The sequence below is a fragment of the Kitasatospora sp. NPDC048407 genome (assembly GCF_043200475.1).
In the GTDB taxonomy this organism is placed as follows: domain Bacteria; phylum Actinomycetota; class Actinomycetes; order Streptomycetales; family Streptomycetaceae; genus Kitasatospora.
In genome coordinates, this window is the sequence record NZ_JBICXW010000004.1 from 280,023 (window position 1) to 337,212 (window position 57,190).

At 72.7% G+C, this 57,190-nt stretch carries 46 protein-coding genes (2 of these 46 only partly in view); 23 read left to right on the forward strand and 23 right to left on the reverse strand.

The annotated features are described in order from the left end of the window. Positions 1–499: the final stretch of a tetratricopeptide repeat protein gene (locus ACGFWJ_RS11415; RefSeq protein ID WP_392947783.1), read on the forward strand. 3,176 nt of this gene lie to the left of the window's left edge; 499 of the gene's 3,675 nt are visible here — the last part of the coding sequence; the start codon falls outside the window, past its left edge; its stop codon occupies positions 497–499. A gap of 208 nt (positions 500–707) precedes the next feature. After that, positions 708–3,749, forward strand: a complete 3,042-nt coding sequence (locus ACGFWJ_RS11420; protein ID WP_392947786.1) for a bifunctional [glutamine synthetase] adenylyltransferase/[glutamine synthetase]-adenylyl-L-tyrosine phosphorylase — start codon at positions 708–710, stop codon at positions 3,747–3,749. 51 nt (positions 3,750–3,800) lie between these two features. On the opposite strand, the gene ACGFWJ_RS11425 is transcribed toward ACGFWJ_RS11420, so the two are convergent. Continuing rightward, the gene (locus tag ACGFWJ_RS11425; protein WP_392947790.1) at positions 3,801–4,748 is read right to left on the reverse strand and encodes a phosphatase PAP2 family protein; all 948 of its coding nucleotides are present in this window, start codon (positions 4,746–4,748) and stop codon (positions 3,801–3,803) included. Between the two features lie 305 nt (positions 4,749–5,053). Here ACGFWJ_RS11425 and pulA point away from each other — a divergent pair, with 305 nt between their 5' ends. The 9 genes from pulA to ACGFWJ_RS11470 all read left to right on the forward strand — a co-directional run bounded on the left by pulA (position 5,054) and on the right by ACGFWJ_RS11470 (position 21,676). Further along, positions 5,054–10,585, forward strand: coding sequence for a pullulanase-type alpha-1,6-glucosidase (gene pulA, locus ACGFWJ_RS11430; RefSeq protein WP_392947792.1), 5,532 nt, complete (start codon positions 5,054–5,056; stop codon positions 10,583–10,585). Between the two features lie 414 nt (positions 10,586–10,999). Then, complete coding sequence (locus tag ACGFWJ_RS11435) at positions 11,000–13,354, forward strand: M4 family metallopeptidase (protein ID WP_392947795.1); 2,355 nt, start codon at positions 11,000–11,002, stop codon at positions 13,352–13,354. Positions 13,355–13,644: 290 nt separating this feature from the next. Continuing rightward, on the forward strand, positions 13,645–14,817 hold the full coding sequence (locus ACGFWJ_RS11440; RefSeq protein ID WP_392947798.1) for a macrolide family glycosyltransferase: 1,173 nt from the start codon (positions 13,645–13,647) through the stop codon (positions 14,815–14,817). Between the two features lie 306 nt (positions 14,818–15,123). Further along, the gene (locus ACGFWJ_RS11445) at positions 15,124–16,851 is read left to right on the forward strand and encodes a carbohydrate-binding module family 20 domain-containing protein (protein WP_392947801.1); all 1,728 of its coding nucleotides are present in this window, start codon (positions 15,124–15,126) and stop codon (positions 16,849–16,851) included. A gap of 259 nt (positions 16,852–17,110) precedes the next feature. Continuing rightward, positions 17,111–18,136, forward strand: coding sequence for an alpha/beta hydrolase (locus tag ACGFWJ_RS11450; RefSeq protein WP_392947804.1), 1,026 nt, complete (start codon positions 17,111–17,113; stop codon positions 18,134–18,136). 171 nt (positions 18,137–18,307) lie between these two features. Further along, complete coding sequence (locus tag ACGFWJ_RS11455; RefSeq protein WP_392947807.1) at positions 18,308–19,036, forward strand: hemerythrin domain-containing protein; 729 nt, start codon at positions 18,308–18,310, stop codon at positions 19,034–19,036. A gap of 103 nt (positions 19,037–19,139) precedes the next feature. Beyond that, positions 19,140–19,766: a TetR family transcriptional regulator gene (locus tag ACGFWJ_RS11460; protein WP_392947809.1), complete on the forward strand. Its 627-nt coding sequence runs from the start codon at positions 19,140–19,142 to the stop codon at positions 19,764–19,766. 67 nt (positions 19,767–19,833) lie between these two features. Further along, positions 19,834–20,589 (forward strand): SDR family NAD(P)-dependent oxidoreductase, encoded by a 756-nt coding sequence (locus ACGFWJ_RS11465; RefSeq protein WP_392947812.1) that lies wholly within the window; start codon positions 19,834–19,836, stop codon positions 20,587–20,589. A gap of 46 nt (positions 20,590–20,635) precedes the next feature. Next, positions 20,636–21,676, forward strand: a complete 1,041-nt coding sequence (locus tag ACGFWJ_RS11470) for an NAD(P)-dependent alcohol dehydrogenase (protein ID WP_392947815.1) — start codon at positions 20,636–20,638, stop codon at positions 21,674–21,676. A 43-nt stretch (positions 21,677–21,719) separates the two neighbouring features. On the opposite strand, the gene ACGFWJ_RS11475 is transcribed toward ACGFWJ_RS11470, so the two are convergent. Beyond that, positions 21,720–22,193, reverse strand: a complete 474-nt coding sequence (locus tag ACGFWJ_RS11475; RefSeq protein ID WP_392947818.1) for a pyridoxamine 5'-phosphate oxidase family protein — start codon at positions 22,191–22,193, stop codon at positions 21,720–21,722. Between the two features lie 67 nt (positions 22,194–22,260). Here ACGFWJ_RS11475 and ACGFWJ_RS11480 point away from each other — a divergent pair, with 67 nt between their 5' ends. After that, positions 22,261–22,806 carry a DUF1697 domain-containing protein gene (locus ACGFWJ_RS11480; protein ID WP_392947821.1) on the forward strand — a complete coding sequence of 182 codons (546 nt, stop codon included), beginning with the start codon at positions 22,261–22,263 and terminating at the stop codon, positions 22,804–22,806. 7 nt (positions 22,807–22,813) lie between these two features. On the opposite strand, the gene ACGFWJ_RS11485 is transcribed toward ACGFWJ_RS11480, so the two are convergent. Both ACGFWJ_RS11485 and ACGFWJ_RS11490 read right to left on the reverse strand, forming a co-directional pair. Continuing rightward, a complete protein-coding gene (locus tag ACGFWJ_RS11485; RefSeq protein ID WP_392947824.1) occupies positions 22,814–23,779 on the reverse strand; it encodes a DUF1152 domain-containing protein in 966 nt (321 codons plus the stop codon). 349 nt (positions 23,780–24,128) lie between these two features. Beyond that, complete coding sequence (locus tag ACGFWJ_RS11490) at positions 24,129–25,454, reverse strand: helix-turn-helix transcriptional regulator (protein ID WP_392947826.1); 1,326 nt, start codon at positions 25,452–25,454, stop codon at positions 24,129–24,131. Between the two features lie 156 nt (positions 25,455–25,610). On the opposite strand from ACGFWJ_RS11490, the gene ACGFWJ_RS11495 reads away from it, so the two are divergent. The 3 genes from ACGFWJ_RS11495 to ACGFWJ_RS11505 are packed head-to-tail and all read left to right on the forward strand — an operon-like array spanning position 25,611 to position 28,284. Continuing rightward, positions 25,611–26,603 (forward strand): Gfo/Idh/MocA family protein, encoded by a 993-nt coding sequence (locus ACGFWJ_RS11495; protein ID WP_392947829.1) that lies wholly within the window; start codon positions 25,611–25,613, stop codon positions 26,601–26,603. Continuing rightward, a complete protein-coding gene (locus ACGFWJ_RS11500; RefSeq protein ID WP_392947831.1) occupies positions 26,600–27,853 on the forward strand; it encodes a DegT/DnrJ/EryC1/StrS family aminotransferase in 1,254 nt (417 codons plus the stop codon). Before ACGFWJ_RS11495 ends, ACGFWJ_RS11500 begins: the two co-directional genes overlap by 4 nt. Beyond that, the gene (locus ACGFWJ_RS11505; protein ID WP_392947834.1) at positions 27,850–28,284 is read left to right on the forward strand and encodes an NUDIX domain-containing protein; all 435 of its coding nucleotides are present in this window, start codon (positions 27,850–27,852) and stop codon (positions 28,282–28,284) included. The genes ACGFWJ_RS11500 and ACGFWJ_RS11505 overlap by 4 nt, the downstream gene beginning before the upstream one ends. A gap of 252 nt (positions 28,285–28,536) precedes the next feature. Here the strand turns inward: ACGFWJ_RS11505 and ACGFWJ_RS11510 are convergent, their stop codons facing one another. From ACGFWJ_RS11510 to ACGFWJ_RS11520, 3 genes are all read right to left on the reverse strand, one after another. After that, positions 28,537–29,502: a DUF1152 domain-containing protein gene (locus tag ACGFWJ_RS11510; protein ID WP_392947837.1), complete on the reverse strand. Its 966-nt coding sequence runs from the start codon at positions 29,500–29,502 to the stop codon at positions 28,537–28,539. Positions 29,503–29,550: 48 nt separating this feature from the next. After that, positions 29,551–30,399 (reverse strand): siderophore-interacting protein, encoded by an 849-nt coding sequence (locus tag ACGFWJ_RS11515; protein ID WP_392947840.1) that lies wholly within the window; start codon positions 30,397–30,399, stop codon positions 29,551–29,553. A 102-nt stretch (positions 30,400–30,501) separates the two neighbouring features. After that, positions 30,502–30,861 (reverse strand): arsenate reductase family protein, encoded by a 360-nt coding sequence (locus tag ACGFWJ_RS11520; RefSeq protein ID WP_387643493.1) that lies wholly within the window; start codon positions 30,859–30,861, stop codon positions 30,502–30,504. A gap of 107 nt (positions 30,862–30,968) precedes the next feature. Here ACGFWJ_RS11520 and ACGFWJ_RS11525 point away from each other — a divergent pair, with 107 nt between their 5' ends. After that, on the forward strand, positions 30,969–32,183 hold the full coding sequence (locus tag ACGFWJ_RS11525; RefSeq protein WP_392947842.1) for a cytochrome P450: 1,215 nt from the start codon (positions 30,969–30,971) through the stop codon (positions 32,181–32,183). Positions 32,184–32,359: 176 nt separating this feature from the next. Further along, positions 32,360–33,538, forward strand: a complete 1,179-nt coding sequence (locus ACGFWJ_RS11530) for a PP2C family protein-serine/threonine phosphatase (RefSeq protein ID WP_392947845.1) — start codon at positions 32,360–32,362, stop codon at positions 33,536–33,538. Between the two features lie 183 nt (positions 33,539–33,721). On the opposite strand, the gene ACGFWJ_RS11535 is transcribed toward ACGFWJ_RS11530, so the two are convergent. The 6 genes from ACGFWJ_RS11535 to ACGFWJ_RS11560 form a co-directional block, all read right to left on the reverse strand. Further along, complete coding sequence (locus ACGFWJ_RS11535; protein WP_392947847.1) at positions 33,722–34,630, reverse strand: transporter substrate-binding domain-containing protein; 909 nt, start codon at positions 34,628–34,630, stop codon at positions 33,722–33,724. A 244-nt stretch (positions 34,631–34,874) separates the two neighbouring features. Further along, positions 34,875–35,450: a hypothetical protein gene (locus tag ACGFWJ_RS11540; RefSeq protein WP_392947850.1), complete on the reverse strand. Its 576-nt coding sequence runs from the start codon at positions 35,448–35,450 to the stop codon at positions 34,875–34,877. A 6-nt stretch (positions 35,451–35,456) separates the two neighbouring features. Continuing rightward, complete coding sequence (locus tag ACGFWJ_RS11545) at positions 35,457–35,966, reverse strand: hypothetical protein (RefSeq protein WP_387643503.1); 510 nt, start codon at positions 35,964–35,966, stop codon at positions 35,457–35,459. Continuing rightward, positions 35,963–37,714 carry an alpha/beta hydrolase gene (locus ACGFWJ_RS11550; RefSeq protein ID WP_392947853.1) on the reverse strand — a complete coding sequence of 584 codons (1,752 nt, stop codon included), beginning with the start codon at positions 37,712–37,714 and terminating at the stop codon, positions 35,963–35,965. The genes ACGFWJ_RS11545 and ACGFWJ_RS11550 overlap by 4 nt, the downstream gene beginning before the upstream one ends. 2 nt (positions 37,715–37,716) lie before the next feature. Then, the gene (locus ACGFWJ_RS11555) at positions 37,717–38,046 is read right to left on the reverse strand and encodes a hypothetical protein (protein WP_392947855.1); all 330 of its coding nucleotides are present in this window, start codon (positions 38,044–38,046) and stop codon (positions 37,717–37,719) included. Positions 38,047–38,251: 205 nt separating this feature from the next. After that, on the reverse strand, positions 38,252–39,799 hold the full coding sequence (locus ACGFWJ_RS11560; protein WP_392947858.1) for an MFS transporter: 1,548 nt from the start codon (positions 39,797–39,799) through the stop codon (positions 38,252–38,254). Between the two features lie 138 nt (positions 39,800–39,937). Between ACGFWJ_RS11560 and ACGFWJ_RS11565 the strand changes: the two genes are divergently transcribed. Continuing rightward, positions 39,938–40,612: a TetR/AcrR family transcriptional regulator gene (locus tag ACGFWJ_RS11565; RefSeq protein WP_392947861.1), complete on the forward strand. Its 675-nt coding sequence runs from the start codon at positions 39,938–39,940 to the stop codon at positions 40,610–40,612. Positions 40,613–40,877: 265 nt separating this feature from the next. On the opposite strand, the gene ACGFWJ_RS11570 is transcribed toward ACGFWJ_RS11565, so the two are convergent. The 4 genes from ACGFWJ_RS11570 to dacB all read right to left on the reverse strand — a co-directional run bounded on the left by ACGFWJ_RS11570 (position 40,878) and on the right by dacB (position 45,958). Continuing rightward, positions 40,878–42,326, reverse strand: coding sequence for a pyridoxal phosphate-dependent decarboxylase family protein (locus ACGFWJ_RS11570; protein WP_392947864.1), 1,449 nt, complete (start codon positions 42,324–42,326; stop codon positions 40,878–40,880). Positions 42,327–42,329: 3 nt separating this feature from the next. Then, positions 42,330–43,661 carry an MFS transporter gene (locus ACGFWJ_RS11575; RefSeq protein WP_392947867.1) on the reverse strand — a complete coding sequence of 444 codons (1,332 nt, stop codon included), beginning with the start codon at positions 43,659–43,661 and terminating at the stop codon, positions 42,330–42,332. Beyond that, positions 43,658–44,257: a TetR/AcrR family transcriptional regulator gene (locus tag ACGFWJ_RS11580; protein WP_392947869.1), complete on the reverse strand. Its 600-nt coding sequence runs from the start codon at positions 44,255–44,257 to the stop codon at positions 43,658–43,660. The genes ACGFWJ_RS11575 and ACGFWJ_RS11580 overlap by 4 nt, the downstream gene beginning before the upstream one ends. Before the next feature lie 120 nt (positions 44,258–44,377). After that, positions 44,378–45,958 (reverse strand): D-alanyl-D-alanine carboxypeptidase/D-alanyl-D-alanine-endopeptidase, encoded by a 1,581-nt coding sequence (gene dacB, locus ACGFWJ_RS11585; protein ID WP_392947872.1) that lies wholly within the window; start codon positions 45,956–45,958, stop codon positions 44,378–44,380. Positions 45,959–46,184: 226 nt separating this feature from the next. On the opposite strand from dacB, the gene ACGFWJ_RS11590 reads away from it, so the two are divergent. Continuing rightward, a complete protein-coding gene (locus tag ACGFWJ_RS11590) occupies positions 46,185–46,757 on the forward strand; it encodes a TetR/AcrR family transcriptional regulator (RefSeq protein WP_387861233.1) in 573 nt (190 codons plus the stop codon). A 21-nt stretch (positions 46,758–46,778) separates the two neighbouring features. Here the strand turns inward: ACGFWJ_RS11590 and ACGFWJ_RS11595 are convergent, their stop codons facing one another. Both ACGFWJ_RS11595 and ACGFWJ_RS11600 read right to left on the reverse strand, forming a co-directional pair. Beyond that, positions 46,779–48,182 (reverse strand): DHA2 family efflux MFS transporter permease subunit, encoded by a 1,404-nt coding sequence (locus ACGFWJ_RS11595; RefSeq protein WP_392947875.1) that lies wholly within the window; start codon positions 48,180–48,182, stop codon positions 46,779–46,781. Beyond that, a complete protein-coding gene (locus ACGFWJ_RS11600; protein ID WP_387861231.1) occupies positions 48,179–48,679 on the reverse strand; it encodes an FBP domain-containing protein in 501 nt (166 codons plus the stop codon). Before ACGFWJ_RS11600 ends, ACGFWJ_RS11595 begins: the two co-directional genes overlap by 4 nt. Before the next feature lie 339 nt (positions 48,680–49,018). Here ACGFWJ_RS11600 and ACGFWJ_RS11605 point away from each other — a divergent pair, with 339 nt between their 5' ends. Continuing rightward, on the forward strand, positions 49,019–49,306 hold the full coding sequence (locus ACGFWJ_RS11605; protein WP_392947878.1) for a hypothetical protein: 288 nt from the start codon (positions 49,019–49,021) through the stop codon (positions 49,304–49,306). 103 nt (positions 49,307–49,409) lie between these two features. On the opposite strand, the gene ACGFWJ_RS11610 is transcribed toward ACGFWJ_RS11605, so the two are convergent. After that, entirely contained in the window at positions 49,410–50,399 is a 990-nt protein-coding gene (locus ACGFWJ_RS11610) for a 5'-nucleotidase (RefSeq protein WP_392947881.1), read from the reverse strand. 163 nt (positions 50,400–50,562) lie between these two features. Next, on the reverse strand, positions 50,563–51,627 hold the full coding sequence (gene tsaD, locus ACGFWJ_RS11615; protein ID WP_392947883.1) for a tRNA (adenosine(37)-N6)-threonylcarbamoyltransferase complex transferase subunit TsaD: 1,065 nt from the start codon (positions 51,625–51,627) through the stop codon (positions 50,563–50,565). 241 nt (positions 51,628–51,868) lie between these two features. On the opposite strand from tsaD, the gene ACGFWJ_RS11620 reads away from it, so the two are divergent. Beyond that, complete coding sequence (locus tag ACGFWJ_RS11620; protein WP_392947886.1) at positions 51,869–54,352, forward strand: ABC transporter permease; 2,484 nt, start codon at positions 51,869–51,871, stop codon at positions 54,350–54,352. 74 nt (positions 54,353–54,426) lie between these two features. Then, positions 54,427–55,419 carry an alpha/beta fold hydrolase gene (locus ACGFWJ_RS11625; protein WP_392947888.1) on the forward strand — a complete coding sequence of 331 codons (993 nt, stop codon included), beginning with the start codon at positions 54,427–54,429 and terminating at the stop codon, positions 55,417–55,419. A 52-nt stretch (positions 55,420–55,471) separates the two neighbouring features. Here the strand turns inward: ACGFWJ_RS11625 and ACGFWJ_RS11630 are convergent, their stop codons facing one another. Continuing rightward, positions 55,472–56,428 (reverse strand): TIGR00730 family Rossman fold protein, encoded by a 957-nt coding sequence (locus ACGFWJ_RS11630; protein ID WP_392947891.1) that lies wholly within the window; start codon positions 56,426–56,428, stop codon positions 55,472–55,474. Between the two features lie 53 nt (positions 56,429–56,481). On the opposite strand from ACGFWJ_RS11630, the gene ACGFWJ_RS11635 reads away from it, so the two are divergent. Beyond that, a complete protein-coding gene (locus ACGFWJ_RS11635; protein ID WP_392947894.1) occupies positions 56,482–57,051 on the forward strand; it encodes a TetR/AcrR family transcriptional regulator in 570 nt (189 codons plus the stop codon). 12 nt (positions 57,052–57,063) lie between these two features. Here the strand turns inward: ACGFWJ_RS11635 and ACGFWJ_RS11640 are convergent, their stop codons facing one another. Further along, positions 57,064–57,190, reverse strand: partial view of an ABC transporter permease gene (locus ACGFWJ_RS11640; RefSeq protein ID WP_392947896.1) — the 3' portion only. 908 nt of this gene lie beyond the right edge of the window; the window shows 127 of its 1,035 coding nt (coding positions 909–1,035); its start codon lies off the right edge, out of view — the gene reads right to left on this strand; it ends in the stop codon at positions 57,064–57,066.

Below are 57,190 nucleotides of genomic sequence, written 5' to 3' on the forward strand. Positions count from 1 at the left end.
GTACCGGCTCCTCGGCCGGTACGACGAAGCGTTGGCCGACTGCGACCGGGCCGTCGAGGCCAGTCCGGCGGCCTGGCTGGTGGCGTCGCGAGGGCTGACGTACCGCCTGCTGGGCAGATACGCGGAGGCGTTGGCGGACCTCGACCGGGCGATCGAGGAGGAGCCGGAGAAGGGCTGGGTCCACTACGAGAAGGGGGTGGTCCTGCACGCGCTCGGCCGGTCCGAGGGGGATGCCTGCTTCGCACGTGCCGTCGAACTCCTCCGACCGGGCGGCACTGTCGCGACCCTGAGCAACCTGGTGCTCGCCCACACCGCCGCGTCCGATCCGGCCGAAGCCGCTCATGTGCTGGACGCGTTCCTGCAGGCCGCGCCGTCCGCCGGGCAGCTCGCCGAACTGCACATCGAACTCGGCACCCTGGTCCGGGTCATGCCGTCCGTCGCCGAGCATGCGGCCGCCCTCCGGCAGCGGCTGCTGGAGGCACGGGCAGCGCCGGGCTGAGTGCGCTCAGCGGCGCAGCTGCTCGCGGCGCCGGGCGGGTGCGGGCCACGGGGCATGGCGGCCGCCCTCGTAGAACAGCAGGTTTTCGCGAGCCGGACTTGATCAGGCGAGCAGCGTGGGGGACGGGCTGCCACGAGAGCGGCGAACGGTCCGGGGGCCCGCCTGGAACGTACGCTTCGGAGACGGGAGACGAACGGGAGGCGGAGCGGTGGAGGAACGGTCCGGGAGCCGGGTCAGTCGGCTGGAGACGCGACTGGTGCGGCGCGGGTTCTCCGACCCCGACCAGGCGGTGCGGTTGTTGGACGAGCCGGAGTTGAGCGGGCTCGCTGCTGATCCGGTGCTGTTGGACGCGTTGGGGGCGGCGGCCGATCCGGATCAGGCGCTGTTCGGGCTGGCGCGGTTGCTGGAGGCGCTGGATCCGCATGAGCGGCACACCTTGCGCGACACGCTCACCACGTCGAAGCCGCTGCGTGACCGGTTGCTGGGGGTGCTGGGGGCGTCGACGGCGCTCGGTGATCATCTGGCCCGGCATCCGCGGGACTGGCACGCGCTGGTCACGTTCGAGTTGCGCGACATCCACCCGGGGCGTGGGGATTTTCTCGGCGAGCTGGCCCGTCGCGTTCAGCCGGGGGAGGCGGGGGCGGCCGATGCGCTGCGGGCCGCGTACCGGCGCTGCCTGCTGACGATCGCCGCCCGCGACCTGTCCGGCACCACCGACCTGCCGCAGGCCGCCGCCGAGCTGGCCGACCTGGCAGGTGCCACGTTGCAGACCGCGCTGGACATCGCCGCCGCCGAGGATCCGGAGGCGGCCGCCGCGTGCCGGCTGGCGGTGATCGGGATGGGAAAGTGCGGCGGCCGGGAGCTGAACTATGTCTCGGATGTGGACGTGATCTTCGTGGCCGAGCCGCGGGACGGCGTGGACGAGCAGCGCGCGATGCAGGCCGCCACCCGCCTCGCCGCGCGGCTGATGCGGCTGTGCTCGGACACCACCGGCGAGGGCGTGATCTGGCCGGTGGACGCCAATCTGCGCCCGGAGGGCCGCAACGGTCCACTGGTGCGCACCCTGGCCAGCCACCTCGCGTACTACCGGCGGTGGGCCAAGACCTGGGAGTTCCAGGCGCTGCTGAAGGCCCGCCCGGTCGCCGGGGACGCCGAACTCGGCCGGGCGTACACCGAGGCGGTGGCCCCGCTGGTGTGGGAGGCCGCCGCCCGCGAGCACTTCGTCGCGGACGTCCAGCAGATGCGCCGCCGGGTGGTCGACACGATTCCGGCGGGCGAGCTGGAACGGCAGCTGAAACTCGGCCCGGGCGGGCTGCGGGACGTCGAGTTCGCCGTCCAGCTGCTGCAACTCGTGCACGGCCGGACCGACGAGGGCCTGCGCAGCGGCAACACCCTGGAAGCGCTTTCCGCGCTCTCCTCCGGGGGTTACGTCGGCCGCGCCGACGCCGCCTCGCTGGACGGCGCGTACCGCTTCCTGCGCACCCTCGAACACCGCATCCAGCTGCACCGGCTGCGCCGCACCCACCTGATGCCCACCGACCCGGCCGACCTGCGCCGACTGGCCCGCACCATGGCCCCGCTGATCAACGGCGACACCAGGGACGACCCCGTCACCGCCCTGCAACGGGAGTGGAAGCGGCACGCCGTCGAGGTGCGGCGGCTGCACGAGCGGCTGTTCTACCGTCCGCTCCTCGACGCCGTCGCCGAACTGCCCGTCGCCGAACTGCGGGTCACCCGCTCCGGCGCCGCCGGGCTCACCGCCGAAGCCGCCCGGCAGCGCCTCGCCGCACTCGGCTACGCCGACCCGGCCGCCGCGCTGCGGCACATCTCCGCACTCGCCTCCGGCGTCAGCCGCAAGGCAGCCATCCAGCGCACCCTGCTGCCGGTCCTGCTCGGCTGGTTCGCCGACTCCGCCGACCCGGACGCCGGCCTGCTCAACTTCCGGCAGGTCTCCGACGCGCTCGGCGGCACCCCCTGGTACCTGCGGCTGCTGCGCGACGAGGGCGCGGCCGCCGAACAGCTGGCCCGGGTGCTGTCGGCCGGGCGATTCGCCCCCGACCTGCTGCTGCGGGCACCCGAGGCGGTCGCGATGCTCGGGGACTCCAGCGGGTTGGCGCCGCGCGGCCGGGCCGCACTCGAGTCCGAGATCCTCGCCGCCGTCGGCCGCGCCGACAGCCCCTCGGCCGGGGTGGCGGCAGCACGGTCGGTACGCCGCCGCGAACTGTTCCGCACCGCCGCCGCCGACCTGCTCGGACGACTCGACGACGACCCCGCACAGGCGCTGGACGCCGCCGGCGAAGCCCTCACCTCGATCAACGCCGCCACCCTGCAGGGCGCGCTGCGCGCCGCGACCGCCGGCTGGGAGGCCCGCAACGGCGAACTGCCCACCCGGATCGCGGTCATCGGCATGGGCCGGTTCGGCGGCCACGAACTCGGCTACGGCTCCGACGCGGACGTGCTGTTCGTCCACGAGCCGCGACTGGGCGTCCTGGACGACGACGCGGCGGGCGCGGCGAAAGCCGTCATCGGCGAGATGCGGACCCTGCTCGCCGCGCCCTCGGTCGAACCCCCACTGGAGGTCGACGCGGACCTCCGCCCCGAGGGCCGCAACGGCCCGCTGGTGCGGACCCTCGCCTCCTACGCCGGCTACTACGCGCGCTGGTCGCACGCCTGGGAGAGCCAGGCGCTGCTACGGGCCGAACCGATGGCCGGCGACCTCGAACTCGGCGCACGCTTTCGGGATCTCATCGACCCGCTGCGCTACCCCGGCGGGGGCGTCTCCGAACGCGACCTGACGGAGATCCGCCGCATCAAGGCCCGGATCGAGGCCGAACGACTGCCCCGCGGCGCCGACCCCACCACCCACACGAAGATCGGCCGCGGCGGGCTGGCGGATGTGGAGTGGACGGTCCAGCTTCTCCAACTCCGGCACGGCCACGAGATCCCGGACCTGCGCACCACCCGGACCCGAGCCGCGCTCTCGGCCGCGACGGCGGCCGGCCTGGTGGAGCGGGAGGACGCGGAGGTGCTGGACGCCGCGTGGGTCCTGGCCTCGCGGGTACGGGCCGCCGTGATGCTGGTCCGGGGCCGGGCCGGGGACAGCTTCCCGGGCGACGCGAGGGAACTGGCGGGCGTCGCGCGCTACCTTGGCTACGGGGTCGGGCACTCCGGCGAGCTGCTGGACGACTACCGTCGGGTCACGCGGCGGGCGCGACACGCCGTCGAGCGGCTGTTTTACGGGGCGGAGTAGGGCGAACGCAGGCGGACCGCTCGCGCAAGTCTTCCTGCGCCCCTGGTTTCCCTAGGCAGAGACCTTGGTTTCCCAGGAGACCGGAACCGTCAGCGTGTGCTCCGCCGGGTCGTCCGGGTCGCGGGGGAGGCGGTAGACCCAGTTGTGGTAGATGAACCGGGCCGCGACGAAGCCGATGATCAGGCAGATCTCGCCGCCGACGGCGTCCAGCCAGAAGTGGTTGGCGGTGGAGATGATCACGCTGAGGGTGACGAGGGGGTAGGCGAGGCCGAGGACGCGGACCCAGGTGCGGCGGGCCAGGAAGAAGATGGTGAGGCCGCACCACATGGACCAGCCGATGTGCATGGAGGGCATGGCCGCGAACTGGTTGGAGACGTGTGCGCCGGCGCCGGAGGCCATGGAGCCCCAGGTCTGGTGGACGGTGACGGTGTCGACGAAGCCGGCGTCCATCAGGCGGGGTGGGGCGAGGGGGAAGAAGTAGAAGCCGAGCAGGGCGATGCCGGTGGTGACGAAGAGCACCGTGCGGGCGGCTGCGTAGCGGCCGGGGTGGGAGCGGTAGAGCCAGACCAGTACGCCGATGGTGACGATGAAGTGCAGGGTGGCGTAGTAGTAGTTCATTCCGACGATCAGCCAGGTCACCGAGTTCACGGCGTGGTTGATCGAGCGCTCGACGGCGATGCCGAGGGTGTGTTCGAGGTCCCAGATCCAGTTGGCGTGCTTGTGCGCTATCGCGGCCTGCTCGGGAACCGCGTTGCGGACCAGCGAGTACAGCCAGTAGCTGATGCCGATCAGGGCGAGTTCGAAGAACAGGTGCGGTCTGCGCGGGGCGCGTCGCTGCTCGCGCAGGCGGGCGCGGAGGCCGGCGGCGGGTGGCTGGGCGACGCGGGTGGCTCCGCCGGGCTTGTGGGCGGTGTGGTCCGTGCCCGGGTCGGAACCGTCGCGTGTGCTCCGCTCGGCGCGGTCGGCGCCGGGTGCGTGGATCTCGGTCGGTTCCCCCATGGAGGAGAAGTCTGCCAGAAGAGGTGTGGCCGCTTGCTCATCCTCTAGTCGGGGATTCTTCACCGACTGTCCCCCTACGGGGGTAGGGGTCGATCGGTTCTCGAGGCGCATGCGGTCCATTGTGGCGCGAGGGTTACCGGGGGTCGAACCGGGGTCTCGTTCGTGCGCGGATCCCAAGCGGGGCAGGTCACGACTCGATATGACTCCCGGCCGGAAGGGCTTTCGCATCTTGCTGAAACATCTTGCAGAGCGCTAGGTTCCACGCCACCCACCCTGCCCGAGCGCCCCAGAGGGAGAGCCCTGTCGTGGCCGACGCCCAAGCCCGTTCCCCGCGCCGCACCACCCCGTACCGCCGTCCCGGACGGGCCTCCGTCCTGGTGGCGGCCTCGCTGATCGCCGCGACGCTGGGCGCCGTGCCGCTCGCGTCGGCCGCGCCGCCGGCCCCGCCGGCCGCGCCGTCGGATGCGTCGCTGGCTTCGACCGCGGCCCGGCACGACCTGACCCGGGAGCAGTTCTACTTCGTGCTGCCGGACCGGTTCGCCAACGGCAGCACCGGCAACGACACCGGCGGGGTCACCGGCGGGCGGCTGGACAACGGCTTCGACCCGGCCGACAAGGGCTTCTACCACGGTGGCGACCTGCAAGGGCTGATCGACAGGCTGGACTACATCCAGGACCTCGGCACCACCGCGATCTGGATGGCGCCGATCTTCAAGAACAAGCCGGTGCAGGGCGCGGGGGCGGACGCATCCGCGGGCTACCACGGCTACTGGATCACCGACTTCACCCAGGTCGATCCGCACTTCGGCACCAACGCGCAGCTCAAGGAGCTGATCGACAAGGCGCACAAGCGCGGCCTCAAGGTCTTCTTCGACGTCATCACCAACCACACCGCAGACGTCATCGACTACGCGGAGGGCTCGTACGACTACCGCTCGACGGGCGCCTATCCGACGCTGGACGCCGACGGGAACCCGGTGGACGAGACGGCGGTCGCCGACGCCCGGGCGCAGTGGCCGGGCATCTCGAAGGACTCCTTCCCCTATACCCCGGTGTTCCGGACCCCGGCGGACACGAAGGCGAAGTCCCCGTCCTGGCTGAACGACCCGGCGCTCTACCACAACCGGGGCAACTCGACCTTCGTCGGCGAGTCCGCGACCGAGGGCGACTTCTCCGGCCTGGACGACCTGGACACCCAGAACCCGAAGGTCGTCGCGGGGATGGAGAAGATCTACCAGCAGTGGGTGGCCGACACCGGGGTGGACGGGTTCCGGATCGACACCGTCAAGCACGTGAACATGGCGTTCTGGGAGCAGTGGGCGCCGGCGCTGAAGCAGTTCGCGGCGCAGCAGGGGAACAAGAAGTTCTTCATGTTCGGCGAGGTGTACTCGGGCGACCCGGCGGTGACCTCGCCGTACGTCACCAAGGGCAAGCTGCAGGCGACGCTGGACTTCGCGTTCCAGGAGGCGGCCCGGAAGTACGTGTCGCAGAACGGTTCGGCGAAGGCGCTGAGCGAGCTGTACGCGCAGGACTACCGGTACACCACGGCCGACACCGACGCGTACGAGCTGCCGACCTTCCTCGGCAACCACGACATGGGCCGGTTCGGGTCGTTCCTGCGGAGCGACAACCCGGGGGCGTCGGACGAGGCGCTGCTGGGCAAGGACCGGCTGGCCAACGAGCTGCAGTTCCTGACCCGCGGGCAGCCGGTGGTCTACTACGGCGACGAGCAGGGCTTCACCGGCGCGGGCGGCGACAAGGACGCCCGGCAGGACATGTTCGCCTCGAGGACCCCCTCGTACAACAGCGACCCGGTGATCGGCGGCGACGCCGGTTCGAAGGACCGGTACGGCCGGGACGGGGCGCTGTACCGGGGGATCGCCGGGCTGGCGAAGCTGCGCAAGGACAACCCGGCGCTGGCCGACGGCGCGCAGGTGGAGCGGTACGCGGCGGACGGGCCGGGGGTGTACGCGTTCTCCCGGATCGACGCCAAGGACCAGGTGGAGTACCTGGTGGCGGTGAACAACGCGGCCGGGGCGAAGACCGTCACGCTGGACACCTTCTCCGCGGGCATGGACTTCGACGGCCTGTACGGGTTCCAGGGCAAGGTGAGCAGCGGCGCGGACGGCAAGGTGACGGTCACCGTCCCGGCGATGTCCTCGCTGGTGCTGAAGGCGAAGCACAAGCTGGCCAAGCCGGCGGCGGGTCCGTCGGTCACCGTGAACGCCCCCGCCGACGGTTCGTACGGGACGGTGGCGCTCGGCGCGAGCGTGCCCGGTGGCGGGTTCAACCGGGTGACGTTCGCCGCGCAGGTCGGCAACGGGCCGTGGCGGACGCTGGGCACCGCCGACAACGGGGTGTACCGCGTCACGCAGAACCTGGACGGCGTCGCGCCCGGCACCGTGGTGCGGTTCAAGGCCGTCGTGCAGGACTCGGCAGGCCGGCTGGCCTCCGCGAGCGGGCAGTTCACCACCGGACAGCAGGCGCCGGTGCCCGCGCCGAGCGCGGTGACGCGGCCGTACGCGGTGGTGCACTACCAGCGCCAGGACGGCAACTACGACGGCTGGAACCTGTACACCTGGGGCGACATCGCCGACGGCGAGGGCACCACCTGGCCGGACGGGCACGGCTTCGTCGGGCGGGACGCGTACGGCGCGTTCGCGTACGTGAAGCTGAAGGGCGGGGCGTCCGACGTCGGGTTCGTGGTGGAGAAGAACGGCACCAAGGACGTCGAGCAGGACCGGCACATCGACATCTCCGCCACCGGCGAGGTGTGGATCAAGGAGGGCGACCCGGCCGTCCGCACTGCCAACCCGGACGGGGCGCAGCCGGTGCCGGAGGGCAAGGCGGTCATCCACTACCGGCGCGCCGACGGCAACTACGACGGCTGGGGCCTGCACGATTGGACGGGCGCGGCCACCCCGACCGACTGGGGCAACCCGCTGATGCCGGCCCGCAAGGACGCGTTCGGCGCGGTGTTCGAGGTGCCGCTGGCGGCCGGGGCGAGCAGCCTCAGCTACATCATCCACAACGGCAACGACAAGGACCTGCCGCAGGACCAGTCGCTGAACTTCGCCACCTCCGGCCGCGAGGTGTGGATCATCGGCGGCCAGGAGGGCTACCTGCTGCCGCAGACCGCCGGCGCCTCCTCGCAGCTCGACCTGGGCTCCGCGAAGGCCCAGTGGATCGACGCGAAGACCGTCGTGGTGCCCGCCAACTACGGTGCGGCGGACGCCCAGTTGAAGGGCGGCACCAGCGCCCAGCTGATCTACGACCCGGCCGGCGGGCTGAGCGTCGAGCAGGGCGTGCTGTCCAAGCCCGGCCACTGGATCCGGCTCACCCCGGCGGCCGGCCTGACGGACGCCCAGAAGGCGAAGTTCCCGCACCTGTCCGGCTACCGGGCGTTCACCGTGGACGCGCGCGACGCCGGCCGGATCACCGCCGCGCTGCGCAGCCAGCTGGTCTTCGCCGAGCACCTGCCGAACGGCGCGGCGCTGGCCGCCACCGGCGTGCAGATCCCCGGCGTGCTGGACGACCTGTACGCGGGGAAGGCCGCGAAGGCCCAGCTCGGCCCGGTGTACACGGGCCCGGGCCGGGGCAACGGCAGCAACCGCCAGGTGACGCTCTCGCTGTGGGCGCCGACCGCGACCGAGGTGGCGGTGCAGCTGTTCGACAGGGCGAGCGGCGGCACCCCGAAGACCGTGCCGCTGAAGCGCGACGAGGCGTCGGGCGTGTGGTCGCTGACCAAGGACGCCAAGGAGCTGGACGGCAAGTACTACCTGTACCAGGTCAAGGTGTGGGCGCCGAGCGTGCGGAAGATGGTCACCAACACCGTCACCGACCCGTACTCGACCGCACTGGCCGCCGATTCCAAGCGCAGCCTGGTCGCCGACCTGTCGGCCGCCGCGACCAAGCCCAAGGGCTGGGACCAGCACCGCAGCCCGGCGGCGATCCCGGCCGTCAAGCAGCAGATCCAGGAACTGCACGTGCGGGACTTCTCGGCCGCCGACACCACCGTGCCGGCCGACGAGCGCGGCACCTACCTGGCGTTCACGCAGTCGAAGTCGGCGGGCATGCAGCACCTGAAGGAGCTCGCCGCGGCCGGGGTGACGACCATTCACCTGCTGCCGACCTTCGACATCGCCACCATCCGGGAGAACCGGGCCGACCAGAAGCTCCCCGCCTGCGACCTGGCCGCGCTGCCCGCCGATTCGAGCAAGCAGCAGGAGTGCGTGGCGGCGGTGAAGGCCGACGACGCCTACAACTGGGGCTACGACCCGCTGCACTACACCGTCCCCGAGGGCTCGTACGCCACTGACCCCACCGGTACGGCGCGCACCGTGCAGTTCCGCGAGATGGTGCAGGCGATGCACGACGCGGGCCTGCGGGTGGTGCTCGACGTGGTCTACAACCACACCGCGGCCGCCGGTCAGGACGAGCACTCGGTGCTGGACAAGGTCGTCCCCGGCTACTACCAGCGCCTCAGCGACAGCGGCAAGGTCACCACCGACTCGTGCTGCGCCGACACCGCGCCCGAGCACGCCATGATGAACAAGCTGGTGGTCGACTCGGTGCTCACCTGGGCCAGGCAGTACCGGGTGGACGGCTTCCGGTTCGACCTGATGGGCCTGGACCCGAAGTCCACCATGCTGGACGTGCGGTCCGCGCTCGGCGGGCTCACCCCGCAGCGGGACGGCGTGGACGGGAAGAACATCTTCCTCTACGGCGAGGGCTGGAACTTCGGCACCGTCGCGAACGACGCCCGGTTCGTCCAGGCCACCCAGGCCAACATGGCCGGGACGGGCATCGCCACCTTCAACGACCGGATCCGGGACGCCGGGCGGGGCGGCAACTACATGCTGTCCTCGGCCCCGCAGCAGGGCTTCGCCTCCGGCCTGTACACCGACCCGAACGGCTCGGCCGACAACGGCAGTTCGGCGGAGCAGAAGGACCGGCTGCTGCACCAGATGGACCAGATCAAGGTCGGTCTGACCGGCAACCTGGCCGGCTACGCGTTCACCGACTCCGCCGGAAAGTCCGTCACCGGCAAGGGAGTCGACTACAACGGCGCCCCGACCGGCTACGCGGCCAACCCCGGCGAGGCGGTGGAGTACCTGGACGCGCACGACAACGCCGACCTGTACGACGCGCTGGCGTTCAAGCTGCCGCAGGGCACCTCGCCCGCCGACCGGGCCCGGATGCAGGCGCTCGGCCTGTCGCTGACCGCGCTCGCCCAGGGCCCGGGCTTCGCCCAGGCCGGCAGCGACCTGCTGCGCTCCAAGTCGCTGGACGCCAACTCGTACGACTCCGGCGACTGGTTCAACGCCGTCAACTGGGACTGCAAGTTGGGCAACGGCTGGGGCCGCGGCCTGCCGATGGCGGCCGACAACCAGGAGATGTGGGCCCGCGACAAGCAGCTGCTGGCCGACCCGAAGCTGCGGATGGGCTGCAACGAGATGGGTGCCGGCACGGCGCTCTACCAGCAGTTCCTGAGGATCCGTCAGTCCTCGCCGCTGTTCTCGCTGGCGAGCACGGCCGAGGTGCAGCGCCGGCTGTCCTTCCCGCTGTCCGGCACCGCGGGGGAGAACCCGGGTGTGATCACCATGCACCTGGACGGGACGGGACTGCCGGGCGCCGAGAAGGGCCTCACGGTGGTCTTCAACGCCACCCCGACCGCACAGACCCAGACGGTGGCGGGCCTGCGCGGCACGGCGCAGGCGCTGCACCAGGTGCAGGCCTCGGGTACCGATCCGGTGGTCAGGCAGGCAGCCTTCGACGCGGCCTCGGGGACCTTCACGGTGCCGGGCCGGACGGTGGCGGTGTTCGTCCAGAAGTAACGGTTCCCTGCCGGTAACAGGGGTCTCACCTCCGGGTGGGGCCCCTTGCGGGGTTGGCCGAAAAGCATCGGTGCGGTACTTTCAACCGCCATGTTTAGCTGACGGCATCCCAAATGCCGGACCATGGGGGGCTCTTGAGGTACTTGTAGGGCGGTCATAAATGAGTCAATCCGTGGCATGCATCTGTCATTCGACGGGTGTTTGCTGCCACGATTCCCCTCGCTGCGAAGACAGGTAGCCCCAACTCCCGCCGGTGGAGCCCTCCCCAGGCCACCGGCAGCCCCGCAGCCACGCACCGCGTACGTGCACCGCACCCTCGCCGCGACAGGCGGCCGGGGCCCCCGCTGCGCCGCAACCGCGGCCAGATTCTCTTCACCGCTCGTGACCCCGCGACGGTCGGTAAAGGAGTCCCGAATGTCTCGCTACACGCATGCCCGCGTGAGCATGGCCGCCCTCGCGGCCACCACCGCCCTGCTGGTGACCGCGATCCCGTCGGTGGTGGCCCAGGCCGCCCCCGCCGGCCCGTCCGCGGCCTCGCAGGTCGCCGGCCAGCAGGTGGCCGCCGGGCGCGCCCAGTTGCTCTCGGACGCGGGCTCCCGCGCCCCCCAGGTCGCGCAGAACCTGGGCATGGGCTCCGCCGAGAAGCTGGTGGTCAAGGACGCGTTCAAGGACGCCGACGGCACCCAGCACTTCCGCTACGAGCGCACCTACAACGGACTCCCCGTCCTCGGTGGCGACATGGTCGTCCACCAGGCCGCGAACGGCACCACCAAGGGTGTCGACCGGGCCTCCACCGCGTCGCTGAACGGCCTGTCCACCACCCCGAAGCTGGCCGCCGCCAAGGGCCAGGCGACCGCGCTGGCCGCCGAGTCCGGCTCCGCGCTGGAGACCGCGCCCCGCCTGGTGGTGTGGGCCGCCGACAACAGCCCGCGGCTGGCCTGGGAGACCGTGGTCGCCGGCACCCAGAAGGACGGCACCCCGAGCAAGCTGCACGTGGTGACCGACGCCAACAGCGGCGACGTCATCCAGAAGTGGGAAGGCATCGAGACCGGCACCGGCACCGGCGTCTTCGTCGGCACCGTCAACGTCGGCACCACGCTGTCCGGTTCGACGTACCAGCTGAAGGACGCCACCCGCGGTGGGATGTACACCACCAACATGAACAACGGGACCAGCGGCAACGGCACCCTGTTCACCAAGTCCACCGACACCTGGGGCGACGGCACCGCCGCCAACAAGGAGTCCGCGGCCGTCGACGCCCACTACGGCGTCTCGATGACCTGGGACTACTTCAAGAACACCTTCGGCCGCAACGGCATCCGCAACGACGGTGTCGGCGCCTACAGCCGGGTCCACTACAGCAGCAACTACGTCAACGCCTTCTGGGACGACAGCTGCTTCTGCATGACCTACGGCGACGGCTCGGGCAACACCCACCCGCTGACCGAACTCGACGTCGCGGGCCACGAGATGACGCACGGCGTCACCTCCAACACGGCCGGCCTGATCTACTCCGGCGAGTCCGGCGGCCTGAACGAGTCCACCTCGGACGTGTTCGGCAACATGGTCGAGTGGTACGCCAACAACTCCAAGGACAACCCGGACTACCTGGTCGGCGAGCTGATCGACATCAACGGCAACGGCACGCCGCTGCGCTACATGGACCAGCCGTCCAAGGACGGCGCGTCCGCCGACTACTGGTCCTCCACGGTCGGCAACAAGGACGTCCACTACTCGTCCGGCGTCGGCAACCACGCCTTCTACCTGCTGTCCGAGGGCAGCGGCGCCAAGGTGGTCAACGGCGTGAGCTACAACTCGCCGACCTACAACAACATCCCGGTCACCGGCATCGGCCACGACAAGGCCGCCGCCATCTGGTTCCGGGCGCTGACCACCTACTGGACCTCGTCCACCAACTACGCGAGCGCGCGGGCCGGCATGCTGTCCGCCGCGACCGACCTGTACGGCGCCAACTCGGCCGAGTACAACGCCACCGCGACCGCCTGGGCGGCCGTCAACGTCGGCTCGGTGCCCAGCACCGGCGGCCCGACCGTGACCAGCCCCGGCAACCAGTCGACCGCGCTGAACTCCTCGGTCAGCCTGCAGATAAACGCCACCGGCGGCACCGCGCCGCTCACCTACACGGCCACCGGCCTGCCCACCGGCCTGTCGATCGACGCCGCCACCGGCAAGATCACCGGCACCGCCACCGCGGCCGGCACCTACAACGTGACCGTCACCGCGAAGGACGCCGCCGCCAAGACCGGCTCCGTCTCCTTCACCTGGACCGTCAGCGGTGGCGGCGGCGGCAGCTGCACCCCGGCCCAGCTGCTCGGCAACCCCGGCTTCGAGACCGGTAGCGCCGCGCCGTGGACCACCACCAGCGGTGTGGTCGACAACTCCACCTCGCAGGCCGCGCACGGCGGTTCCTGGAAGGCGTGGATGGACGGCTACGGCTCCAGCCACACCGACAGCATCCAGCAGACCGTCACCATCCCGTCGGGCTGCAAGGCGTCGCTGAGCTTCTGGCTGCACATCGACACCGCCGAGACCACCACCAGCACGGCGTACGACAAGATGACCGTGACCGTCAACGGCACCTCGGTCGCCACGTACTCCAACCTCGACAAGAACACCGGCTACGCGCAGAAGACCATCGACCTGTCGGCCTACGCCGGTCAGACCGTCACGGTGAAGTTCAACGCCGTCGAGGACGTCTCGCTGCAGACCTCCTTCGTGGTCGACGACACCGCGATCCAGACCAGCTGACGCTCCTTCGGTAGTGCCCGTGCCCGGCAGCCGCTTCGGCTGCCGGGCACCGGCGCGTTCGCATGATGATCAGTCAATTACCTTGGCGGGAGCCGGATTTAATTCGGATGCGTGCGACGGGCCGGGCGGGTTAAGGTCCCGGCATGTCCTTCTTCCACCAGATCTACGGCTGACGCGGCCGGGGCAGTGCCCCGAGCCACGCGTCCCGCACGCCACGGCGCCCCCTGACGGCGCGCCGGCGGTGCGGTGTTCCCTTCCCAGCCCCGTAGACCGGAAGCAGGTGCTTTCGCATGACCCGTCGCGCCCATATCGCCATGATCGGCATCCCGGCCGTCAGCCACGTCCGCCCGAGCCTCGAAGTGATCCGCGAACTCGTCGCCCGCGGCCACCGGGTGACGTACTTCAACGACCCGTCGGCGGCCGGGCTGATCACCCCGACCGGCGCCGAGCTCGTCCCGTACCCGTCCACCCTGCCGGTCGCCGACCACGACTGGCCGGACGACCCGATCGGCCAGATGCGGGTCTTCCTGGAGGACGCGATCGCGATGCTCCCCCGGCTGCACGCGCACTACGACGCCGACCCGGCCGACGTCTACCTGTACGACATCGGCGCGTACGCCGCCCGGGCGCTCGCCGAGGCGCAGGGCCGGCCGATCGTCCAGCTCTCGCCGACCCTGGTCGCCTGGGACGGCTACCAGGCGGAGGTGGGTGCCGCCATCCGCGAACTGCCGGGAGCGGACGGCTACTTCGGGCTCTTCGCCGAGTGGCTGGCCGGCTCCGGCGCCACCACGGTGGACGTGGACGCGTTCTCCGGGCGGCCGGCCCGGGCCGTCGCGATGATCACCGAGGCGATGCAGCCGCACGCCGACCGGGTGGACCGCAAGGCCGTGGAGTTCGTCGGGCCGTGCTTCGACCTGCGGGCGGAGCAGGGCGGTTGGCGGCGTCCGGCCGGGGCGGAGAAGGTGCTGCTGGTGTCGCTCGGTTCGGCGTTCACCCGGCAGCCCGAGTTCTACCGGAACTGCCTGGCGGCCTTCGGCGGCCGCCCCGGCTGGCACCTGGTGCTGCAGATCGGCAAGCACGTGGACCCGGCCGAGCTGGGGGAGATCCCGGCCAACGTCGAGGTGCACTCCTGGGTGCCGCAGCGGGCGGTCCTGGAGCAGGCCGACGCCTTCGTCACCCATGCCGGGATGGGCGGCTGCGGCGAAGGGCTGCTGGCGGGCGTGCCGATGATCGCGGTGCCGCAGGCCGCCGAGCAGTTCATGAACGCCGACCGGCTGGTCGAGCTCGGCGTGGCCCGCCGGCTGGACACCGCCGACGCCACGCCCGAGGCGCTGTGGTCGGCGCTCACCGAGCTGGTCGGGAGCGAGGAAGTGGCCGCCCGCCTGCGGGAGTTGAGCGCCCGCGCGATGGGCGAGGGCGGCACCGCCCGGGCCTGTGACGTGATCGAGCAGCAGCTGGGCTGAGGCTCCTCCTCCGGGCCCCGCCCGCCGAGCGCCGGTCCGCCGTTGACGCACTGTCAGCGGCGGTCCGGCGCTGCCGTTTTACCGGCCCCGGAGCGGGCCGCGGGCTCCCTTGACGGCCGTCCGGGCCGACCATATGGTCATGCCACTGCAAATTTCCTGCAAGTTTCACCCCACCTTGCAGTCTCTTGCAGTGGCACCTTCCCTCCGCGCGGACGGCCCCAACACCCCAGCCGTCGCGGCCCCACCCAGCCGCCTCCCGGTCCGCGACCTGCGTCCGCGGACCGGGCCTCCCCCAGGAGCGCTCCCTTGCCCACCCTCGCCCCCGCCCGCAGGAAGCGCGCCGTCGCCGCCTGCACCGCCCTCGCGGCGTTCGGCCTCTCGGCCGGCGCCGGGCTCTCGCTGGCGCCCACCGCCGCCGCCACCCCGCCCGGCACCAAGGGCGTCACCGCCACCCTGTTCGAGTGGAAGTTCGACTCGGTGGCCAAGGCCTGCACCGACACCCTCGGCCCCAAGGGCTACGGCTTCGTCGAGGTCTCCCCGCCCCAGGAGCACATCCAGGGCGCCCAGTGGTGGACGTCCTACCAGCCCGTCAGCTACAAGATCGCCGGCCGGCTCGGCGACCGCACCGCGTTCAAGAACATGGTCACCACCTGCCACGCGGCGGGCGTCAAGGTGCTCGCCGACTCGGTGATCAACCACATGTCGGCCGGCAGCGGCACCGGCACCGGCGGCACCGTCTACACCAAGTACAACTACCCGGGCTACTACCAGGACCAGGACTTCCACTCCTGCCGGACGTCGATCACCAACTACGCCGACCGCGCCAACGTCCAGAACTGCGAGCTGGTCGGCCTCGCGGACCTCAACACCGGTTCCGCGTACGTCCAGCAGACCATCGCCAACTACCTCAGCGACCTGCTCTCGCTCGGCGTGGACGGCTTCCGGATCGACGCCGCCAAGCACATGGCCGCCACCGACCTGGCCGCCATCAAGGCCAAGATGAGCAACCCGAACGCGTACTGGGTGCAGGAGGTCATCTACGGCGCGGGCGAGCCGATCCAGCCCTCCGAGTACACCGGCACCGGCGACGTGGACGAGTTCCGCTCCGGCACCTGGCTGAAGAGCTCCTTCCAGGGCGGCAAGATATCCGACCTGCAGAGCTGGGGCAGCGGCCTGCTCGCCTCCGCCCAGGCCCGCACCTTCGTCGACAACTGGGACACCGAGCGCAACGGCTCCACCCTCACCTACAAGGACGGCTCCACCTACACGCTGGCCAACGTCTTCATGCTGGCCCACCCGTACGGCTCGCCGAACGTCTACTCCGGCTACGCGTTCAGCAGCAACGACGACGGCCCGCCGAACGCCGGCGCCGTCACCGCCTGCTACCAGAACGGCTGGAACTGCGTCCACGCCTGGCGGCAGGTCGCCAACATGGTCGGCTTCCGCAACGCGGTGGCCGGTGCCGCGATGACCAACTGGTGGTCCAACGGCAACAACGCGATCGCCTTCGGCCGCGGCACCAAGGGCTACGTGGCGATCAACCGGGAGAGCTCGGCGATCACCCAGACCTTCCAGACCTCGCTGCCCGCCGGCGTCTACTGCGACGTCCAGCACGGCGACCCGGTGAGCGGCGGCTGCTCCGGCCCGACCTACACCGTCGGCGCGGACGGCAAGTTCACCGCCTCGGTCGGCGCCAACGACGCCGTCGCGCTGCACGTCGGCGCCACCGCCGCCGGCACCGCGCCGGGCGCCTCGTTCGCGGTCAACGGCACCACCTCGCCCGGCCAGAACCTCTACGTGGTCGGCGACGCGGCCGCGCTCGGCGGCTGGGACACCTCGAAGGCGCTGCTGCTCGGCTCCGCCTCCTACCCGGTGTGGAAGCTGGACGTGGCGCTGCCCGGCGGCACCGCGATCCAGTACAAGTACCTGCGCAAGGACGCCGCCGGCACCGTCACCTGGGAGAGCGGTACCAACCGCACCGCGACCGTCCCGGCGAGCGGAAGGATCACCCTGAACGACACCTGGCGTCCGTGACGCCGCTCCCGGAAACGGGCGGCCCCCGTCGTACGGCGGGGGCCGCCCCCGCCGTGCGGCGGGTTGTTCACCCCTCCGCAACCGGGGCCCGGGGCGGCACGTCATAGGATCTCGAACGGCCCAATCGCCGCACCTTTGTGCGGTCGCGGCCGTTCCCGGGGAGCGCCGGCCGTCACCAGCGCGCGGCGGCCCCGGCCAAGCCCAATGACCAGGGCCCCTCCCGGCTGCCGGGTCGGCCCCCGCCCGGAGAGACCGCCCCGTGCTGCCGCAGCCCCGTTCCGCCGCCCGCCGTCTGTTGACCGCCGCCGCCCTGCTCACCCTCGCCGCCCCGCTGGCCGCCTGCGGCAGCAACACCGGGACCTCCGGCGACGCCAAGGGCGCGAGCGCCGCAGGCCACTCGTCCCCGTCCGCCGCGCAGAGCAGCAGCGCCCCGCCCAAGCCGTCCAAGGTGCTGATGCCGACCGGCCCGGCTGCGCAGCTGTCCAAGGTCCGCGACACCGGCGCCGGGCCGATCATGATGACCACCCTGGCCGGCCCCAAGTCCGGTGTCAGCGGCAAGGTGTGGGTCTGGCTGCCGCCGCAGTACAACGACCCGAAGTACGCGAAGACCGGCTTCCCGGTGCTCACCCTGTACGCGGGCGGCCAGAGCGCCGGCTACAACACCTGGACCGACAACCAGCTGCCGATCCAGGAGATCGACGAGCAGATGGTCTCCCAGGGCAAGGCCCACCCGTTCATCATGATCATGCCGGTGCAGAACCTGGACTCCAACGAGTCCAAGGCCCTGGAGTGCGCCGACATCCCCGGCCAGCCGAAGATGGGCACCTGGATGGCCGAGGACATCCCGGACTTCATCCGCGCCAACTTCCGCACCGTCAAGGGCCGCGACGGCTGGGCCGTGATGGGCGCCTCCACCGGCGCGTTCTGCAGCGCCAAGCTCGCCCTGCAGCACCCCGACGTGTTCAAGGCCGCGGTGCCGATCGACGGCTACTGGAACCCGGACTCGCCGCTGTGGAAGGGCCACGACCAGGAGCGCCAGGCCAACAGCCCCGACAAGCTGATCGCCGAGGGCACCGCCGACGTGCGGATGCTGGCCACCGCGGGCGGCGCCAACCCGTACGAGACCAAGCTGGTGAAGAACTGGGTGGAGAAGGCCAAGGCCCCCACCACCGTCGAGTACTACGAGCAGCCCGGCGGCAAGCACCTCACCTCCGACTTCAAGAAGATGATCCCGCACACCCTGGAATGGCTGACCGCCAACACCGCCGGACCCGAATCCGACTGACCGAGGTCGGAAACGGCTCCGAAAACGCGCTGACCTGCACATCAATCGGTCGTTCATTCGACCCTGATGCACTGCTCCCACCCTGGACCCCGTGGACCGGAGAACTGGACCGGGGCGCCGCAACCGCGGCCCCCGCTCCGGCCAGCCCCAGCCAGTCGTGAAGAGAGCGCCATGTCCCGTCACCTGCTGTCCGTCGGCCCGACGACCATTCCCGCCCCGTGCGAGGAGCTGCCCGCCGCGCCCGTGGCCGAACTCCTGCCGTTCGCCGGACTGCGCCTGGTGCACGCCGCCGTCCGCCGCGACCTCGCCCGGATCCCGCAGGCCCTGCGACTGCTCCAGCCCGACGACCACGAGAGCGCGCTCGCGCTCAAGCGGCACTGGGACTTCGTCACCGCCATGGTGACCTGCCACCACGAGCAGCAGGACACCCGGCTGTGGCCGCTGCTGCGCCGCTTCTCGCCCGAGCTGCGGCTGCTGCTCAACTGGCTGGAGTCCGACCACCACAACCTCGACCAGTGCTTCACCCGCACCACCACCCTGGTCGGCATCGCCACCCGCGACCCCGCCAGCTCCTGGCCGGTCTCCTACGCCGTCGAGGAACTCGCCGCCCGGGTGGAGACCCACCTGCGGATCGAGGAGCGCCAGCTGCTGCCGCGGATGGCCGACATCTTCCAGCCCGGCTCCCGGATCGGCACCCTGCCCGAACTGCTCGACCTGCTGCGCCTCGCCGAGGGCCCGTCCGCGTCCGACGCCCTGGTCTGGCTGCTCGAAGGCGTCGACCCGATACAGATCGACCGCCTGCTGGCCGACTGCGACGACGAGACCGTCCGCCACTGGCCGCACTGGCGCGACACCTACGCCCGCTGCACCGACCGTCTCTGGGGCCCCGCCGGGCAATGAGACCGTCCCGGATCCGTCCGGGACGTGAGCAGCACGGCCCGGGCCCGGATGTCCCGGCGGGACTCATGTCCCGCCGGGACATTTTCGGTAGTACGGTGATCACATGAGCACCGACCAGTGGCAGCCGCCGGTCTCGCTCGGGCGGCGCGACCGCAAGTCCCGCCGCACCCGCGAGGCGATGGCCGACGCCGCGCTGCGCCTCACCCTGGAACACGGCCTGGCCGCCCTCGCCGTCGAACACGTCACCGACGCCGCCGACGTCTCCCGGCGCACCTTCAGCCGCTACTTCCCGTCCCGCGAGGACGCCGTCCTCGACTCCCTGCGCACCGACTTCACCCGGATCAACGAGCAACTCGCCGCCCGGCCCGCCGCCGAGACCCCGGTCGCCGCCTACCGCGCCGCCGTCACCGCCTGGCTGCGCGACGCCGACCACCCGGCCTGGCACCGCCGCCCCGGCATGCGGGCGCTGTTCGTGCTGATCGACGAGGAGCCCGCGCTGACCGCCGCCTACCGGCGGATCGCCGTCGCCGAGGAGGAGCAGTCGATCCGGCTGGTCGCCGCCCGGCTCGGCCTGCACCCGGAGACCGACCTGCGGCCCGCCGTCGCCGTCGGCCTCGGCGTCGCCGCCCTGCACGCCGCCACCCGCACCTGGGTGCGCGACCCGGCGGGCGACCTGCCCGCCCTGATCGACCGCGCCTTCGACCTGGTCGCGGTCGAACCCCCACGCTGACCCCCCGTCGGCACACCCGCACCACCCGCGTCCGCCCCCCGGCGGCGCACGAAAGGAACGACCACCCATGACCACCCAGGAGTTCACCGGCCGCACCGCTCTCGTCACCGGCGCCGCCTCCGGCATCGGCCTGGCCGTCGCCACCATGCTCGCCGGGCGCGGTGCGAAGGTCGCCGTCGCCGACTTCCGCCTGGACGCCGCCCGGGAGGCCGTCGCCGCCCTCGAGGCGATCGGCGCCGAGGCCCTCGCCGTGCAGGTCGACGTCACCGACCCGGCCTCCGTCGAGGCCGCCGTCCGCACCACCGTGCAGGGCCTCGGTCCGCTCTCGCTGGCCGTCAACAACGCCGGCATCGGCGGCGCCGTCGCCCCCACCGGCGGCTACGACCCGCAGGACTGGCGGCGGGTGCTCGCCACCAACCTGGACGGCGTCTTCTACTCGATGCGCTACGAACTGCCGGAGATCCTCGCCGCCGGCGGCGGCGCGATCGTCAACATGTCCTCCATCCTCGGCACCAACGGCTTCGCCGGCTCGCCCGCGTACGTCGCCGCCAAGCACGGCGTGGTCGGCCTGACCAAGTCCACCGCGCTGGAGTACGCAGGGCAGGGCATCCGGGTCAACGCGGTCGGCCCGGGCTTCGTCGACACCCCGCTGCTCAAGGACGCCGACCCGGCCGCGCGCGCGGCGCTGATCGCGCTGCACCCCGCCGGGCGCCTCGGCCGCGCCGAGGAGGTCGCCGAACTCACCGCGTTCCTGCTCTCCGAGCGGGCGTCCTTCATCACCGGCAGCTACCACCTGGTCGACGGCGGCTACTCCGCCCGCTGACCGTCCGTCGTACGGGGGCCCGCACGAGAGAGAGGGTTTTCCAGCCATGAAGGCAGTCCAGTACCGCACCGTCGGCAGCCACCCCGAGGTGGTCACCGTCCCCGACCCCGAACCCGGCCCCGGGCAGGTGCTGCTGAAGGTCACCGCCGCCGGTGTGTGCCACTCCGACATAGCCGTGATGAGCTGGCCCGCCGCGCAGCTGCCGTTCCCGCTGCCGCTCACCCTCGGCCACGAGGGCGTCGGCACGATCGCCGCGCTCGGCGCCGGAGTCACCGGCTTCACCGAGGGCGAGTCGGTCGCGGTGTACGGTCCGTGGGGCTGCGGCAGCTGCGCCAAGTGCGCCGAGGGCAAGGAGAATTACTGCCTGCGGGCGCACGAGCTGGGCATCCGGCCGCCCGGGCTGGGCGCGCCCGGCGCGATGGCCGAGTACCTGCTGGTCGACGACCCGCGGCACCTGGTCCCGCTCGGCGACCTCGACCCAGTGCGGACCGTGCCGCTCACCGACGCCGGGCTGACGCCCTATCACGCGATCAAGGGTTCGCTGCCGAAGCTCGTCCCCGGCTCCACGGCGGTGGTGATCGGCACCGGCGGCCTCGGGCACGTCGCCGTCCAGCTGCTGCGCGCGATGACCGCGGCCCGGGTGATCGCCGTGGACGTCTCCGCGGAGAAGCTCGAACTGGCCCGCGCGGTCGGCGCGCACGAGGCGGTGCTCTCGGACGGCGCCGCCGCCGCGAAGGTCCGCGAACTGACCGCCGGGCTCGGCGCGCAGGCCGTCTTCGACTTCGTCGGCGCCCCGCCCACCACCGCGCTGGCCGGGCAGCTGGTCGCCGTCGAGGGCGACGTCAGCATCGTCGGCCTGGGCGGCGGCACGCTGGCCGTCGGCTTCGGCGCGCTGCCCTACGACGCCCGCGTCAGCTCCCCGTACTGGGGCAGCCGCTCCGAGCTGATCGAGGTCCTCGACCTGGCCCGGGCCGGCGCGATCGACGTGCACGTCGAGACGTACGGCATCGACGAGGCGCCGCTCGCCTACGAGCGCCTGCACGCCGGGAAGATCAACGGGCGCGCGGTGATCCTGCCGAACGGCTGACGTCCCGTCGGGTGGCGGTCTCCTTCTCCGGCGAAGGTGGCCGTTACCGGCGTTGGATCACCTTGACGTCCTCGCCCGGCTGCCAGGTGCTGATCAGCAGGTGGTCCTCCGCCACCTCGGTCAGGGTGGCCCGGCGCAGTTCCAGCCGGAACGCGTGGAAGGGGCCGGGCGGCGGCTCGGGCAGCTCGGCGGCGTACGCGGCGAGCTCGTCCGGGTCGGTCAACTCGACGGCGTACAGGGCGAGTTTCGCGTCCCCGCCGGTCAGGCTGGTGTCCGGCCCCGGGTTCGAGTGCAGGGCGCAGCGCGGGTCGCGGCGCAGGTCGAGCGCCTTGACCGCGCCCGCCATCGAACCGAGGTACAGGTCGGCGCCGAGGAAGTCCACCTCGATGCCGCTCACCCGGGGCGAACCGTCCCTGGTCAGCGTGGCGAGCACATGGTGCCGGTACGCCTCGAAGCGGGCGCGGATGCGCGGGGCGAGATCAGGAGCCTGCTGCTCGAAGTCCTGCCAGGTCGTCATGCGCGGAGTGTAGGCCGCCGTACCGGCGGAACCGCTGATTGTCGGCGGCCCGTCCTAGACTCCGCGCATGGAGACCTACATCGCCTTCCTGCGGGCGATCAACGTCGGCGGCCGCACCGTGAAGATGGACCGGTTGCGGGAGTTGTTCGCGGCCCTCGGGCTGGAGGGCGTGCGGACGTACATCCAGAGCGGCAACGTGTTCTTCCGCAGCGCGGAGACCGACCGGGCAGCGCTGACGGCGCGGATCGAGGCGGGGCTGGCGGAGGGCCTGGGGTATCCGGTGCCGGTGATGCTGCGGACGGTCGAGGAGGTGGAGGCCGTGGTCGCGCTGGACCCGTTCGCGGGCGTGGAGGTCACCGGGGACGACCGCCTGTGCGTGCTGTTCCTCTCCGAGCCGCTGCCGCCCGAGCTGGTCCTGCCGGTGGCCTCGCCGAAGGGCGACTGGGAGATGATCGGCGCGAGTGCGGGCGCGGCGTTCGTGGTGATGCACCTGCGTGGCGGCCGGATGACCGGCAACCCGGCCACCGCCTTCCCCAAGTCCTATCAGGGGCAGGCGACTTCGCGGTTCTTCCACACCACCGCGAAGATCGCCGCCGCCGCCCGCAAGGGCTGACCGCCGGTCAGTGCGGGTAGACGCGGGGCGGGCGCTGCCGGGGGAGGGAGTCCTGGAAGTCGCCGATGGCGGCGGCGATTTGGCGCATCAGCACGGTGTGCTCCAGCCGGTCGAGGTAGAGGTGGCGGGCGGCCAGCGCCTCCACCGTCACACCGAAGTACATCGTCATCAGCGGGTTGATGAACAGCGCACTGTTGCCGGTACGTTCGGTGAACCGGACGTCGCCGAACTCGCCGCGCAGGGCGGCGGCGATCGAGCCGTGGACGATGCTCGGGTGTTCGGGGCACTCCTGGCGGGCGTGCGCGACGGCGTCCAGGTAGAGGGCGGCCTCGGGCGCGTCGGCGGGGAGCGAGAACGCGCCGAGGTGGCCGCCGTCGCGTTGCAGGGCGGCCAGGTTCTCCAGCACCAGCGCGTGGTTGACGCCGTGATAGGCGTCGATGCCGAAGCCCAGGCAGGCGACCAGCCGGGTGGGCACCTCGGTGAGCCCGGCCACGGCGGCGAGCGAGGCCATGTCCTCCTCGGGGGTGCCGAGTCCGGCCTCGTCGCCGCGCAGCAGGATGTCGGTGCCGCCGTCGACCAGCAGGATCGCGTCGATTCCGAGGTGCTCGACCAGCGCCCGGTAGGCGGCGCGCAGCGGCTGGACGCCGGTGGACGGGAACGCCCAGACGGTGTCCGGCTGCTGGTGCGCGCGCAGCCAGCGGGCCAGCGAGCGTTCGGGGAAGTAAGCGTCCGCGCTGCGCACGTCGGGGGTGATCCGGGCCAGCTCGGGGGCGTGCCAGACGTCCAGGTCGAGGCCGTACAGGTTGCTGAAGGAGAAGTTCGCCAGGTGCACTTCGCGCCCGGCGGCGCGCAGCGCGAGGGCGAGCGGCAGCCCCGCGTAGACGTCGAAGCCGCCGCCCGCGCCGGCGATCAGGATCCGCTCGGCGGCCAGCAGGCGGGTGAGCAGCGGCGGCTGAAACACACTGGTGGTCACCGGCCGGACGGTACCAGGCGGCCGGCTCCCGCCGTGCGCCCGTGGCCGGTGAAGTGGACGTGCTCGCGGTCCAAGTGACGCGTGTTCAGGCAAAGGAACCGAAAGCGAATGCGACGAGGGTCGGTTCCGCTGTCCTCGACGGCGAACCGGCCCCCACCCAGTCGCAGGTGGGGGCGCTGACGAGGCCCCGTTCGGGAAGACCGCCTGGTCCGAGATCGGAGCGAAGTGACCGCCGACCGCTCACCCCTTGCCGCTCGCTCCTTAACCGGATCGACGGCCGGCCCTGGAGCCTGGTCGTCCATCCGACCGCATTGTGCAAGCTGGAAGGTGCTGCTCCGATCCCATGTCGTCAGCTCGCCTTGAGACGGTCCATGAGGTCGGAGACGCCATCGACCTGGCGGTAGGGCTGGAATGCCGGGGCGAGTTCGTGTACCAGGGTGACGCACCGTTCGGCGCCGATCCGGGTGGCGAGGTCGAGGGACTGGTTGGCAACGGCGAGGGCCTGTTCGACCTCGCGGGCCTGTAGGAGGCTGCGGGCCTCGTAGGTCAGGAAGATCCCTCGTGTCTTGTCACGGGAGCGCGGCAGCAGGCTCATGCCTTCGTCGATACGAGCGTGGGCCTCGTCGGTGCGGCCGAGGTCGAGCATGCACTGGCCGGAGTCAACGGCGAGGTCCGCGGTGCTCATCCATCGGCACCAGGCCGGTGCCGGGTCGGGACTGTCGGTCAGGAGAGCGGTCTCGGCGGCGGCCAGGTCGTGATGGCAGGCGGGGGCGGCGCCGAGGGCGGCGTGCGCGCGGGCCCGGCGAAGATGAAGCAGGGACCGGGCGGTGGGGTGCCGAGTGTGGACGAGGGCTTGGCTGAGGGGTTCGACAGCGGCGTCGGGCTGGGTGAGCCAGATCGACTGGTAGGCGAAGTCGGAGAGGATGCCGGCGCCGAGGTCGCGGTCGCGGGCGGCGTGCGCGTTCGACAGGGCCGCGTTCCAGAGCTTGCCCGCCGCGTGGTGGTACCCCTGGTCGAAGCGGTGCCAGCCGCAGGTGCTGGCCAGGGAGGCGGCCAGCTGGTGGAGTCGTCGGCCGACCGGTTCGGTGTACCGGCCCCGTGCCAGCAGGTCGGTGACCGTCTCCAGTTGGGCGTTCATCAACTTCGCGGTGTGCTGGCGCTGTTCGGTGGGCATGGTGGTCAGCTTGGCGCTGGTGTCCTCCAGCCAGTCGACCAGTTCACCGTCGACGTGCTTACCGTTCAGGGCGGTGGTGAGCCGGTCGGGTTCGAGGGTGGCCCACTGGGCGGAGAGCCCGGCCAGCGCGAGCGCGCTGAAGGCCATGAAGGTGCGGCGGCGGTGGTCCATGGTGGCTCTCTGTGCGTCTCGAAGTGCGTGGACGGTGAACGCCACCCCGAGCGGCACCGGTTGTTCCTGGCCGGGTAGCCAGTGCGGCCACTCGAAGGCCCCCAGGTCGCCGATCGGGACGTCGAAGGCTTCGGCGATCAGGAGCTGGGATTCGATGCTGGGCGTCTTGCGCCCGTTCTCCCACTTGCTGACGGCGGCCTTGTCGATGCCGGAGCGAAGACCCTCGGGCCGGTTCCTGGCAGCACGGTGGATTCGGGCCGCGAGGTCGGTCTGGGACCAGCCGCGCAGCGCGCGGGCGTACGCGAGGGGGTGCCGGATCTGGTCGTCCACGGGGTCAATCCCATCATCGACGGTGGCAGTGAGCGTACTGCGTGTACGGGCGGGACTACCCCGGGACCACGGGCAACGCCTGGTTGATGAACGCGAGTTGGGCTCTACTCGTCGTGCACCGACAAGTTCCCGCAACCATGCGGAAGGAGTCCGCGCATGAAACGACGCGCTGCGGTCATCGGCCTCGGCCACCAGGCGCTCGAAGACCACTTGCCCGGCCTGCTCGGCTCCAGCCGAGCCGAGCTCGTCGCGATCTGCGACAACAACCCCGACACCCTGCGGCAGAGACAGGACGTCCTCCAGGTCCCCGGATTCACCCGCTCCAGTGAGCTGTTGGACGCGGTGGCCCCGGACTTCGTGGTCGTTGCCGTCCCGCACCACGCCGGCCGGGAGGTCGTCCAGGAGTGTGCCGCCCGGGGCGTGCATGTTCTCAAGGAGAAGCCGTTCGCCACCTCTGTGTCGGAGGCCCAGGACCTCGCCCAGATCTGCCGAGCCGGGCGGATCGAGCTGATGGTCACCCTTCAGCGGCGGTTCAACCCGATCTACACCAGCGTCGCCGGATTGCTGGACCAGATCGGCACCCCGTTCCTCATCGACGGCCAGTACACCTTCCACACCGACGACCCCGGGGGCGGGTGGCGCGGAGACGTCCGCCAGGCCGGGGGCGGCTGCATCATCGACATGGGCTACCACCTGATCGACCTGCTGCTGTGGTACTTCGGCCTGCCCAGCCGGGTCATCGCCGAGTTCTCCACCACGGCCGTCCCCGGCGGCAGCTACGACGCCGAGGACACCGCTGTCATCCAACTCGGCTACGACAGCGACTTGTACGGCTCGGTGCTGCTGTCGCGGTGGGTGGCTCCGAAGACCGAACGCCTGCACGTGGTCGGCACCCGCGGTTCGGTGCTGCTGACCAAAGGTCAGGTCCGGCGACTCGACCTCGACGGCACCGTCGTGGAGGAGCTGACCCGCCCCCACGCGCCGGCCTCGGCGTCGGCCGCGCAGATCGACTACTTCTGCCGGGTCCTGGACGGCCAGAGGCCCAACACCTCGGGCCCCGACCAGCACCTCGCACACGCCGCGTTCGTCGCCTCCTGCTACCAGTCCAAGGCAGCAGGGCGCTACATCGACCCGAAGGAGATGCTGTGACCAGCACCCTTGCCGTGTTCGGAGGCAAGCCCGCCGTCACCGCCGACGGCCCGCACTTCACCTGGCCGCCGATCGACGACACCACCCACGCCAGGGTCGCCGCCCAGTTGGACGAAGCGATTTCCATCCCCGGCCGGTCCGGCGTCGTCGCCGAACTGGAGGACAGTCTGCAGGAGTACTTCGGCGTCCGGCATGCGATCACCACCAGCTCCGGCACCGCCGCCCTACACGCCACCTACTGGGCCGCGAGGATCAAGCCCGGCCACGAGGTCATCGTTCCCGCCTGGACCTTCCACGCCACCGCCTCCCCGCTGTTCCACCTCGGCGCGGTGCCGGTGCTGTGCGAGACCGGGCCGGACGGCAACATCGACCCGAACCGGATCGAGGAGCTGATCACGCCCCGTACCCGGGCGGTGATGGTCACCCACCTGTGGGGCAAGCCCGCCGACATGACCGACATCGTCGCCGTCGCCAATGCCCACGACCTGGTGGTGCTGGAGGACGGCTCCCACGCACACGGCGCGAGCATCGCCGGGCAGAAGGTGGGCACGTTCGGCCTCGCCTCGGCCTTCTCCCTAAACGGCCCCAAGCCGCTGTCCGGCGGCGAGGGCGGCTTCGTCCTGACGGACGACGACGACACGTACCACCGGGTCATCACTCTCGCGCACTACAACAAGCGCGCCAAGACCGAGATCCCGGAAGGCCATCCGCTCGCGCGGTACGCGGTCACCGGCGCCGGTCTCAAGCTCCGCATCCATCCCCTTGCCGCAGCCATCGCCCACGACCAGCTGCCTCGGCTGGATGGCTACCTCGCCGGTCGGGCGGAGATCGCACGCTACCTCACCGGACAGCTCGCCCGGGTCCCTGGTCTGGAGGTGGCCGAGCTGCCCGAAGGGGTGGTCTCCTCCTGGTACGGGTTGACGCTCACGTACAGGCCGGGCGAGCTCGGCGGCCTGCCGATCGAGAGGTTCCACCAGGCACTGATCGCGGAGGGCGGCACCGAGTTCGACCGGCCCGGTTCCACCTGCCCGATGAATCAGCTGCCGTTGTACCAGCAGCCCGGCATGCTGTTCCCCGGTCACCCGCGTTCCCACCGCCGGTACAAGGCGGGGGACTTCCCCGTTGCCGAGCGTGCCCACGCCAGCGTGATCAAGCTCCCGGTCTGGCATCGTGAGCAGGATCTGGAGCTGGCCGAGCAGTACGTTCGCGCGGCCGTCAAGATCAGCGACCATCACAAGGAGCTGCTGTGACCGTCACCTCCCCCGAGTTCGCCGCCGGCCTGGCGGCCGAGGCCGAAGCCGCCGGCATCACCGGTCTTGTCGCCGCTGCTGTGATCAACCACGACGGCCGGGTCCTGCTCGTGCGCCGCAACCCGGACGACTACATGGGCGGCCTGTGGGAGATCCCCTCCGGGACGGTCGAGTCCGGGGAGACCGTCCTGGACGCTTTGCGCCGCGAGACCGGCGAGGAGACCGGCCTGACCATCGACCAGGTCACCGGTTACCTCGGGCACTTCGACTACCGGAACAGCCGTGGCGGCATCACCCGCCAGTTCAACTTCGCCGTCACCGTGGAGAAGGCCGAACCGGTGGTCCTCACCGAGCACGACGCCCACCAGTGGGCACTCCCGAGTGAGCTGCCCGAGGTGAGTGACGCAGTTCGCGAGCTGATCGCACACTGAGGGGGTACGAGCGGGCGGGGCTCTCGGCTTCCCCGAGGACCCTGCCCGGCCGCGGTCGAGACGACCTGCTGATCGCACTCGCCGAACTCCTGTTGCGTGACGGCGCGACCACGGAACTCCCGCTGTCCTCGACGGCGGCGTTCCGGCTCGACCGCTGGCCGCTCGGAACGCTGCCGTGGTTGGTCCGACCTGCCGCCTTGCCTGTCGGACAGCCGTCGCGTTCGCGGGTGCGGCGCGTCCGCCGACTGTCGGTCAGTGCGGGTAGGCCCGGGCGGGGCGCAGGGCGGGCAGGTCCTCGCGGAAGTCGGCGATGGCGGAGGCGATCTGGCGGGTCTGGGTGGTGCCCTCCAGGCGGTCGAGGTAGAGGTTGCGGGCGGCCAGGGCCTCGACGGTGACGCCGAAGTACAGCGTCATCAGCGGGTTGACGAACGGGTCGCTGCCGGGCACCCGCTCGGCGAGCCCGACGTCGCCGAACTCGCCGCGCAGAGCGGCCGCGACGCTGCCCTGCACGATGCTGGGACGGTCGGGCGAGGCGGCCCGGGCCTGCTCGACGGCGTCCAGGTACAGGGCGGCCTCGGGCGCGTCGGCGGGGAGCGAGAACGCGCCCAGGTAGCCGCCGTCGCGTTGCAGGGCGGCGAGGTTCTCCAGCACCAGGCCGTGGCTGACGCCGTGGTGGGCGTCGATGCCGAAGCCCAGGCAGGCGACCAGGCGTTCGGGAACGGACCGCAGCCCGGCGACGGCGGCGAGCGAGGCCATGTCCTCCTCGGGGGTGCCGAGGCCCGCCTCGTCGCCGCGAAGCAGGATGTCGGTGCCTCCGTCGACCAGCAGGATCGCGTCGATGCCGAGCCGGCGCACCAGCGTCCGGTACGCGGCGCGCAGCGGCTTCACCCCGGTGAAGGCGAACGTCCAGACGGTGTCGGGCTGTTGGTGTGCGCGCAGCCAGCGGGCCAGGGCGCGTTCGGGGAACTTGGGTTCGGCGGAGCGGGTGTCGGGGGTGATCCGGGCCAGCTGCGGGCCTTCCCAGGCGGTGGCGTCCAGGCCGTAGTGGTGGGTGAACGCCAGGTTCGCCAGGTGCACTTCGCGTCCGGCGGCGCGCAGCGCGAGGGCGAGCGGCAGCCCGGCGTACACGTCGTGGCCGCCGCCCGCGCCGGCGATCAGGATCCGCTCGGCGGCGAGCAGGCGGGTGAGCAGCGGTGGTTGGAGCAGGCTGGTGGTCATCGGGCGGACGGTAACAGGCACCTGGCGGCGCGGTCGCCCGGATTACGGTCAGCCCCCGTATTGCGCCAGCAACTCCTGGGCGTCGGCGAGGTCTTCGGCGGTCGGGGCGTCGTCCTGGGTGAGGCGGTGGCGCCAGTAGCCGGTGAAATGGATGTTCGCGCGGTCCAAGTGGCGCTCGGCCAACAGGTGCTGGCGCAGGGCGCGGACGGTGCCGGCCTCGCCGGCCAGCCAGGCGTGCTCCAGGTCGGCGGGGAGTTCGGCGGTGCGGACGGCGGCGAGCAGGCGTTCGCCGGGGGCGGCGCCGTCGCGGTGGACCCAGTGGGCGGTCAACTCGCCGAAGCCGCGCAGGGGTTGCTGTTCCTCGGGGCCGGCGGTCTCGATCCAGGCGTGGGCCCGGGCCCCGGCCGGCAGGGCCTCCACCAGGGTGGCGAGCGCGGGCAGCGCCGACTCGTCGCAGGCGAACAGCAGCGGCCGGCTGCCGTCCAGCGGGAACGGGCGGGCGAACTCGGGGGAGGGGCCGAACATGGCCAGCACCTGCCCGGGCCGGGCGCGGGCCGCCCAGTCGGCCGCCGGGCCGTCGCCGTGCAGCACGAAGTCGACGTCCACGGTGTGCAGTTCGGCGTCGTGGGCGCGGATCGTGAAGGACCGCATCCACGGGCGGCGGTGCTCCGGGACGGCGTGGCAGGCCCGGTACCAGTCCATCAGGTCCTGCCCGGGGGCGGCCGCGGGCAGCTCGGGGGAGTCCTGCCCGGGGCGCGGGAAGTACAGCTTGACCTGCTGGTCGGGCCCGGCCAGGGCGAACTCGCCGGGCGGCAGCGCGAAACTGGCCCGGACGGTGCGCGGGGTGGGGCGGCGGACGGCGGTGACGGTCAGCCGGCGGATCGGCAGGTCGGACACGGCGGGCTCCTGTCGGATCGGAGGTGGCCGGGCCAGCCTGCCGGGGCCCGCTCACAGCACGCTGTCAGCGCGCTGTCACCGCGCCCCGGCCAGCAAAACCCGTCAGTGCGAGAGCACGTCCTTCAGCGCCTCCTCGGTGCGGCCGATCACCGTGTAGCCGTCGTCGGCGGTGATGATCGGGCGCTGGATCAGCGCCGGGTGCGCGGCCATCGCCTCGACCCAGCGCGCCCGGTCGGCGTCCTCCCGGCCCCAGGAGCGCAGGCCGAGCTCCTTGCCGACCGGCTCGTCCAGCCGGGCCACGTCCCACGGCTCCAGGCCGAGGCGGCCCAGCACCTCGGTCAGTTCGGCGGCGGTCGGCGGCTCCTCCAGGTAGCGGCGCACCGTGTACTCGGCGCCCGCCGCGTCGAGTTCGCCCAGGGCGGTGCGGCACTTGCTGCACCGCGGGTTGATCCAGATCTCCATGACCGGCCACCCTACCGACCGGCCCCGCCCGGGCGGCGGGAACCCGGGCGCGCCGCCCGGCCGTTCCGCAGCGGACAGATAAGTACGACTGCTGACGGGGGAGTTGCATGGACGTCGCCACGATCGTCAACGAGCTGATGGGCCCGGAGGGTTGCCGCGACCCGTACCCGCTGTACGAGCGGCTGCGCGCGTTCGGGCCGACGGTGCGCAGCGACGAGTACATCGTGATGGTCACCGGCCACCAGGAGATCGACGAGATCCTGCGCAGCCCCGCCTTCGGCGTCATCGAGCCGGAGGTGCGCGTCCAGTTCGAACCCGACTACCTCGACCACCCGGGCCAGACCCTGCTGGGCGACTCGATCCTGGAACGGAACGCGCCCGCCCACGGCCGGATGCGCTCGCTGATCTCCTCGCTGTTCACCCCGCGCCGGGTCGCCGCCCTGGCGCCCGCCGTCACCGCCGCCGTCGAGCAGCTGCTCGACGAACTCGCCGAGCACGGCGACGGCCCGGTGGACTTCCTGGACGCCTTCGCGTTCCGGCTGCCGATCGGCGTGATCTGCGAACTGCTCGGCGTCCCCGAGCAGGACCGGCACCTGTTCCGCCCGCTGGCCTCCGACCTCACCGCCACCCTGGAGTTCCTGGTCGGGGACGAGGAGCTGGCCGCCGCCGACCGCGCCGCCGATGAACTCTCCCGGTACTTCACCGAGTTGGCCGCCCTCCGGCGCGCCGACCCGAAGGACGACCTGGTCAGCGCGCTGGTCGCGACCGCCGACGCCGACCCGCAGCGGCTGTCCGACACCGAACTGCTGGCCAACCTGGCGCTGCTGCTGGTGGCCGGCTTCGAGACCACCGGCAACCTGCTCGGCAACGCCCTCGCCCTGCTGTTCGAGCACCCCGGCACCGCCGCGCAGCTGCGCGACGGCACGCTCGACCCGGCCGCGCTGGTCGAGGAGGTGCTGCGGTTCGACTCGCCCGTCCAGCTCACCTCCCGGATCGCGCTCACCGGCACCACCGTCGGCGGCGAGCCCGTCCCGCGGGACACCGGGATGATGCTGCTGATCGGCGCCGCCAACCGCGACCCGCGACGCTTCCCCGACCCCGACCGCTTCGACCCGACCCGCGGCGGCGGCCGGCTGCTCAGCTTCGGCGGCGGCCCGCACTACTGCCTCGGCGCCCAGCTCGCCCGGCTGGAGGCCGTCACCGCGCTGCCCGCCCTGCTGCGCCGCTTCCCCGCGCTGGCCCCCGCCGGTCCGGCCGTCCGCCGCGAGCGGCTGGTGCTGCGGGGCTTCCGCACGCTGCCCGTCACGCTCACCGGCCGCTGACCCGCCGCTGACCTGTCGTCGGCGGTGACACAGGTCACGCAAGTGGTTGAAATATGATCGAATCGGGCCGAACGGCCCAATCCGTCGGGACCTTGGCAAGGGGTGGTCCCGACGGACGGCACGGGACGATGGTGCGGAGACGCACCCACCCCGGGCGCCCGCCTGAGGAGGTCAGCATGCCCGCGCCCACCGCAACGCCCGTCCGCGTCGCCGCCGACGAGGACCGCGACGAGGACCGCGGAAACCGGCACGGCCACCAGCACGGCCGGGAGGCCACCGCCCGCTGGGAGGCCGCGATGGCCGAGGCGCTGCGCACCCCCACCTGGGCGCGCGCCCTGCCGGCCCTGCTGCTGGTCGCCGATCTGGCGCTGGAGGAGTCCGTCCCCCGGTCCGTTGCCGCGGGCTTCCTGCTGACCGTGCTGCCCGTGGTCGCCGCGTTCAGCGCCGGCCCCGTCATGGTGGCCCTCGCGACCGTCCTCACCGTCGGCCTGCAGGCGCTGCTCGCGCTGCGCTCCGGCCACCTGCACGAACAGCACCACCTGTGGACGTACCTGGCCACCGTGCTGGCGGGCGTGATGGGCACCGGGCTGGCCACCCAGCGCCGCCGCCAGGCCCGCGCCCTGGTCCGGATGCGGGCCGTCGCCGACACCCTCCAGCACACCGTGCTGCACCCCGTCCCCGCCCGGGTCGGGGGACTGCGGGCCGCCGGGCTGTACCGGCCCGCGGAGGCCGACTTCGGCATCGGCGGCGACCTGTACGACGTGTGCGAGACCCGGCACGGCACCCGCATCCTGCTGGGCGACGTGCGCGGCAAGGGCCTGGAGGCGGTGCGCACCGTCGCCGACGTGATCGGCGCGTTCCGGATCGCCGCCCACGAGACCGCCGACCTCGGCGAACTCGCCGCCCAACTCGACCGCCAGGTACGGCGGGCGGCCGAGCAGCGTGGCGACGGCGAACTGTTCGTCACCGCCGTGCTGCTCCAGCACGACCGGCACACCGGGCGGCTCGACCTGGTCAACCGCGGCCACCTCGCGCCGCTGCTGGTCGCCCCCGGCACGGTCGCCGCCGTCCGCTGCGCCGAGGACCTCCCGCTCGGTCTCGGCCACCTCGCCTACGGCCCGGCCGCCGAACCCACCACCGTGCCGCTGCCGTCCGGGCACAGCCTGCTGCTGTACACCGACGGCGTCACCGAGGCCCGGGACCGCGACGGCGAGTTCTACCCGCTGGCGGCCCGGCTCGGCACCCTGCCCGGCACCGACCCGGACACCCTGGTCGCCTTCCTGGAGCGGGACGTCCGCCGCCACGCCGACACCCTCACCGACGACGTCGCGGTGCTGGCCCTGCGCGCGGCCTGAGCTGCCCCGCACCCGCCCGCGCGGTCTGAGCTGCCCCGCACCCGCCCGCGCGGTCTGAGTCGCCCCGCACCCGCCCGCGCGGTCTGAGTCGCCCCGCACCCGCCCGTGCGGCCTGAGCCGCCCCGCACCCGCCCGCGCGGTCTGAGCCGCCCCGCACGCGCCCGCGCGGTCTGAGGCGGGCGGTCAGGACGAGCCGTTGATCACCGAGTTCTGGATCGCCCCGACCGTCAGGTCGTGGTCGGACAGCACCTGGTCGTAGCCGCCCTCGGTGATCAGCCGGTTCATCGCCCGCATCAGCACGTCGCGCAGCGCCGAGTCCTCCTTGCGCACCGCGATGCCGAACGGCCGGGGCTGGATCTGCGGGCCGCCGATCTGGAAGGCGTTGCCGTTGTCCACGGTCTGCGCCGCGTACTGGGCCTTCGGGTAGTCGGTGACGAACGCGTCCGCCGTACCCTTCAGCTTGTCCAGCGCCGCGGTGTCGGTGTCGGTCTGCACCATCTTCAGCGGCTTCCCGTCGTGCTCGCAGACCTTCGCCTGACGCTGCACCAGGTCGTCGTGGGTGGTGCCCTTCTTGACCACGATGGTGCGCCCGCACAGGTGGTCGATGTCGGCGACGTTCTGCGTGGTGCCCTTCTTGACGGCGATGCCGATGCCCGCCATGAAGTAGTCGACGAAGTCGACGCCAGGGCCGGCCTGCTTGCCGTCCTTGTCGAGGCCGTCCTCGCGCTCGCGGGTGTCGGTGATGCCGGACATCGCGATGTCGTACTGGCGCTTCATCAGGCCCGGCAGCACGTTCGAGAACTGTCCGGCGTCCTGGAACTCGACCCGGACGCCGAGCAGTTCGCCCAGCTTCTGGGCCAGGTGCGGGTCCAGGCCCTCCGGCTCGTTGCGGTCGTTGCGGTACACCACCGGCGCGGCGGTGAACGAGGCGCCCACCGTCAGCACCCCGGCCTTGCGGATCGACTCCGGCAGCATCGCGTGCAGGTCGTCCTTCTTGTCCTGAGAGCCAACGATGCCGCAGCCGCCCAGCAGCAGCGTTCCACCGATGACGGCGACGAGCGCGGTGCGCCCCCGCCCGGTCGTGTGTGCCATGGTCGTCGTCTCTCCCCGTGGTCAACGGCGGAACACGCGACGGCTTCGGGGCTCCGGACGGCACGGCGGCAGGCGGGCATGCCAATGCCGGGGAAACCCCTCGGCCGGCCGCCGTTCCGGCTAGATCACGGGCGACTATAGCCAGGTCAGGTCGGGTCGCCCTAGGGTGCCCCGGCAAATACCGCCCGGCTCACCCGCTCTGACGTCCGATCAGCACCGGTCCCGCCCGTTTCGTCCCGGCAGGTCAGGACCACCCGGGGTCGTCGAAGCGGGGCAGGGTGTCGGGTCCGCCGTCGGCGCCGGTCGGCAGCGGGCTGGGGGCCGGGCCGAACGGCTCGGTGGCGCCCGGGTCGCGGACCCGGGCGGTGGCCGTCACCGTCACGTTGCCGGGGACGCCGATGCTGACCGTCACGCCGGTGCCGTCCGGGGTGCGCGCCCCCGCCTCGAAGGCCGTGTTCTCGGTGACGGTCCAGCCGCGGCCGGTCCAGTACGTCCGGACCTGCTCCAGCAGCCGGGGCCGGTTGGCCTCCGCGACCTTGGTCAGCACGTACCGGCGGAGCGTCAGCTGTGCGGTGCCGTCGTTGTCCCGGCGGGCGTTCTCGTGCGGCACCGAGCGGTAGGCGTCGTCGGCGAACCGCACCGCGGGGGTCAGCGCCGAGGTGGTGCCGTCCACCAGTTCCTGGATCCGGCCCCTGGCCAGGTCGGCGGCCGGCGCCGAGCCGCCCGCCGCCGCGCCGGACGAGCCGCAGCCCGCCAGCACCGGCCCCAGCAGCAGCGCGGCGACGGCGCCCGCCGCCCGTAGTCCCCTCCGGCTACCCATCGGAGGTCACACCGACCAGAACGGGTCGTGCCGGCGCGGCATGGTGTCCATCACGCCGTCCGGCCCGAGCGGGACGGTGCTGTCGCCGCCGAACGGGTACGAGGTGCCGCTCGGCGGCACGCCCTGCACCCGCGCCAGCAGCGTCGCGTTGCCGGGTATGCCGATCCTCAACTCGACCGTCCCGAGCGCCGATTCGGCCCGCAGCAGAGGCAGCACCGGGTCGTTCTCGCCGTCCACCCGCCAGCCGCGGGCCTGCCAGGCCCGGGCCAGCTGGGAGAGCAGTTCCGGGTAGCGGTCCGCCGACAGCCGGGTCATCAGGTAGCGCCGCTTCTCCAGGTGCGCGGTGCCGTCCGGCTCCCGGGTGTACGGGTGCTCGTGCTCCACCGCCACGTACGGGCCGTCCGCCCAGTCGGCTGGCGGGTTCAGCGCCGCCGGGGCGGAGTCCAGCAGCTCGTCCACCGCCGCCTTCGCGGCCAGCAGCGCGGCCGACGGGTGGGGTGCCGCGAAGTCGTTCATCGCCGGTCCTGTCCGATCACCCGGTCACCGTGACCGGAGACGATCATGCCCATGTTGCGCAGCGAGTGGCCGTCCCGGCCGTCGCCCTGGTTCCAGTAGTCCGAGTGCGACTGGAAGCCCCGCGGGCCGTCCGCCACGTCGAAGCGGTGCGCGCCGAACTCGGAACTCGCCGGGTCCTGCCCGAACCACAGCTCGTGCGGATCATCGTGCCCTGCGATCTTGTCACCGATCCAGCCGCCGAGCGCGGCGCCCGGCAAGCCGCCGAGCACGCCGCCGATGCCCGCACCGATGCCGATGCCCTTCGCCTCGGCATGGCTCGGCAGGTGCGAGACCGGGTCGTGCTCGGCCGCGCCCACCCACACGTGCGAGCCGTCCACGCCCAGCTGGGACGCCTTCTGCGCGCCGGTGCCGGGGGAGCCCACCAGGATGATGTCGTCCGCCGGGATGCCGCCGGGCCGCTGCGCCGCCTGCCCGACCGTGAACGAGCCGTAGCTGTGGCCGAGCGCCGTCAGGTGCGCCGGCTGGCCCTCGTGCGAGGCGCGCAGGCCCTGCAGGAAGCCCTGGTAGGCCTCGCCGCCCTGCTTGGCCCGCGCGTCACCGGCCACCGCCAGCGCGTCCGGGCTGATCCCCTTGGCCTGCGGGGCGTCGTAGCCCAGCCAGGCGATCGAGGCGGTCTTGCGGGTCGGGTCGATGTCGTGCGCGGACTGCCACAGGTCGCGGGCCCGGTTGGCGTCACCGGCGCCCATGTTCTTGACCTCGGTGTTCAGGCCGGGCACGTACGCCACCACGTCGTCCGCGGTGTCCGGGTTGCCGTAGGCGATCGCGGCCCGGCCCTGGCCCTGGTCGCCGATCACCATCAGGTAGGACGGCGGCTGCTTGCCCTGGTCGTCGCGCAGGCGGCCCTGGATCGACCGGAAGCCTTCCAGCTTCTTCTTGTCCCAGTCCGACAGGTTCTGCCGGGACGACAGGTCGTTCACCATCTGGTCGAGGTGGATCCGGTTGGCCTGGTCGCGGGCCGGGGTGGGTATGCCGTCGCGGTTGCCGATCCGGTCCGGGTGCTCCTTGATCAGCCGCTGCTGCTCGTCCGCGGGCAGCCCCTTCCACCAGGAGTTCACCTCGGTCGGCGAGGCGTTCTGGCCCGGCATGCCCGACAGCACCAGGTCCTCGCCGGCGACCGCGCTCAGCACCGCGCTGTTCAGCCGCATCGCGGAGCCGAACGGGTCGAGGCCGGCGCCGGTGCGGGCGTCGGTGGTGTACTGCCGCAGCCGCTGCGCCGTCACCTGGTCGGCGTGCGCGGCCTTGTTCAGCGCCTCGCCGATCCGGTCGCGCAGGTCGGTGCCCTGCCGGGTGCGGTCCGGCGCGTCCGGGTCGTGCCGCTCGCCAGGACTGGCCGGGGGCCAGGAGATCCCGCCGTCGTCGGCGACCTCGAAGCCGCCGGCCCGCGCCTCGTCCAGCGCCCGGCGCAGGTCCGCCTGGGCCAGCACGAAGGCCTCCGCGCCCTCCCGCAGGACGGGTGCGATCCGGGCCAACTCCAGGTGTGCGGCGGTCAGTTTGCCGGTGGTCCGGGCGAGCGACTGCCGGGCGTTGTCGGCCGCTTGGCCGGTCCACCCGGAGTCCCGCACCCGGTTGTCCACGCCGGCCCGCCACTGTTCGGTGTCGTCACCGATGGCGTCGGCGAGTGCGGCGTACGCGTCGGCGGCGCCGAACAGCCGCCGCGGGTCCGCGTCGCGGAGCATGGGGACGTCCATGCTCACCGCCCGGCCGAGGTGACGGTGCCGCTCGCGACCTGGTCGGCGTGGCGGTAGTTCGCCGCGGTCTGCCGGAGGTTGCCGCCCTGCTTGTCCATCTCCACGGACAGCTTGTCCAGCATGCCCTTCCACTCCGCGGTGCAGGCGGTGAGCTCGCTGCCGGTCTGCCAGCCGCGCAGTCCGTCCGCCGCACTGTCCGACGGGCCGAGCACCCGCGTGGTGGCGGCCGGCACCCGCTCGGCGTCCACCGCCGCGGTCTGCCCCGCCGCCTCCAGCACGTCCGGGTCCACCTGGAACCCGCCGCCGCTCCCGCCTGGGCCCACGTCGCGCACGCCATCCCCCAACACCGGTGTCGGTCCGACCGCTTGAGCGGGCCATGCTAGCGAAGTACGGCCGCCGAACCCAGCGCCGTTCATCACATCTCCGCGCGATCCGCGTCCTGTCGCCGGTCACCCTACTTGGTCCCGACTTTGACGTTCCTTTACCGAACAGCACAGCAAACGGGCCGTCAACCTCGTGGACACCGAGCGTTGTTGGTCACGCCACGGGCTGCGGCTCGGCGACCGGCGCCGGGGCCGGGTGCCGGGCGGCGGAGCGGTGCAGCAGGACGGCGACCAGGACGGCGGTCACGGCCAGCGCGGCGGAGCCGCAGCGCAGGGCGAGGTGCAGCGCGTCGACGAACGCGCTGTCGACGGCCGCCTGCACGGGCGCGGGCGTGGGAGCGGCGGCGGGGCCGGTGCCGTGGCCGGTGAGCGCGGAGACCGCGTGCGCGACCCCGTCGGTGGGCAGGTCGAGCCGGCGGAACGAGTCGGTCAGGGCGCCCGTCAGCCGGTTGGTGAGGACGGCGCCGAGGACCGCGATGCCGAGCACGCCGCCGAGTTCGCGCAGCGTGTTGATGGTGGCCGAGGCCATGCCGGTCTGCGCCGGGGCGACCCGCTGCAGCATCGCGATCGACACCGGCGTGAACGTCAGCCCCATGCCGAAGCCGAGCACCACCAGCGTCCACACGTACGACCAGTAGTGCGCGTGCCCGCCGTACAGCGACAGCCCGCCCAGGCCGACCGCGCACAGCGAGATGCCCAGCACCAGCGGCAGGCGTGTCCCGTGACGGGCGGTCAGCCGGCCGGAGAGCGGCGCGGCCAGCATGATCACGGCCGTCATCGGCAGCCCGGCGTACCCGGCGTCGGTGGGGGACCAGCGCATCACGCCCTGGAGCATCAGCGGCAGGAAGAACAGCGCGCCGAACATCCCGAAACTGACCATCAGGCCGCTCAACTGCGCCCCGGCGAGCACCCGGTCGCGGAACAGCCGCAGCTCCAGCATCGGCTCCGCCGACCGCAGTTCGACCGCGACGAAGACCGCGAGCAGCACCACCGCGGCCGCCCCGCAGGCCAGCACGACGGGATCGGTCCAGCCCCGGCCGGGGCCCTCGATCAGGCCGTAGACCAGCGCGCCGAGACCGGCCGCCGACAGCGCGAGCCCGGTGAGGTCGATCCGGCGCTCACGCGGCGCGATCACCGGCAGCACCCGGAACGCCAGCACCAGCGCCACCAGCCCGACCGGGACGTTGATCCAGAACACGCTGGCCCAGCCGAACGCGTCCACCATCGGACCGCCGATCACCGGACCGATCGACAGGCCCAGCGCCGAGACCCCCGACCACAGGCCGATCGCCCGGGCCCGCTCCTTCTCGTCGGTGAACACCTGGCCCAGGATCGCCAGACTGCCCGGCGTCAGCAGCGCCGCACCGACACCCTGCAGCATCCGGGCGGCCACCAGCACCCCGATGTCACCGGCCAGCGCGGCCGCCGCCGACCCGACCGTGAACAGCGCCAGCCCGACCCGGAACACCCTGGTCCGGCCGAACCGGTCGCCGAGCGTGCCACCGGTGAGCAGCAGCGCCGCGTACACCAGGCTGTAGCCCTCGGCGACCCACTGGAGCCCGCTGATGCCGGTGTCCAGATCCCGGCCGATCCGGGGCAGCGCGATGTTGACGATGACGTTGTCCAGCATCGCCATGAACATCGTGACGCAGAGCGTGGCGAGCGCCTGCCACTTGTGCCGGGCGCCGACCGAACCTTCCACCGAAACCGTCCCCCTCCGGGTGTGCCGAGATGCCCCTAACGGTGTTAGGGGCTGCTGTTGCGCACCCAGGATGTCTCTAACGGTGTTAGATTGCAAGCGCGATTCAGCGCCCCGGACCGCCCACCCCAAGGAACCGCCATGGCCGAGCCCACCCCCGCCCTCACCCGGCAGAGCCTGGCCGCCGCCGCCCTGCGCGTCCTCGAACGCGACGGCCTGGCCGGCCTCTCCATGCGCAAGGTCGCCGCCGAGGTCGGCGTCAAAGCCGCCTCGCTGTACTGGCACGTCCGCAACAAGGAAGAACTGCTCGACCTGCTCACCGACGCCCTGGTGGCCGGCGCCGAACTCCCACCCCGGGAAGGCAGTTGGCGCGAACAGTTCCTGGAATACGGCCGCCGCTACCGCGCCCTGCTGCTCGCCAAACGCGACGCCGCCAAGATCCTCTCCGGCCGCCTCACCACCGGCCCGCACACCCTCGCCATCCTGGAGGACCAGCTCGACCGCCTCCGCAACGCCGGCTTCAGCGACGCCGACGCCGCAATGGCCTCCTACCTGCTGTCCGCGTACGTCCAGGGCTTCGTCCTCCAGGAACAGTCCCCCCTCTCCGCCGCCGAAGCCGCCGGCGCCGGCCGCGGCGAAGTCGCCCGCGCCGCGGGCGACGCCTTCCGCGCCCTCCCCGCCGAGACCTTCCCCAACCTGGTCGCCCTCGCCGACGACCTCACCAACCCCGACATGGAAACCCGCTTCGAATTCGGCCTCCAGCGCCTCGCGGACGGCCTTGCGGTCCTGCTGCCCCCGGAGAACGCTTCCGCGTAGCGGGCGCGAAGCCGGACAGAGCACAACCAGGAGTGCGAAAACTGTGCGGGCGCGAAGTCAGGGGCGCGGGGAACTGCGCGAAGGGGAACGCGCCCGTCAGCAAGATCGCGACGCAGGACAATGACTTGCACTTGATCGCGACCTTGCGGACGCGGCTTGCGCTTGTCGCGCAGTTCCGCCCCCAACTCGCGCAAGTCTCCCCGCGCCCCTGACTTCGCGCCCACCAGCTCGCGCAAGTCTCCCCGCGCCCCCGGAAGCGCCCTCCCTACAGGTGCGGGCTGTACAGCACCGACAGGAACCGCGTCGCCAACTGGTCCCGCAGCTCCGGCGGCAGCGCGTCGAGCAGCCGGTTGACCCCGGCCATCCGGGAGGGCGCGAAGCCCGCCGCAGGCAGTAGCTCAGCGAACGTCGCGTCGTCGAGCTCCGCGAGGTCGAACTGCCCGAGCAGCTCCAACAGTTCACTCGGAGGAGCGACGGGCCCGCGCCCCCGGACGACCGCAACCGCCTCGCGGAGCGTCGAGAGCAACTCGTCCACGCCCTGCTCGCTGACCCCGGTGAGGGTGAGGTGCAGGCTGGCGGGCAGTCCGGCCACGCTCAACTGCGGTTGCAGGAAGAAGCCGCGGGCACGCGTCTCGTCGGCCAGCTCCCACAGATCCAGCGCGGCGTCGTCCGGATCCGCCCCGAGCGCGACCAGCGTCGCGTCGGGGGAGCCCAGCACCCGCAGCCCGTCGATCGCGTCGATGCCCGCGATCAGCCGCCGCGTCGCGGCCAGCGCCGCCCGCCCCAACTCCCGGTAACCGTCCGCCCCGAGGGCCTGCAAAGTGGCCCATGCGGCGGCGAGCGGGCCCGCGCCCTTGCTGCTCTGGACCGTCGAGTTGACGACCGGGTAGCCGGGCCACTGCGCGCAGGCGAAGTACGCGGCGAGCCGCATCGGCCGGTCGCGGAACAGCAGGACGGAGGCGCCCTTGGGCGTGTACCCGAATTTGTGCAGGTCGCAGGAGAGCGAGGTCACTCCGGGCACCGACAGGTCGAACTCCGGTACGGGGGCGCCCGCTTCGGCGAGCCAGGGGAGCAGCCAGCCGCCCACGCAGGCGTCCACGTGGCAGGGCAGTCCGCGTTCGGCCGCGTCGGCGGCGATCTCGTGGACGGGGTCGACCACGCCGTGCGCGTACGAGGGCGCGGAGGCCACCACCAGTACGGTGTTCGCCGTGCACGCGTCGGCCATCGCGGCGGGCACCGCCCGGAACGTCGCGGGGTCGACCGGCACGGCCACCACCTTGACCTTCAGGTAGCGTCCGGCCTTGAAGAACGCGGCGTGCGCGGTCGCGGGGACGACGATCTCCGGCTCGGCGATCCCGGGGCGGGAGTCCCTCGCGGCCTTCACGGCGAGCAGAATCGATTCGGTGCCGCCGCTGGTGAAGATCCCGGGCGTGGTGTCGTCCCCGCCGAGCCGGGCGGCGACCGCGCCGACCACCTGGCGTTCCAGCGCGACGATGCTCGGGAACGCCGTCGGGTCCAGGCCGTTGACCTCCAGCATCGCCAGGTATGCGCGTTCGGCGGCCTCCCGGACCTCGGGCCGGCCCGCGTCGTACGTGTACGCGGTGGTGCGCCCGCCCCGGGTGGGCAGGTCGCCGGCGGTCAGTGCGTGCAGCTCGGCCAGCAACTCCTCGGCGGGGCGCCCGATTTGCGGCAGCCCGGGGTGAACAGTGGTCATGACTCAGCTCCAATGCGGGAGTTGGCGGCGTCGGCCGTACGCGCGCAGGGCGGGCAGCGAGAGCAGCATCAGCGCGGCCGGCACCAGGCTGAAGCCGAGCAGCACCCCGGCCCGGGCGGCGTCGGTCTGCGCCACGGGGTGGTCGGTGGTGGAGGAGACGAATCCGGCGGCGGCCAGCGCCAGCGAGAACAGGCCGGGTCCGGCGGCCAGTCCGGCGGTCTCCCCGGCGGTCCACAGGCCGGTGAACGCCCCCGACTGGAGGCGACCGGTGCGCGCCGCGTCCGCGTGCACGGTGTCCGGCAGCAGTGACAGCGGCAGCACCTGCAACGCGGCGTACGCGACGCCCAGTAGCGCGCACAGCGCCAGCACCAGCCCGACCCGTCCGCCACCGGCGTGCGCCGCGGGCCAGAGCGCGGCCGAGGCGAGGGCGAACAGTCCGGTCGCGGCGGCCAGGCAGCGCAGCCGGCCCCAGCGGGCGGCGGCCCGGCCCCACAGCGGGACGGCGACGGCGCTCGGCGCGACCAGGCAGACGAACAGCACCGAGGTCAGCCCGTACCCGCCCAGCCAGTAGGTGGCGACGTACGGCGCGGCCGCCAGCATGATCGCCACCGCGGCGGCCTGCACCACGAACGCACCGAGCAGCGCGAAGAACGCCCGGTTGCCGCGCGCGGTGCGCAGCGCCGCCCGCAGCCCGAGCGGCTCAGCCCCCGGCCGGGCGGGCACCCGGCGGGCGCCGAGCGTGGGGATCAGCAGCGTCACCAGCAGCAGCGCGGCGACCACCCCCGCCATCACGGCGTAGCCGCCGCGCCCGCCGCCGGCCAGCGACACCACGGCCGGGGCGAGGCCGCCCGCGACCAGGATGCCGACGGTCAGGCAGACGATCCGCCACACCATGATCCGGGTGCGGACGCGCGGCTGATCGGACATCTCGGCGGGCAGTGCCACGTACGGCACCTGGAACAGCGCGAACGCGCTGGAGGCGAGAACGAAGGTGCCGGCCACCCAGGCGGCGGCGCCGGAGCCGGTGAGCGGCGAGAGGAACATCGCGGCGAACGCGACCGGCAGGGCGAGCGTGCCGGCCAGCAGGATCCGGGTGCGGCGCCCGGTGCGCAGCGCCTCCCGGTCGCTGGCCGCGCCGACCAGCGGGTTGAACAGCGCGTCCCAGGCCTTCGGCAGCGCGACCACCAGGCCGGCCAGGCCGGCCGGGACGCCGAGCGCGTCGGTCATGAAGTAGAGCAGCAGCAGGCCGGGGACGGTGGAGTGGATGCCGGTGCCGATCGAGCCCACCGCGTACCCGGCGAGCTCCCGCCGCGACAGGCCCCGACCGGCCGTCATATCGCACCTTCGAGGCCGAGTTCGCGCAGCACCAGCGCCCGCAGGTGGGTGCGGAAGCGCGGCACCTGCGCGCGGATCATCGAGCGGCAGAAGCCGTGCGTGGTCCACAGCACCGTCCACACCGCGAACTCGACCCGGTCGCGCCCCAACTGCGGCAGCGCAGCGGCGAGTTCACCTGCAACCGACTCCAGCAGTGGCCGGGCGTACCGCGCCTCCAGGTCGGCGAACTCGGCGGCGTCGGCCATCCAGCGGCGCATCCACAGCGCGGGGACGTGCGGCTGCTCCAGGCAGAAGTCCAGGTACCGGTCGGCGAAGCGGGCCGCCGCCCGGGCCGGATCGTCCGGTGCGGCCATCGCGAATTCCGCCAACGCGGCGTCCACGGCGGCCCGTTCGGCCTGGTGGGCCCGCCGCATCACCTCGCGGTACAGGTCGGCCTTGGTGCCCACGTGGTAGGCGACGGTGGCGACGTTCAGCCCGGCCGCGCCGGCGATCGTCCGGGTGGTGGTGCCGTCGTAGCCGTGTTCGGCGAACAGGGCGGTGGCGGCCGTGAGGATCCGTTCCCGGCTCGCCTCGGCGGCCGTCCGGTGCTGGCTCATGGCGGGGAGCGTACGCGCGGCCCGGGTCACTGATCAAGCGCTTGATGGAGAGAATTTTCGGGCGCAGGAAACGACCGCGGGCCCCGCCGCAGGTGCGACGGGGCCCGTGATGACGAATCGTCAGCAGTGCGCCAGGGTCTCGCAGTCCTCCCAGCGGGTGCCGGTGTACTCGTCACCGGAACCACCGGGCGCGACCAGCTTGTTGGACTTCAGCTGGGCCGTGGCGGCGGGGCCGGCGGCGAGCCGGACGGCGATCGCGTCGATCACCGGGCGCGGGCTGGTGCCGGCGAAGTTGTTGACCAGCACGACGAACGACAGCTTGCGGCCGTCGGGCGCGGTCGCGAAGCCGACCAGGTTGTCGACGCCGCCCATCGAACCGCTCTTGGCGTGCACGTTGTTCTCGGCCTTGGTGCCGCGCATCCGGGCGGCCAGGGTGCCGCCGGTCATCCGCTCCGGGTTGCCCGCCACCGGCAGCGCGTTGTACCAGGCGTCGAACCACGGCTTGGTGTGGGCGACCTTCAGCAGGTCGGCCATCTTCCCGGGGGTGATCAGGTCGTAGCGGGACAGGCCGGAGCCGTCCACCTGCCGGGTGGTCGGGCCGGTCACGCCGTTCGCCTTCAGGAAGGCGTTGACCTGGTTGATGCCGGTCGCCCAGTCACCGCGGCCGCCCTTGACCTTGCCGATCTCCTTGGTCAGGTGCTCGGCGATGCCGTTGTTGCTGATCTTCAGCATCGGGACGATCACCTCGGTGAGGGGCTTCGACTCGTGCGAGGCCATCGGCTGCGAGGTCTCCGAGCCGCTCGCGGTCTGCACCCCGCGCAGCACCTTCACGCCGTGCTTGGCCAGCGCGCCCGCGAACACCTTCCCGGCGTACGTGGTGGGGTCCTCGACCGTCACCCAGGAGGTCACCGGCGCCGCGCCGGTCGGGATGCTGCCGGACAGCGCCAGCTCGTTGCTGCCCCGGCGCCGCTCCACGCCGACGCTCGACCCGCTGCCCGTCGCGCCGGTGGCGACCGTGCCGGTGAACTTCATCGGCGCCTCGGCCGGGTTCAGCGTCACCTTGGCGTTCTCGCCCGCCGCACCCGGGGTGACGGTGACCTGCACGGTGTCCATCATGTACTCGGCGTCGTTGGCGACGGTCAGCCCGGATATCTGCGGGCTGTACGAGTACGCCTCGTCGTCCCAGGCCCAGCCCGGGCCGAGCGGCGTCGAGTCGTACCGGCTGCCGTCCGCCAGCACCCGGCCGGTGACGGTGGTGACGCCGGACGCCGCGACCTTCGCGGCCAGGTCGTCGAGGTCCTGCACCAGCAGGGTCGGGTCGCCGCCGCCGCGCAGCACCAGGTCGCCGGTCATGGTGTCGCCGTAGATCTTGCCGGTGGAGCGGACCTCGGTGGTGAACCGGTAGTCCGCGCCCAGCAGGTCGAGCGCCGCCGTCGAGGTCACGGTCTTCAGGGTGGACGCCGGGGTGAACAGCGCCTGCGGCTGCCGCGAGTACAGCACCTCGCCGGTGGTGGCGTCCTGCACCACGACGCCGGCCTGCGCGCTCGCCAGCCGGGGGTCGGCGAGCAGGGTGTTCAGGTCGGCGGTCAGCGTGGCGTCGGCCGGCGCCGGGTCGTCGGCCTGCGCCGAGACGGCGAGCAGGGAGGCGGCGAGGACCGCGGCCGCGAGCGGCAGGCTGCGGCGGTACGTGCGTGCGGACACGGGTGGCTCCAGAGTGCGGATCGGCCGGGGTGCGTGCGTCACCAACGCCCCCGTTTGTCCGGGACATTATCATCTGACGGCAAATCAGATGATCTTCCCCCTTGGTTCCTTGGGGTCCCTCCTTCTAGACGCGCCGACCTTCCGAAAGGTCGCACCCCAAAAGCCGCCGGATCTGCCCGGATACACTGACGCGGGCTTCGGCAGGTCAACGTTCGGGACGGGAAACATGGGCGCGCACGCTGGACTGACGGTCGAACGGATCACCCGCGCCGCCGCCGAACTCGCCGACCAGGTCGGCATCGACAAGGTCACCGCCTCCGCCCTCGCCCGCGGCTTCGGCGTCAAGGACGCCAGCCTCTACTCGCACGTCAAGAGCCTCCAGGAGATCCGCACCCGGGTCGCCCTGCTCGCCACCGAGGAGATCAACGACCGCATCGCGACCGCCGTCGCCGGCCGCTCCGGCGCCGACGCCCTGGCCGCCTTCGCCGACGCCCAGCGGACCTACGCCCAGCAGCACCCCGGCCGCTGGGCCGCCACCCAACTGCGCCTGGACCCGGCCGACTTCGCCGACACCGACGCCCTCGCCCGGTCCGTCGAACTCACCTACGCGATGATGCGTCACTACCGGCTGGACGAACCCGAACTGACCGACGCCGTCCGGCTGCTGCGCTCCACCTTCCACGGCTTCATCGCCATCGAGGCCAACGGCGGCTTCCACCACCCGCGCGGCATCGACGGCTCCTGGCAGCGGATCGTCACCGGCCTGCACCAACTGCTGGAGAACTGGCCCCGGGCCTAGTACCGCGTCGGCAGGGGCTGCTCAGGCCCGCCGCTTCGCCGGCAGGAACGCGGCCGGAACGGCCGTCAGCACCACGAACCCCAGCGCCACCGCGAACACCACGCGGAACGCCCCGACCGTCCCCGCGCCCCCGTGCGAGGCGTGCTGCAGCACCAGCGCCACCACCGTGGTGCCCACCGCCGCGCCCAGCTGCTGCGCGACCGCGTTCGCGGTGGTCGCGGCGGGCACCGAGGCCGGCGGCAGCGAGTGGTAGAGCGTCACCATCACCGGCGACGCCGCCAGCGCCAGACCCACCCCCTGCACGAACAGCGCGCCGAGCAGCAGCGGGCCCGGCTCCGCGCCGCCGGCCCGGGCGAACACCGCCAGGCCCGCGCCCACCAGCGCCAGCCCGGCCAGCACCAGCGCCCGCGGATTGCTCCGGGCGTCGATCACCCGCCCGACCAGCAGCACCGCCGCGCCCGCGCCCGCCCCCTGCGCCGCCATCACCAGACCCGCCGCCAACGGGCCGCGCCCGCCCGCCTGTTGGAAGAACAGCGGCACCAGCACCACCGCCCCGTACAGGCCGAAACTGTTCAACAGGGAGACGGTGGTCGACGCGGCGAACGCGCGGTCCCGGAACAGCCCGAAGTCCAGCAGCGCCCGGCCCCGCCGGCGCCGCGCCAGCAGCCCGTGCGCCGCCAGCAGCACCGTCGCCACCAGCAGCGGCAGCAGCACCCCCGGGTCGCCCGGCGCCCGGCCCCCGCCCAGCCGGACGCACCCGAGGACGGCCGCCGCCAGCCCGCCGCTCACCGTCACCAGGCCCGCCAGGTCCAACTCGCCCGGCTCGCCCTCCCGTTGGTTGCGCATCAGCAGCGGCGACAGCACCACCACCGCCAGGCACACCGGCACGTTCAGCAGGAACAGCCACCGCCACGAGTGGCCCTGGACGAGCGCCCCGCCCACCACCGGCCCCGCGACGGGCGCGAGCAGGATCGGCACCGCGATCAACGCCATCGTCCGCCCCATCCGCGCCGGGCCGGCCACCTGCACCACCAGGATCCGCATCAGCGGGAACAGCATCCCCGCGCCCAGCCCCTGCACCACCCGGAACGCCACCAGCGACCCCAGCGACCAGGCCAGCCCGCACAGCACCGACCCCAGCAGGAACACCGCCAGCGACGCCGTCCAGCACGCCACCGCCCCGAACCGCCGCGCCGCCCAGCCCGTCGCCGGGATCACCGCCGACATCGCCAGCAGGTACGCCGTCGCCACCCACTGCACCTGCGCCAGGCCCGCGTCGAAGCGCCGCGCGAACGACTCCAGCGCCACCCCCACCACCGTGGTGTCCAGCAGCGCGACGAACGCCCCCGCCGCCAGCACCAGCGCCGCCCGCACCACCGGCCCGCCGAGCGGCTCCCGGCCCTCGCGGCCTTCCCGGCCCGTCATCGGACGACCCGCCCGAGGAACCCGGCCAGGTTCGCCCGCATCCGGGCCACCCGCGCCTCCGCGTCCAGGCTCTCCGTCATCCGCGCCCCGCCGGCCGCCACCCGCCTGCGCCCCCGCACGTACAGCGGGCACGCCAGGTCGCCGCAGAAGTACTCGCCCGCCGACGCGTACTCCTCCGCCGACCCCCGACCCGCCCGACGCGCCGTCATCAGCGCCACCCCCGAGGCCGGATGCGCCGTCAGGCAGATCGAACACATCGCCCCACCGCGCCCCGCCGCCGGCCGCTGCGCCAGGCGCAGGGCCACCCCGACCGTCCGCCCCTCGAACTCGGCGACCAAGTACCCCCGCTCGGGTGCCCCTGCCTCCCGCCATCCCAAAAAGTCGAGTCCGGCCCAGTCCAGCTCGCCGAGCCCGCGTGGCAGCCAGGCCCGACTCGCCTCCCCCTTCGTGCAGTTGACGAACGATGCCCGGATCTCCGCGTCGGTCAGTGCCCGCATGTCTTCCCCACCCATCCCTAGGAGTCCTAGTTTTGAGCCAAGGTATCCTAGGCTTGTCGACACGCCAACCGGTGTCCCCTCCGGGCCCGGACCGCGACGTGCGCCAACTCCCGTCCGGAGAAGCGGCCTTGAGGCTGGGGAGCGGGAGCGTCCGAGGCGCCTTCCGGCGGGCCGCGACGGGGGTGGGCGGGCCGGAAACCCCCAGATCGGGCTGCTCGGCCATGGGGAGCAATCGGACTCGTACCGACTGGCAGCCGCGGCCGCTGTCGTTTCTCTTTGAGTGCAGGGAAGCCCACTGCTTCCCGACTCAAGTTCCGTTCTCGGAAGGACTGTTTTCTGATGCGTGCTCTGACTCGTACTGTTGCCGCCCTCGGCCTCGCCGCCCCCGTCCTGCTCGGCTGCGCGGGCCTGGCCTTCGCCGGGGACGGCGGGGGCATCGACGAAATGGGCGACCGGCCCGAGGCGCACTTCGTCGACTTCGACTTCGCCGCCAACGAGGACGTTGCCGCCCTCGCCTTCACCGCCTCGTTCGTCAGCCCGGACGGCGTGGAGCACGCCAGCGGCGTTGTCGTCGCGAGCGACGAGGGCGTCTTCGGTGGCGCCACCGACGCGGGCGCGAGCTGGTAAGACCGACGCCTGACGCTTGAACGGGAGGAGGGCCGTCCCAGCCCTCCTCCCCGCACCACCTCAGCGCCGGCCACCTCGGCCGGCGCTTTGTCGTGCCCGGGCCTTAACCGACCGCACCGCCGGCGTTCGCCGGCTCGTCCAGCTGCGACGGTTCGTCGGTCCGCGCCGGCTCGTTCATCTGACCGATCGGGATGTGCACGCTCGGCGTGGTGCGCGCGGTGCTGTCGAGGTGGACGCGCTGGTCGTCGAAGAAGATGTGCGGACGCAGCACCTCCATGATCCGGCCCTTGTCGATGCCGCCGAGGAAGAACGCGTCGTTGACCCGGACGCCCCAGCGCTTCAGGCTCTTCACGGCCCGTTCGTCGGCGGGGGAGTTGCGGGCGGTGACGATCGAGACGGACACCCGCAGGCGGTAGCGGGGGTCGGTGCGGCGCCGGTCCTCCTCGCGCTGCTGGATCCGGTTGATCCCGGCGAGGAAGTCCTTGAGCGGCCCCGCGTCGTGCGGGACGTCCGCGTGGGCCACCTCGTAGTCGCGGAACTTCTCGATGCCTTCGCGCTGGTAGACCTGCTCCGACTGGTCGGAGGCGAGCACGCCGTCGAAGTCGAACGCGATCCGCAGGTCGGTGTCGTCCTCGTCGTCCCGCTGCATCGGCCCGAGCACCCGCCCGGCCGGCAGCCCGGCCGCCACCGCCTCGCGGACGTCGTCCTCGTCGGCGGACAGGAACAGCGACATGTTGAGCACCGGCATGTAGCTGTACGGGGCGCGGCCCTGCTTGAAGATGGCCCGGGATATCGGCAGTTTGTGCGCCCGGATGGACCGCATCACCCGCAGCCCGGTGTCCGGGTCGTTGCGCGACAGGACGATCACCTCGACGAGCGGATCGTCCTCCGGGCCCAGGTTGTTCAGGGACAGCAGTCGCTTGACGAACGGGAAGGCCACCCCGGGCGCCAGGGTGACGTCCAAGTGGCCTTCCTGGTGCGCCCGGTAGGCGTCCTCGCCGTCCTCGCGGAACACCCGGTCCGAGTCCGTCAGATCGAACAGCGCGCTGGAGGCGACGCCGACCACCAGCCGCCCGGCAAGCTCGTACGCCACCCCGACCCCTCCTGTGCACTCCCGCCCGGCACATCCAGGGCCCGGCCCATTGTCGCACTGGTGTTTCAACGATCGCTCGACCCCGAACTGCTCTGCCCGCAGGGCCCGGTTCCTCGCCGTCGAGGCCCCGAAAAGCAGGGCGCAGTACGAGAGTTGACGGCCGTCAGGCGGCTGCCCGGGCCCGCGGCGTCAGTGCGGCGAACTCCAGCGGCGCGGACGGGTCGATCGACACGTCCAGCGGTGCGGGCTCGGCACCGGCACGGACCAGCAGGTCGCCGATCGCGGCGACCATCGCGCCGTTGTCCGTGCACAGCCCCGGCGGCGGCACCCGCAGCGTGATCCCGGCGGCCGCGCAGCGCTGCTCGGTCAGCGCCCGGACCCGCGAGTTCGCGGCGACCCCGCCGACCACCACCAGCGTCCCGACGCCGTGGTCGACGCAGGCCCGGACGGCCTTGCGGGTCAGCGTGTCGGCGATCGCCTCCTGGAGCGCGGCCGCCGCGTCCGCCACCGGCAGCTCGCGGCCGGCCGCGCGGTGGCCCTCCACCCAGCGGGCGGCGGCGGTCTTCAGTCCCGAGAACGAGAACGCGTACGGGTCGTCGCCCGCCCCGGTGAGCGGACGGGGCAGCCGCACCGCGGCCGGATCGCCGTCCCGGGCGGCCCGGTCGATGGCCGGACCGCCCGGGTACGGCAGGCCGAGAATGCGGGCGCTCTTGTCGAAGCACTCGCCGGCCGCGTCGTCCAGGGTGTCGCCGAGATGCACGATCGGGTCGCGGGCCAGATCGCGGACCAGCAGCAGCGAGGTGTGCCCGCCGGAGACGATCAGCACCACGCACGGATCCGGCAGCGGCCCGCCCGCCAGCCCGGCGGCGGCCACATGCCCGGCCAGGTGGTGCACGCCGTACAGCGGCACCCCGAGCGAGAACGCGTAGCTCTTGGCGGCGGCCACCCCCACCTGCAGCGCCCCCGACAGCCCCGGCCCCGTCGTCACCGCGACCGCCCCGACGTCCCCCAGTGTCAGCCCCGCCCGCCCCAGTGCCTCCCGCACCACCGGCGCCATCGCGTGCACATGCGCCCGCGCGGCGATCTCCGGCACCACCCCGCCGTACCGGGCGTGCTCGTCCATGCTCGACGCCACCGCCTGCCCGAGCAGCACTCCGTCCCGGACCAGCCCCGCCCCCGTCTCGTCGCACGACGACTCGATTCCCAGCACCACCGGCGACTCCGGCATCGGCCCGCACCACTCTCGCATCAGACTTGCAGTTGCACACAGTGTGCAACAAGCCGGGCGCGGGCCCCGTTCGGGGTCGGCGTACCTCCACAGGAGGAGAGCGTGGACGAAGCCCTCACCCTGCGGATCGATCAAGATCACGACCTGGTACCTACGGCCCGCGCCACCGCCCTCCATAGGCTCGGAGACGGCCACCTGACGCCACATCACCACTGGTCAGGGGCGTGCGAACCGAGGAACGATGACGACCTACCGATACACCGTGGCCGAACTGCGCGGGCAACTGCGGCAGCTGGTGCTGAGCGGAGCCGCGATCGCCCTGGGCGTGGCCTTCCTGATCGCCTCCGTCGGCGGAAGCGGCGCCCTGGTGGACTCCTTCAGCCAGACCGCCGCCACCGAGGTCGGCCCCGGCGACATCCAGGTCACCAGGCCCGCCACCAACGGCGGCCTGGACGCCACCGCGGCCGCCCACGCCCAACAGGCCACCGGAGTCGCCGCCGTGGCGCTCCGACTGACCGGCCAGGGCGCACTGCAAGCCGCCGACGGGCAGCCCCTCGACGCCGCCACCGTGACCGCCGTCGCCGCCGACCCGGCCCTGCGCTGGCAACTGCTCAAGGACGGCCGATGGCCGGACGCCCCCGGCGAGGCACTGCTCGACAGCGACACCGCCCACCGCCTCGACGCCGCACCCGGCTCGGACATCCGACTCACCCGCCCCGACGGCACCACCGCCACCGCCCGCCTGGTCGGCACCCTCGACGGCCGCGGCGCACCCAGCTTCGCCGGGCACCCGATCATCGCCGTCCCGGCCGCTGCCGTCGGCGAGTACGCCGCCGCCGTCACCGCCGCCCAACTCGACGTCCGACTCCAGCCCGGCGCCTCCCGCACGCACACCACCGAGGCACTGCGCGCCGCCCTCGGCGACGCACCCGTGATCCGCACCCGGGCGGCCTCCGTGACCGAGGCGACCCGGCAGAGCACCACCCTCTACGGCGTGGTCCTGATCGCCGCACTGTCCTTCGTCCTGATCGCGCTCGCGGTGGCGCGCATGGTGGTCAGCAACACCTTCTCCGTCATGCTGGCGCAGCGCACCCGCCAACTCGCCCTGCTGCGCTGCGTGGGAGCCGACCGGGCCCAGATCCGCCGACTGATCCGCCGCCAGGGCCTGCTGCTCGGCACCGGCGCCTCGACCGTCGGCGTACTCCTCGGCGTCGGGCTCTGCGCCGCCGCGACCGGCCTGGCCCGGTACGCCGACCTCGGGCCGGTGCGCCTGGACCTGCTGCCCGCCCCGGCCACCTGCGCGCTCGCCGGCCTGTTCGGCGTGCTGCTCACCCTGCTGGCCGTCCGTGGACCGGCGAAGCAGGCCTCCGCGGTGCCGCCCGTGGCCGCACTCGGCGGCGCCGTCGCCACCGGCGGCACCGCGGCCCGGCTGCGCGCCGCGGTCTGGTCCGCGGCGCTGCTGCTGGCCGGCGCCGCCTCGTTGGTGCTGGGCGTGCTGACACCTCCGCCGCTGTCGCTGCTCGCCGTCACCCTCGGCGCGGTCAGCAGCTTCTTCGGAGTGCTGCGACTCAGCCACCGACTGCTGCCCGCCGTGGTCGCCGCCCTCGGCGCCCCGGCCCGCCGACTCGGCGGCACCGCCGGACGGCTCGCCACCCGGCAACTGCGCCTCAACCCGGTCCGGACCGGCGCCACCGGATCCGCCCTGCTGCTCGGCGTCACCGTCATGGTCGGCGCCGTCACCGCCCTCGACATCACCTCCAACTCCCTGGTGCCGGTGGTCTCCGCCCGCCAGCCCGGTGTCTTCGCCGCCGCCCCCGCGGCCGGCGGCGCCCTGCCCGCCGACGCACTCGCCGCCCTCGGCCGACAGCCCGAACTCGCCGTCACCCAGGTCCGCTCCACCACCGTGGACGTCGACGGACACCCGACGCTGCTCGCGGCCGTCGACCCGACCGGCCTCAACCCCCGCGCCGACGGCGTCGACCGAGCGCGGACCCTGCCCGACGGAACGGCGCTCAGCGGCCTCGGCGGCGGACCGGAGAACATCCGCGTCACCGCCCCCGGGCAGCCCGCCACCGCCCTCCGCACCGCCCCCGGACGCAGCAGCCTGCCCTTCACCATGCAGAGCGGTGCCTACCTGCTGGTCACCCCCGCCACCCTCGACCGCATCGCCCCCGGCGCACCCACCACCACCGTCTGGATCAGCCCCGCCGAAGGCACCGACCACCTCACCACCCGCCGCGCCATGGACCGCGCACTGGCCGGCCACCCCGGGATCCAGGTCACCGACACCGCCGCCCAGGCCCAGACCATCCGCACCCTCCTCGACCGGATGACCCAGGTCAGCATGGCCCTGCTCTCCTTCTCCGTCGCCATCGCCGGCCTCGGAGTCGCCGCCACCCTGATGCTCAGCGTCAGCGAACGCGCCCGCGAGATCGGCATGCTCCGCGCCATCGGCATGTCCCGCCGCCAACTGCGCCGCATGCTCACGCTGGAAGCCCTGCTCCTCTCCCTCGCCGCAGCCCTGGCCGGCACCACCCTCGGCCTGACCTACGGCTGGGCCGCCGCCCGCTCCGTCACCTCCACCGTCGGAACCGTCGGCGGCCCCCCGATCCCCCTCGTCCTCGCCTCCCTCGCCCTGACCGTCCTGATCGGCCTCGCCGCCGCCGTCCTCCCCGCCCGCCGCGTCGGCCGCATGACCGTGGTGGCCGCCCTGCACGCGAGGTAGCCCCGTCCGGTTCTCTGCTGTCAGGGCTGAAAGAATCCGTCGAGAACCTTCAACTCTCAAGGGGGAGGCCGTAAATGACCAAGGAACAGCACAGCGACGCGCAGGCCGGTGGGACGTCGCGGCGCAGCGCGCTGAAGGCGGCCGTGGCCGGCGCGGGGACGATCGCCGCCCTCGGCGCAGCCACCCCCGCCGCGCACGCGGACGGGCCCGGGCGGGGCGCCCCGACCTTCGTCCTCGTCCACGGCTCGGGCAGCAACTCCTTCGCCTGGCAGCCCCTGCTGCGCGAACTGGGACTGCGCGGACACCGCGCGATCGCGGTCGACCTGCCCGGACACGGCCTCGGCGCGTACCTCCCCGAGTCCTACCAGTCCCCGCAGGACCTCGACCGGCTGCGCACCGAGCCGTCCCCGCTGTCCAAGGTGACGCTGGCCGACTTCGCCGCCCACGTCATCGCCACGGTCCGGCAGGCGCGCCGCAACGGCCCCGTCGTGCTGGTCGGCGCAAGCCTTGGCGGCGCCACTCTCAACGCGGTCGCCAACCAGGTGCCCGAGCTGATCGCGCACCTGGTGTACACCTCCGCGTTCTGCCCGACCAAGCACCCCTCGGTGCTGCAACTGGTCCTGACCCCCGAGGGGGCCGGCAGCTCCATGTTCCGGATTCCCCCGGTCCAGACACCGCCGGAGCTGGGCGTCAACCGGGTCAACTGGCGCTCCGCCGACCCCGCCTTCTTCGCGATCGTCAAGGACTCCCTCGCCGCCGACCGCACGGACGCCGAAGTCCGGACCCTGATGAACATCCTGGAGCCGGACGAGTCCGCGTCCATCGGCCTGACCGAGGACGCCCGCGGCCTCCCGGCGACCTGGGGCCGCGTCCCCCGCACCTTCGTCCGCTACACCCAGGACCACACCATCCCGCTCTCCCTCCAGGACCTCATGATCCGCGAGGCCGACGAGGTCACCCCCCACAACCGCTTCCGCGTCCGCTCCCTGAGCGCCCCCCACCTCGGCCCCCGCGACCCGGCCCTCCTGGCGGACGAACTGGAACTCGTCGCCCGCCTCTCCCACTGACCCCGAGCCGCCACTCCCGTCACCGCCGCTGACACCTCGGCCCGGACCCGCGCTACGAGGCCAGATCGAGTCGGGCCATCACCTCCCGCAGCGCAGGCGCGCAGCGGTCGGTGTCGGCGGCGGTGAGCCAAGCCAGTTCCGCGATCTCCGCGCCGGGGGTGGGCATGCCGTCGGCCGGGCCGGTGTAGCAGTGCATGCGCAGTCGGACGCCGGGGCGGCCGTGGGCGGGGGCCTCGACCGTGTGGGCGTGGGCGAGTCGCTCGGGTGCGCAGGTCAGGCCGAGTTCCTCGCGCAGCTCCCGGGCCAGCGCCCCGGCCGGGGTCTCTCCGGGCTCCAACTTGCCGCCGGGGAGGTAGAAGGCGTCCTTGCCGTGTGTCCGGACGGCCAGCAGCCGCCGGTCGCGGACGCAGATCCAGCCCACGGAGTCCAGCAGCGCATCGTCCGCCGACGGGGTCTCCCACTTGGGCGTGGGCGGCTGCCACCGGGCCATGGCGTCGAGCAGGGCCCCGGGGTCCGTCCCGGTGATCAGGTTCCGGTACGCGGGGCGGACGAAGCCGGTGTCGACCAGGTGGTCGGCGAGCGCGGTCAGCGGCTGCCAGAAACCGGGCGGGCCGAGCAGTGCGACGGGCTTGGTGTGGAGCCCGAGCTGCTGCCAGGTCCACGCCTCGAACAGCTCCTCCAGGGTGCCGGCGCCACCGGGCAGTGCGATGAACCCGTCCGCCGCCTCGGCCATCGCGGCCTTGCGCCGGTGCATGTCCTCAACCACCCGCAGGCGGGTCAGGCCGCGGTGGGCGATCTCCTTGTCCACCAGGGCCTTCGGCATGATCCCGACGATCTCGCCGCCGGCGGCGAGCGCGGCGTCGGCCAGCGCGCCCATCAGCCCGACCTTTCCACCCCCGTAGACGATGCCGACGCCCCGGCGGGCCAGCGTGGTGCCCAGGGCGGCCGCCAGGGCGGCGTACTCGGCGCGGGTGCCGGTGGCGGATCCGGCGAACACTGCGAAGCGCATCAATCCTCCAAATGCGACGCGACGTCGCGTCGCATTATGGCAGGGTGGACCACATGACCCCACCGCCCACCCCCTCGCAGCCCAGAGGCCCCCGGAGCCGCGACCAGGTCCTCGACGCCACGCTCGCCCTGCTCAGCGAGACCGGCTACGCGCGACTCACCGTCGAAGGCGTGGCCACCACCTCCGGCGTCCACAAGAGCACCCTCTACCGCTGGTGGCCCGACAAGGCGGCCCTGGTGGCGGACGCCCTCGCCTCCCGGATGGACACCGGCCCGCTCCCGGACACCGGCAACACCCGCGACGACCTGACCACCTGGCTGCGCGGCACCATCGCCAACTACACGGCCACCCCCGCCGGTGCGACCATGCCCGCCCTGATCGCCGACCTGGCCGGCCGCCCCGGCGCCCTGGACGCCTTTCGCTCGGCCTTCCTCACCGAACGCCGCGCCAACTGCGCTACCGTCATCCACCGCGGCATCACCCGAGGCGACCTGCCCCCGGACACCGACGTCGAGCTCTTCATGGACGCCCTGGCCGGCGCGGTCTTCTACCGCCAGCTCGTCACCGGCCTCCCCATCGACCCCGACCTTCCCGCCCGCCTCGTCCGCATCCTCGGCCTCTGACGGCCCTCCGCGTCAGGCGGGGAGGCCGACGGCGCGTTCCCTGGTGCGGCGTTGCTGGATGACGACCGCGACCACGAGCAGCGCGCCCTGGGCGACGTTCTGCCAGAAGGAGTTGATGCCCTGGACGGTGAGTCCGTTC

What these genes read in the sequence shown, in the direction of transcription:
- ACGFWJ_RS11425 (WP_392947790.1), bottom strand. Translation starts at nt 4,748, where the DNA reads ATGGGGGAACCGACCGAGATCCACGCACCCGGCGCCGACCGCGCCGAG.
- ACGFWJ_RS11435 (WP_392947795.1), top strand. Translation starts at nt 11,000, where the DNA reads ATGTCTCGCTACACGCATGCCCGCGTGAGCATGGCCGCCCTCGCGGCC.
- ACGFWJ_RS11440 (WP_392947798.1), top strand. Translation starts at nt 13,645, where the DNA reads ATGACCCGTCGCGCCCATATCGCCATGATCGGCATCCCGGCCGTCAGC.
- ACGFWJ_RS11455 (WP_392947807.1), top strand. Translation starts at nt 18,308, where the DNA reads ATGTCCCGTCACCTGCTGTCCGTCGGCCCGACGACCATTCCCGCCCCG.
- ACGFWJ_RS11460 (WP_392947809.1), top strand. Translation starts at nt 19,140, where the DNA reads ATGAGCACCGACCAGTGGCAGCCGCCGGTCTCGCTCGGGCGGCGCGAC.
- ACGFWJ_RS11465 (WP_392947812.1), top strand. Translation starts at nt 19,834, where the DNA reads ATGACCACCCAGGAGTTCACCGGCCGCACCGCTCTCGTCACCGGCGCC.
- ACGFWJ_RS11470 (WP_392947815.1), top strand. Translation starts at nt 20,636, where the DNA reads ATGAAGGCAGTCCAGTACCGCACCGTCGGCAGCCACCCCGAGGTGGTC.
- ACGFWJ_RS11475 (WP_392947818.1), bottom strand. Translation starts at nt 22,193, where the DNA reads ATGACGACCTGGCAGGACTTCGAGCAGCAGGCTCCTGATCTCGCCCCG.
- ACGFWJ_RS11480 (WP_392947821.1), top strand. Translation starts at nt 22,261, where the DNA reads ATGGAGACCTACATCGCCTTCCTGCGGGCGATCAACGTCGGCGGCCGC.
- ACGFWJ_RS11495 (WP_392947829.1), top strand. Translation starts at nt 25,611, where the DNA reads ATGAAACGACGCGCTGCGGTCATCGGCCTCGGCCACCAGGCGCTCGAA.
- ACGFWJ_RS11510 (WP_392947837.1), bottom strand. Translation starts at nt 29,502, where the DNA reads ATGACCACCAGCCTGCTCCAACCACCGCTGCTCACCCGCCTGCTCGCC.
- ACGFWJ_RS11520 (WP_387643493.1), bottom strand. Translation starts at nt 30,861, where the DNA reads ATGGAGATCTGGATCAACCCGCGGTGCAGCAAGTGCCGCACCGCCCTG.
- ACGFWJ_RS11525 (WP_392947842.1), top strand. Translation starts at nt 30,969, where the DNA reads ATGGACGTCGCCACGATCGTCAACGAGCTGATGGGCCCGGAGGGTTGC.
- ACGFWJ_RS11530 (WP_392947845.1), top strand. Translation starts at nt 32,360, where the DNA reads ATGCCCGCGCCCACCGCAACGCCCGTCCGCGTCGCCGCCGACGAGGAC.
- ACGFWJ_RS11535 (WP_392947847.1), bottom strand. Translation starts at nt 34,630, where the DNA reads ATGGCACACACGACCGGGCGGGGGCGCACCGCGCTCGTCGCCGTCATC.
- ACGFWJ_RS11540 (WP_392947850.1), bottom strand. Translation starts at nt 35,450, where the DNA reads ATGGGTAGCCGGAGGGGACTACGGGCGGCGGGCGCCGTCGCCGCGCTG.
- ACGFWJ_RS11545 (WP_387643503.1), bottom strand. Translation starts at nt 35,966, where the DNA reads ATGAACGACTTCGCGGCACCCCACCCGTCGGCCGCGCTGCTGGCCGCG.
- ACGFWJ_RS11550 (WP_392947853.1), bottom strand. Translation starts at nt 37,714, where the DNA reads ATGGACGTCCCCATGCTCCGCGACGCGGACCCGCGGCGGCTGTTCGGC.
- ACGFWJ_RS11565 (WP_392947861.1), top strand. Translation starts at nt 39,938, where the DNA reads ATGGCCGAGCCCACCCCCGCCCTCACCCGGCAGAGCCTGGCCGCCGCC.
- ACGFWJ_RS11570 (WP_392947864.1), bottom strand. Translation starts at nt 42,326, where the DNA reads ATGACCACTGTTCACCCCGGGCTGCCGCAAATCGGGCGCCCCGCCGAG.
- ACGFWJ_RS11575 (WP_392947867.1), bottom strand. Translation starts at nt 43,661, where the DNA reads ATGACGGCCGGTCGGGGCCTGTCGCGGCGGGAGCTCGCCGGGTACGCG.
- ACGFWJ_RS11580 (WP_392947869.1), bottom strand. Translation starts at nt 44,257, where the DNA reads ATGAGCCAGCACCGGACGGCCGCCGAGGCGAGCCGGGAACGGATCCTC.
- ACGFWJ_RS11590 (WP_387861233.1), top strand. Translation starts at nt 46,185, where the DNA reads ATGGGCGCGCACGCTGGACTGACGGTCGAACGGATCACCCGCGCCGCC.
- ACGFWJ_RS11595 (WP_392947875.1), bottom strand. Translation starts at nt 48,182, where the DNA reads ATGACGGGCCGGGAAGGCCGCGAGGGCCGGGAGCCGCTCGGCGGGCCG.
- ACGFWJ_RS11600 (WP_387861231.1), bottom strand. Translation starts at nt 48,679, where the DNA reads ATGCGGGCACTGACCGACGCGGAGATCCGGGCATCGTTCGTCAACTGC.
- ACGFWJ_RS11605 (WP_392947878.1), top strand. Translation starts at nt 49,019, where the DNA reads ATGCGTGCTCTGACTCGTACTGTTGCCGCCCTCGGCCTCGCCGCCCCC.
- tsaD (WP_392947883.1), bottom strand. Translation starts at nt 51,627, where the DNA reads ATGCCGGAGTCGCCGGTGGTGCTGGGAATCGAGTCGTCGTGCGACGAG.
- ACGFWJ_RS11620 (WP_392947886.1), top strand. Translation starts at nt 51,869, where the DNA reads ATGACGACCTACCGATACACCGTGGCCGAACTGCGCGGGCAACTGCGG.
- ACGFWJ_RS11625 (WP_392947888.1), top strand. Translation starts at nt 54,427, where the DNA reads ATGACCAAGGAACAGCACAGCGACGCGCAGGCCGGTGGGACGTCGCGG.
- ACGFWJ_RS11630 (WP_392947891.1), bottom strand. Translation starts at nt 56,428, where the DNA reads ATGCGCTTCGCAGTGTTCGCCGGATCCGCCACCGGCACCCGCGCCGAG.
- ACGFWJ_RS11635 (WP_392947894.1), top strand. Translation starts at nt 56,482, where the DNA reads ATGACCCCACCGCCCACCCCCTCGCAGCCCAGAGGCCCCCGGAGCCGC.